Here is a 49153-nt window from a genome sequence, read left to right as displayed (position 1 = left end):
CAATATCGAAAGTATATCCAAATCCGGGAGAAAACATCTTGAACATAAGGACGGCATTGCCGGAAGGAAGGATAGAAGTGTATGACATTCTCGGGAAAGTGGTATATAAACAGGATATTACCGAAGAGGTCACAAAGATACCGACAGAAGGATGGGCGAAAGGGATGTATCTGTGGAGAGTTTATAGTGAAGGAAAAGAGGCAGAAAGCGGTAAATGGATAAAACAATAGTAATTCTAAAAATAGTAAAAAAGGAAACATTATATATTAACTATGAAAGAGACTGCCTGAACTTGTCAGGCAGTCTCTGTTTTTATGTTATAATCCCTACTTTAGAGACGTCATATCATGGCGTCTTACGTTAGTGTTTCAATGCAAGGGAGAAATTATATCAAAGAAAAAACATAAAGCCGAATAATTGGGTTATTGAATATATAGGGTGCAATTTTTAGAACAAGACTCTGAAATCTAAGGTTAAAACAGTCGTGAAATAACCCTATGAAACGTTGTCAGACATCAAAAAAGTCTGTACAAGAAATTTTGTATCTAATTTAATATCAGGGATATACATTTTTTTGTCCTTAAAAAAGTCTGTATATAGGCCGCAAGGTTGATATTTCTGAGTTTTTTTAATATATTTTTGAGACGTTAAACGATAAATTGAAAGTATATGAAAAAACATTTATTATCTATTATTTGTTCTTTATTAATAATAACAGGAACATACAGCGCCAAATCGGAAACTTCTTACAGACAAAATGAGTGTTTGTGCAGATTGGATTCCGAAACACTTGTTATAGAATTGGAAGGGAAATTAATTCATAAAAATTCAAGGGGGACATCCATAGAGGCGACACAAAACGGGAGTGTACTGCAGGTGACATTCAATGAGGATTTTGGGGAAGTGACAATAATCATTGAGAATATTTCCGGAGCTGAGGTTTACAACAATGCTATAGACAGCGGAGTAGAGAGAAATGTGTTTATACCTCTTGCAGGCTATTCTTCAGGAAATTATATGATAACGTTTATTACCATGGAGGGGACAGCCTCTGATAATTTTGTATATAATAAAAAGTAAGTTTAATTTAAAATTATTAATTATGAGAAGAATTAGAATCATCATTTTGGTAGGAGTAATTGTTGCAACTGCAATAACATTCAAATCATGCAAAAAGGAAATGTTGGAAACCAAAGCAATAACACCAGAAGAGAGTGTGTCAGGTGTGGAGACTAACGGAAAACTTCTGTATGAGAAGATAGAGAAGTTTTGTGAACTTAACAAAGCGTACAAGGCGGGAGTCAAAACGGAAAGTGTGATGACATTATCTGAAGCGAAAGAAATAATAGAACTGACCACGAATTACGAACACGGAGAACACATGACAGTATGTGAAGATGTGGTTTTGGATACGCTGTATATAGGGATGCCGGAAGTAGATGCCAATGGTAATGTAATGATGAGTGAGGTATTTGAGACTTATGCAGCATTGGAGAATAGTTTAGAGGCATATCAAACAGTCAACAATGGAGTGGTGTGTAGTTATTTTGAGATTAAGATGCCGGAGATTCAAAGCCAGAATGAGAATATTGAAGTTGTATTTAATATAGGAGAACCTTCGAATGATTCAATACAGGAGTATCCGGGTCCGTTTGTAGAAGGAGACGACTGGTTTTGGGGTGATACAGTAGGAAGATGTTATGATTCAATATTTTTTGTTGATTCCAATGCAGCAAAAGAGTTGAGTAAAAAGTTCAAGTACATCCCCAATCCACCTGGAAAGGATTATATCCTGATTTTGTGTAATGTGGAACATGTGTCTTATACACCATATCCGGATGGAATATATTTGAGTAAATATACATATTATGAAGACCCCAATATGGAATCCTGCAGTGAAACATGGCTGTGTTGTGTATATGGAGAATATTATCCTGAACCGTGTATAGGATATGAAGAGATGAATTGTTATTGGCGCAGTATCAGACGAAATATAACCTTGTCCAATGCACCGCTTCATTATTCTCCTGTTTATCATTCACCATATCATGAATGTAACATAAAAGACATACATTTATTTGATAATGAAAGAAGAAGTGTTCGTGTGCATACTGCAAATGTGACTTATTGTGAGACCAGCTGGTATAATCCTCATAGTGCGGAATGATATGTTTAAAGAGTCCATAATTTTTATGATACTGGTGTTGATATCAAGCATCAGGGCATATAGTCAGGAATGGGAATACCGATACGATTATGTGTATGAGGACGGTGAGTGTATAACATATCAGGATGTGAAGGAATTGAATTTGGGGGGATATATAATGAGTTCGTCATATTATTATAGGAATAACGGTGTAGGAGACTTTTATTCAGGACATCCTGCATTGGCAGTATTTTCAGAGGAAGGAGAAGTCATAGCCGAGAGGGTGTTTCTCAAATCCGGATATAGAGGAAAGTTTCCATATATACTGGAGACGGAAGATAACGAACTTATAGCGATAGGGGCGTATAATCCTGACAGAGACGACTCGTATTTCAACTACAATCCTGAAGTAAAGGATGCGATATTGTATTTTTACAGATTGGATTATGATTTGAACAAGTTGGATTCAGTGGAATATCATATAGCGATAGACACAGCGATAACCACACATTTCCCCATGGCGCCGAATGAGCATAACGGACAGATTATCTTATTTTCACTGATAGAAGATGAAGGAAGCATAGTGGGAGTGTATTCTAAAAGGATGTCTTGGGTAACTCCTGGAGGGAGCACAAGTAATGATACATTGTTTTTTTTCAGGATGAATTATGAAGGAGAGATAATACAAGAGAATCATGTGGAGATGGACGGTAATTATAGTCCGGGACCGTATAGTGCGTTTTCACATCAGCTTGTGCGAGCCGGTGATAATTACATATTGTATGTTTCGGGAAAACCGTTGGTTGAGCCTGATGAAGACTTGGTTGGAAAAAATTGCACCATGATGTATCTGGATAAGGATTTGAATCTGGTACATTTCAGATATATGGAGTATTCGTCTGAAACGACACTGAATGCCGTAACGGTTAAAAGGACAACGGACAACACTACGTTGATATCGGGTAGATGTGATCTGAATGACGGGAGTGATGTCAATGTTAGAATCTTGGAAGTGAACGATGACAGGAATGATTTTTATATTAAGAGGTATAAGGAAAGGGGGACCAAGAGTTATGATGATTTTCCGGCGATTGTAAGATGTTTGGATTTTAGGAATGAGGACGAGATATTTTGGTGTTATGGATTAGGATATGGATTTACGGTTAATCATGATTCATATTTGATGATAGAAAAGATGGACAGAGAGATGAGAACAATAAGTGAGGTGTATTATGACATAGATGATTATCCTACAGAGACATGGGGGAGATCGATATTGGCGACCAAAGACGGAGGAATTATATTGGTTGGAGATACAAAAAGCCTGTCATATCCAAGAACATTTGAATCTTTTGTAGTCAAGTATCCTGCGGAAGCATTTCTGACAATAGAAGGAGCACATGAAAACAATTTACGTACAGCGATAGTATATCCGAATCCGGGAAGAGGAGAGATGAACATCAGGACGGCATTGCCGGAAGGAAGGATAGAAGTGTATGACATAATGGGGAAAGTGATATATAAACAAGATATTACCGAAGAGGTCACGAAGATACCGACAGAAGGATGGGCGAAAGGGATGTATCTGTGGAGAGTGTACAGTGAAGGAAAGGAGGCAGAAAGCGGTAAATGGGTAAAGCAATAGTAGTTTCAAAAAAACAGTAAAAAAGGAAACATTATATATTAACTATGAAAGAGGCTGCCTGACCTTTCCATTGTCAGGCAGCCTCATCTTTGTAATTCAAAAAAGCATAGGATTATTTACCTTCTGCCAATTTCTTGTAACCATTATAACGCCATTCGGCATTCTTTTGTGTTTGTTCGAACAATACTGCTGCTTCTTCCGGGAAAGTCTTTACTAATGAATTGTAACGTACTTCTCCCATGATGAAGTCGCGGAATTTGCTCCAGTCTGGTTCTTTACTGTCGAGGTGGAATCCGTTTTGACCGGCCTCATCCTCTTCCGGATTGAAACGCCAAAGGTGCCAGTAACCGCATTCCACTGCGAGTTTCTCTTCGTTTTGTGTACGACCCATGCCGGCATTGATACCGTGGTTGATACATGGAGCGTAGCATATAATCAAAGAAGGACCATGATGTGCCTCAGCTTCTTTAATAGCTTTGAAATATTGAGCGTTATTGGCGCCCATTGCTACTTGTGCCACATATACATAACCGTATGACTTGGCTATCATGCCGAGGTCTTTCTTGCGTATTTTTTTGCCTGAAGCAGCAAATTTGGCTACGGCACCGGCAGGAGTAGCTTTTGAAGATTGTCCTCCCGTGTTGGAATACACCTCAGTATCGACAACGAGAACATTGACATCTTCGCCACTTGCAAGGACGTGATCCAAACCGCCGAAGCCTATGTCATAACCCCAGCCGTCACCACCGAATATCCATTGTGATTTCTTCACAATGAAATGTTTAAGTTCAAGAAGTTTCTTGCAATAGTCGCAGTTGCAGCTTTCCATCATTGGGATCATCTTGTCGGCGAGTTTCTTTGTCTCAAGAGTATTCTCACGGTTGTCAATCCATTGCCGGAACAGGTCTTTCAACTCCTGTGTGCAGCAGTTACAGCCTGCTATTGCTTCTTTCATTATCATTTCTATACGGTCGCGCATCTTGCGAGTTGCTGTTGCCATTCCAAGACCGAATTCGGCATTATCCTCAAACAGTGAGTTAGCCCATGCAGGACCATAGCCGTTGCGGTAACTTGGACAATATGGTGTAGCAGGTGCTGAGCCGCCATATATGGATGAACAGCCTGTTGCATTGGCTATCATCATCTGTTCGCCGAACAGTTGTGTGATGGTTTTGATGTAAGGGGTCTCACCGCAGCCTGCACATGCGCCGGAGAACTCGAACAACGGTTGTGCGAACTGGCTGTTCTTGACGCTGGCAAACTTATCGATGAGGTTGTCTTTATAAGTGACTTTCTTTTGTGAATAATTCCATTTTTCAACTTCGGCCATCTGTGTGTCAAGAGGTTTCATCACTAAAGCCTTGTTGCCTTTGGTGCCGGGACATATATCGGCACAGTTGCCGCAACCTGTACAGTCGAGTACTGATACCTGCATGCGGAATTTCATACCGGCGAGTTCTTTCGGCATCTTGATGTCTATGCTGTCCATCCCTTGAGGTGCAGCGGCTTTTTCAGCTTCTGTCATGACGACCGGACGTATTGCTGCATGAGGACATACCAAAGAACATTGGTTGCACTGGATACAATTTTGTGACAGCCATTCCGGAACATGTGTTGCCACGCCGCGTTTTTCATACTGTGTCGTTCCTGCAGGGAATGTACCGTCTTCCCATCCTGTGAAGGCGCTTACCGGGAGATCTCCTCCACACTGGCGTACCATAGGCTCCATTATGTTTTTGATGAAAGCAGGGATGTCACGTTTGTCTTCTTCTTTCTTGACAACAATGTTAGCCCATTCGGCAGGAATATCGACTTTCTGAATCTCACCGCCACGGTCAACGGCAGCATAATTCATATTGACGACTTTCTCACCTTTACGTCCGTATGACTTCACAATGAATTTCTTCATTTGTTCTACGGCGAGTTCGTAAGGAATCACTTCAGAGATCTTGAAAAATGCCGACTGCAGAATGGTGTTGGTACGGTTACCGAGACCTATTTCTTCAGCTATCTTGGTAGCATCTATGATGAACATGGTGATGTTGTTCTCGGCGAGATATTTCTTTACATCTTCAGGAAGATGTTTCTTCACTTCTTCTTTATCATAAGGAGTGTTGTAGAGGAATGTTCCGTTTTTCTTCAAGCCGCGTAGGCAGTCGTATTTGCTGAGATATGACGGGACATGGACGGCTACGAAGTCGGGGGTTCCTACGAGATAAGGAGCTAAGATAGGTTGATCTCCGAAACGTAGGTGTGAACATGTATAACCACCTGATTTCTTGCTGTCGTAGTCGAAGTAAGCCTGACTGTATTTGTCAGTGTTGTCACCTATAATCTTGATAGAGTTTTTGTTGGCTCCAACGGTGCCATCAGCGCCAAGTCCGTAGAAACGTGCTTCGAATGTGCCTTTGGGAAGGATGGAAAACTCAGGAATAACGGGTAATGACTTGAATGTCACGTCATCGACTATACCAACGGTAAATTGGTTCTTTGGATTCTCTGAAGCCAGGTTGTTATATATTGATACTACTCCGGCGGGTGTGACATCTTTTGATGAAAGACCGTAACGTCCGCCTATTATCAAAGGTCTGTTTGGACAGTCTTTGAAAGCTTCGACTATGTCGAGATATAAAGGATCACCATTGGCGCCGGGCTCTTTCGTTCTGTCAAGCACACAGATGCGTTTTACTGTGGAAGGAAGCACTTCTCTGAGGTATTTCACTGAGAAAGGACGATAGAGATGTACTGTTATCAAACCTACTTTCTGACCTTCAGCGATTAATTTGTCTATTACAGTTTTAATGGTATCGTTGACAGACCCCATTGCGACGATGATGTTTGTAGCATCCGGAGCGCCATAATAGCAGAAAGGAGCATATTTACGACCTGTAATCTTGCTCATTTCTTTCATGTATTCTGCCACTATGTCAGGAACTGCATCGTAGTATTTGTTTTGTATTTCTCTTGTCTGGAAATAAATATCGGCGTTTTGTGCTGTACCGCGTGTCACCGGGTGTTCCGGATTCAAAGCGTTGTCACGATAGGCTTTCAAGGCATTCCAATCTATAAGCTTTGCCATCTCGTTCTGGTCGGTAGCCTCTACTTTCTGGATTTCATGTGAGGTACGGAAGCCGTCGAAGAAATGCAAGAAAGGAACACGTGATTTTATAGCTGCAAGGTGGGCGACAGGAGCGAGGTCCATGATCTCTTGTACCGATGATGTACATAGCATGGCAAATCCGGTTTGACGTGTTGCCATTACATCGCTATGGTCACCGAAAATTGACAATGCTTGGGCTGCCAAAGCACGGGCTGAGACATGGAACACGCCGGGAAGCAACTCACCGGCAATTTTATACATATTCGGTATCATCAACAACAAACCTTGTGATGCTGTAAATGTCGATGTCAGGGCTCCAGCCTGTAATGAACCATGTACTGCACCGGCTGCACCGGCTTCCGACTGCATCTCAACGACTTTTACTGTGTCGCCGAAAATATTTTTCTGACCTTTTGCTGCCCATTCATCAATGAACTCTGCCATAGGTGATGACGGAGTGATAGGGTAGATAGCAGCAACTTCACTGAACATGTATGCAACATGAGCCGCAGCTTGGTTGCCATCGCATGTCATAAATTTCTTTTCTGCCATATTAATTATCTTTTTTAAGTTAACTTTTTTACATTGTAAACGCTCGCAAAATTAGTATTTTTTTTCTAAAAATAAAAGCATAATTTTTAAAATAAAACAGCCTCTTCGTCATTCAAAACACTATAACAACTGTTTTTGATTTACTATTGTCAAAGTCTATGATTGTTTGATGGTTACATAGGCTAATTTATTCTTCTTTTTATCGATGATGCTCAATATTCGATGATATGTATTATTGTGTGCAGTGAGGGTTTGTTTAGTAAAGTGAGAATTTAATGTCAAGGTGATTGAATAAGTTGGACAAAAAACTTATCAGACTGTAATTCGGTTTTGGACAAATATATATGTTTATATGAAAAATTAAGCTTTTTATGAAATTCAGAAAATAAGCCATTTTTGTTTAGCAATGATTTTTTTAACTTCATAAAAGAAATAGAATATTGATAATCAAGATATAAAATAACGAAACTGGTGATAAATTCCAATATTGTAAGATTTATCTTTTCCTTTTTGCCGAAAATTCACATTACGAATATGACTCAAAAGCAATACTGTCTTTTTGAGAATTGAATATTTGAATGAAATACTCGGAAATTTGAATAACGAAAGGGTGAGCCAACAATAGGACTCACCCTTGTAATTCTATAATGACAATATGTAAGTCACTCTTTTCATGATCATATTGTCATCATGAGTCATGACCCCTACAATATAAATGCCGGCAGGCAGTCCGTCGAAGTTAATGGTTGTTTCATCAGAATCGATAGTGGCTTTGCTGACAATCTGACCCGTGGTCGTCATGATAGTAACGCATTTCATGTCTTTACATTGTATTTTTACGTTGCCGGTAGTTGGATTAGGATATAGATTTACTTGTTGGTTAGCATTTTCGTCAATGCCCAACAGATTAACTTCCACAGTGACTTCAGCAATGTCAATACAATGGTCTCCATTTATTCCTATTACAGAATAGGTGGTTGTTTCTGTCGGTGACACTGTTATACTTGCTGTTGTCTCGCCGGTATCCCAAATATAATTTTCGGCACCGGAAGCTGTCAATGTTGTACTTTCTCCTTCTTCTATGCTGAGGTTTCCATCTATAGTTACCACCGGATTGTCTGAGACTGTAACTGTCCAACTTCCGATACTTTCTGTCCAGTCTGTATTGCTGTCCATGGCCTCACGAGTGAAGATGTAACTGCCGGCAGGCATTTGTTCAGGGGTATAGCTTGCCACATTGCTGTTTTGAAGCACAGTTCCATTGCATTTCCAGCGATATGTCAGATTACTGTTGGTTGTTGTGGCATCCATTGTTGAAGGAATTTGACCTGGTGCTTCATCGACACATAGGTTTTCTCCTGTAGAAGCTATGGATCCCGGATTCAATTCGCCTTCTTCGGTGATGATGAATGTTGCCGAATCAGTACATCCGTTGGCATCGGTTACGACGATGGTGTATGTTCCCGCACTTAAACCTGTAAAAGAAGTCGTTGGGACATCATTGAGCGTGTAAGTATATGGAGGCGTACCACCGTTTACATTTATTGTGATAGAACCATCATTTCCTCCGGGAGAAGATACATTGGTAACTGTACCTGTAATGGTAAGAATTTCCGGTGCATTTACTGTAAACGATTCTGAAGCTGTGCACCCATTAAAGTCAGTCACAGTTACAATATAGCTGCCGGCACTGAGATTATTGATATTGGCTGTTGTGGCACCATTGCTCCATGAATATGTGTATGGTGATGTCCCACCATTTACATTCAACGTAATATTTCCGTCGTTACTGTCATGACATGAAGCATCGGTTGTTGTTCCGGAGATGTTTATTGAAGAAGGTTCGTTGATGGTGATGGTTTCTGTGTCAGAACAATCGTTTGCATCCGTTACTGTTATAGTATAGTTGTCCGGACTAAGATTTTCAAATGTATAAGTATTGCTGTTATTTGTGATGTTTGTTATAGGAGTGATATAGATCCGTAAATTCCAGGTGAGGTCAAAGCCTAAGGCAGATACATCGTTCCATGTTATTCCATCAGTTGAAATCCATCTGCCATTAGGGTCTCCGGTATTATTTCCGCCTGATGCAACATAATGACCATCAAAATTATGCATTATTATCCATAAGTTTTGAGTAACATCTATTGTAACAGGTGTATTCAACGTAAATTCCACATACTCTTCCGAGCCTGTACAAGAGTATGATTGTGTATATATCAATGTACCCGGGGATGAATAACCGCCCTGGTATATTTTAATCTCACCTGTGTGTTCTGTATAGTCATACATGGAAACTTTGGTTAATAATGATTCCGGTAAATTGGAAAATGGGAACATAATGCCCCAGGAAAAAGAACCTCCATCAGTCAAACCGATAGCATCTGTATTGATACCATTGTCATAATGTTCCCAGGAACCATTATTTTGAGAATATAGGGTATATGTATAAGGAGTGTTGCCGTTGTCAACTTGAATTGTTATGCTTCCGTCATCGAAGCCGTGGCAACTCGGATCTTCAGCAAATACATCGGTGATGTTTACTCCTTCGGGACTGGAAAGAGTAACATTCTCGCTAACCGTCGTGTTGACGGCATCAGTAACTTGAACTGAATAATTCCCGGCGTCGAGGTCTTGAAATACCATACTGTTACTGCTCGGAGTGCCAACCACCTCACCATTAAGTCTGTAAGTATAAGGAGGAATGCCACCTGATGGTGTAGCGATAATATAACCGTCATCACCATTGCATGTAGGATTTTGTGATGTAATGGAAAGAGTCAGTTGTTCAGGTGTTCCGGAACCTGCTGTTACAGTAAGATGTTGTGTCCAGGCATTGGGACCTGTCACTATGAGGTCCATTACGCATGAAGAAGTAATAGGATCGAGATTCAATGTGGCAGCTCCGCTACTGTTAGTGACCCCGAATCCCAAAAGTTCTGTATCACGATAGAGGCTGCAACGGAAATTGCTGAGTGGCTGACCGTTTTTTGTGACAGTCACATTAAATTGAAAGTTAGTTCCTACCGGAATTTGTGACACATAATTGACATTGGGGGTGAAAGGTTCCTCAAGCCAAACGCTGGTAGCGACATCACCCATGATGTTTATGTCGTAAGTAGTCCATTTGTAATATGGAGAAGTGTTTGCGTATGGTGCATATTGAATTTTGCTTTCTTTAACAGCAAGACCTATATATGGGATACGTTCATGATAACTTGCGTCAGCATATTCTCTTTGAAAATGAGCACCCGGACCATCTCCCATGCTACTGTACCATCCATAACGTGAATTTCCAATGGTGGCGACGAATCCTGTAGATGTAGTCGTAAGTTTTGTCAAGATACAGTTGTTGTCCGGGAAATTGCCACATTCACATCCTTGTGTGTTGAAGAATGAATAATTGTGTTGAGTACCGTTAAGTGAGCCGAAGAAACTGTCATTAATCTGATATGTTTCCCATCCTGCAACATAACTGGTAGAGGCATGACCCATGTGATAGTTGTATGAGCCGCCTTCATTGATAAATTGTCTGTATGTATTGGCATTCCATGTTGTGGTGTTGCTTGCATAATAACGATTAATCGTATAATTGCTCGGGATACCATAAGTGGTATATCCATTAAAATTACAAGTGCCAATAAGATGATCCAAGTCAAAACCGGCATAAAATGGTGTTTCGTCCATTTGTTCACCTCCAAGATTCACGGTGGTAAATTCTCCGAGGACAGGATTGTTTTGGTATGTCAAGGTTTTGTTAAGCAGATTATTCAATTCTGTGCTGTTACTGAAGCACATTCGACCAATGCCGATTTCCGGAAGAAAATCTTCTTCACCATTTTCACCCCATAGGCTGTTTCCATTATTGTTCCAATTGCCATCCAAACCGGCATAATACATATCTGCGGGAATATTGTCATTATATTCATAATCAATATAACAGTAAAGTCCTCTGTACGGAACTAAAGCGACATCACCTCCAAGAAGTACCATCATGATACCGTTGTTCTGATATTGTTGTATTATGTAATTACGAATCTTCTCTTGATTGTCAGTGCCACTCATAGTGGAATAAATCGTTTCGACAGAGACTACCGTAGTACGTATTCCACGTGTATCGTAAAAGTTCTTGTAGTTATTGAACGAACTCACCCATTGTGATGGTGTGATGACCAAGAGGTCGTATCCCCCAATACTTCTTGCACGAGTCTTGTATCCTTCTATCTGTTCAGGATTTTGTGCCAGACGTTCCACACTTCTCTGTATCTCCGGTCTCAACCAAAGATTGGCGCTGTTGTCGGTGCGGCTTGCCGTTGTTTTAACTTTAACCTTTACAGTCTGTGCATAGCTTATTTTTCCGCTTGCAGGAACATAGCGTACAGGTGTGAATGACGAAAAGGCAAATGAACAACCATTCAGATATTGCGTATTCACTTCTCGTTCTGTTTCAGATGGATAAGTATCAGCCGACTGATAAATTCTTTCATTTCTTTCAAATGGATATTTCCTGTTGTCGCTAACAGGTCTTGGATTTTGATAAGGAAGAAGATTATACGTTCCTTCCAATTCAGTAAAGTCCGAAAATTCCACTATGATGTCACTTGCATCACTGTTCAATGGTAACAACAGACTAACATTCTGCCATGGTAAAGCAGGTTCACCGGCTTTACCCATAAGGATACATCCATCGAAATTTATTCTTTGATAAATTCCGTCATCTTCAATGGTCGGATTATTGAAATGATAAGTATGTTCGATACTTTGTGCCATTGTTGTCGAAGGAACTAAAGCATAAACAGAAATTATCATCAGAGCCTTTACAAGAAATATGTGTAATGACTTTTTCATATTTATTGTTTTTTAATTATTAAAAGGACTTCCATTTTTTATAATTTATAGCTTTGCAAGATTATATTGTATGAAGTCCATTACTACAACATAATTTTACGCTACAAATATAATGTTTTATTTTAATTTATCCATATTTTTATATATTTTAATTAAAAAATAAACTATTGTATATCAATAGTTTAAATATTTATTTAAAAAAATTGCACGCGTTAAGTCGGCAAATATGTTTATTATGAAACATATTGTATGTCGATTTGACGATAATATTATCCGTTTTCATATTTATTTACCCCAGTTTTCTCGGTCAAGACTTCTATATTGTATTGCTTCTGCCACATGTTCTCTTTTTATGTTATTGCTGCCGTCCAAGTCTGCTATGGTACGCGACACTTTCAGTATTCTGTCATATGCTCTGGCTGACAGGTTAAGTTGTTCCATGGCTTTTTTCAGTAAAGTATTGCTGACGTCATCCAAGATGCAATATTTCTGTATCATTTTTGTTGACATCTGAGCATTTCCGTGTACGTTAGGCATGTCAATGAAGCGTTGCGATTGAATTTCTCTTGCCGCCATGACACGTTTTCTGATTTCAATGCTTTTTTCTCCCGGTTGTTTGTTTGCAAGGTCTTCAAAAGGCACCGGCACCACTTCAATATGCAAATCAATACGGTCGAGAAGAGGACCTGATATTCTGTTCAGATATTTCTCTACCGCACCTGGCTGGCACACACATTCTTGTGTAGGATGATTATAATAGCCGCAAGGACAAGGGTTCATCGCTGCCACCAACATAAAATTTGCCGGAAATTCCACAGTTTGTTTTGCCCGAGCTATATTCACGACTCTGTCTTCCATAGGCTGCCGCAGTACCTCGAGCACATTACGTTTGAACTCCGGCAACTCATCGAGAAACAAGACTCCATTGTGGGCTAAAGATATCTCTCCCGGTTGTGGATAGGTGCCTCCACCGACAAGACCGACATAAGAAGTGGTATGATGAGGACTTCGGAATGGGCGTGTCCTTAACAATGACACTCCGTTACCGAGCAATCCTACTACTGAATGTATTTTTGTAGTCTCCAATGCTTCTTGCAGTGTCATGACAGGCAAGATGCTCGGCAGTCTTTTTGCGAGCATCGTTTTGCCGCTGCCGGGCGGACCTATCAGTATCACATTATGGCTGCCGGCAGCGGCAATCTCCAAGGCTCTTTTAATGTTCTCCTGACCTTTGACATCGGCAAAGTCAAAATCATACATATCATCGCTTTCAGGTGTGGAATCTTTCAGCGTCACCGGGTCGAGAGAGCCTCCGTTAAGGAAGTTTATTACATCATTGATAGTATCTACTCCATACACTTCTATACCTTCCACAACTGCGGCTTCCATGGCATTGGCTCGCGGTATTATCACTCCTTTGAAACCGTCTTGCAATGCCATGACAGCTATGGGTAAAGCACCTCTTATGGGATTGAGACTGCCATCCAACGACAATTCTCCCATAATGATATATCTATCAAGATTCTCCGTACTTACCTGTTCCGATGCTGCCAATATTGCTATCGCAATGGGTAAATCGTAAGATGACCCCTCCTTGCGTATGTCGGCAGGAGCCATATTAATGGTTATCTTACGTTTAGGATATTTCAACCCATTGTTTATTAAGGCTGATTCTATACGCTGTTGACTCTCTTTTACTGCACTGTCAGGCAATCCGACAAGAAAAAACTGTACTCCTCTGTCGATATTTACTTCTATGGTGACAACAATAGCCTTTATGCCACTGATGGCACTCCCATAAGTCTTTACTAACATGATATTTTGGTTTCATAAATTTCGGTCTTTTATCACTATAACTATATTTTATTTTTTCGGTTTATAATTGGAATCTTGAAAAATCTGTAACAGATCCTTGTTGTCCATCAATTCCTGTAATGTCACATCATTATTGTTCATGTAAGAACGTATTATCTGAAGTCCTATAAAATCTCCAAGCCGTGAAGGGGCATCATTGGAATATGCCTGTGTAAAAGGTCCGTCTCCAAAAAATTGTTGATATTCAGTCAATTTGTTGGCATATAATAAGTTATCGCCTACCAAAGACGCCCAAAGATTGCCTTCATTATTCTTTGCCCAATCCATCTGTTTCTCAGAATATCCCAAAAGTATCGAATCCGGCAAAGAAGGATTCATTGCCTCGACAAAATAATACATCTTGCCTTTTTCCACCATTTCTGTGATGATATTCTTGTAAATATGAGTGTCATAAATATAATGCATATATAGTAAGACAGCGAGGTCTTTTGTGATGTATTCCGGGCGACATCTCAAAGAACGAAAACGCGGCATGCCGATATAATCATAAATATTGTCTTCATTGCCAAGATAATAATCCAGACTTATAAGTATGGCATGTCCATTGTTTGTAACCGGTCCCATTTCATAGTCTATACCTGAGATATATGTAATGACTTCCGGTAAATCGTTACCTGGGAAATAATAGTTAAATCTTTGACATACAGTCTGTATGTCTTTGCTTATAGGTTCTATGTCAGAAAATTTTTCATCTACCATTTCATAAAGATGGCGACAAAATGTATCTGTAACAAAAGCCTTTACATAATTGGCCTGTATATCATTGATGGATGTCCCCAATACAGATGAATATTCAGGTATCAAAGATTCTAATCCTTTTTTGAAATCTGCGGTGTCGATGTCGAAAAGAACTTTTTGATATTCTTTTACAGTTAATATCTTAGGTTCCATATCCTGATAAGGTATATCGAATTTTGCCTTGTCGTTTTTTTTATCTCCGGAACATGCTGTCCAAAAAACGGACACTACTAATAATATCAATATGGTTTTCAATCTCATAATATTATTTCTTTCTTTCTTAAACATTGTCTTAACATTTCTAATGCCACTATGCAGGCTCTTTGGATATTGTTGTCACGTTCTTTACCAAAGTTATGGCGTTGTGATATTATTCCGTCGGGTGTGGCAACAGCTATCCACACTGTGCCGAGCGGTGTCGTCTCCGTGCCTCCATCGGGACCGGCTATTCCTGTCGTTGCCAGGGCATAGTCTGTATGCAACAGTTCTTTAACTCCTTTTGCCATTTGTTCCACTACTTCTTTACTTACTACGGAAAATTTCACAATATCTTGATGTTCAACACTAAGTACGCTCTCTTTCACATCTGTGGCGTATGATACTACCGAACCTCTGTACACTGCTGAGCATCCCGGTATGCCTGTTATCATTCTGGCGATAGCTCCTCCGGTGCAACTCTCTGCCGTTGATACGGTTTTATTCTCTTTCTTCAGCATTTCTATCACTACTTCAGCTATGGACATATCATCAAAACCGAAGATATTGTCCGGTATGATGGCGCACAGTTTTTCTATTTCTCTGTCCACAGTGCTATGCAACAACTCTTTGTCTTCGTGACGCCCCTCGAGACGCAGTCTAACCATTCCGTATTGAGGCAGATATGCCAACGACAAAAAATCCGGCAGTTTCTCTTCCCAGTCTTTAAGTCTGTCGGCAAGAAAAGATTCTCCTACACCTACTGTCATCACTACCTTACTTATATAAGGTGTCACTTTGAATCTTGACAACAGTCGGTGAAGTATTTCCGTTTCGAATACAGATTTCATCTCAAAGGGTACACCAGGCATGGAGACATACACTGTTGCATTTTTTTCAAACCACATGCAGGGAGCAGTACCGAAACGATTGGGTATATAGGTGCAAGATTTTGGTATAAAAGACTGTTGAACGTTACGTTCGCTCATTGGATAGCCTCGTAGTTTGAAAATCTCTCGCACATTGTTCAAAGCATCTTCATTCTGAATGAGTTCGGTGTTGAAAAATTTACATAATGTTGGCTTTGTGATATCATCTGCTGTTGGTCCCAACCCGCCTGTCATCAATACTATGTCAACATCTGAGTTGGATTCCAATGCTTTCATGATATCATCTTCTCCATCTCCTACAGCAATTATGGAAATTACTTCTATTCCATTGACAGTCAATATATGTCCGAGCCATGACGCATTGGTGTTGACAACTTGCCCTATCAATAGTTCATCTCCAATGGAAATAATCTTAGCCTTTACATATTTGTCTTGTTTCTTCATATCGTGTCTTTCGATGTACAAAATTAAGAATAAAAAATGTCTTTTTTAGTTTTTTTAGTTTTTTTATGATTATAACGCATTTTGAAATTTATTCGTGTCATAATACTTAATATTTTTTAACATTTTCAGTTGATTTTATGTTTTATTATCATCGTAAAGAGAAAAAACTGATGACAGATTCATGTTTAAATGCTGTTTTACTTTACCTTTGCACCAAAAATATAAAATGGATAATATATCAACCTCGAATGATGCCATCTTTGATTTTGCACCATATATTATAGTTTTATGTATTATTCTAACGGTTTTTATTGCTGTTTTTGACTTGTTGTGGAAGAAAAAGAAAGATAAACAGACTTCTGAGACTTCATGTCAAAATGACCATTATACTATTGATAATAAAGATATTCATTCGTATTTGAAAAAGGTGTGTCTTTTCCTTTCGCGATATGCTTCAAAACTGATACAGTACGGAGCAACTACCATAAGGATAGAAAAGAATATAGGGAGAATAGCGGAAAGATTCGATACCGTAGTAGAAATGGGCGTGTTGCCTCAGCATATAATGGTGACTTTGTGGGACAAGGAACATCTCCATTCATATTCTAACAATGAGATAATAAAAAGTCAAGGTGTAGATTTCGACAAGAACACTTTGTTGAGTAAGTTAAGTTGGGAGATACACGACAACAGGATGGAATTGGATGAAGCGATAAAAAGATTCGATGACATCACTGCACGTCCTCGACTCAATGACTGGACTGTGTTAATTCTCACAGGTTTAGCCAATGGTTCATTTTGCAGACTATTCGGTGGTGATTTTATCTCGATGGTAATAGTGTTTGTTGCTACAATTTGCGGTTTTTATCTTAAAAATTCGTTACATGGCAAACATGGTTGGGACATACGGCTTGTAACTATAATATCTGGCTGCATTGCCACCATAATAGCTTCTTCCTGTTATGTCTTCGGTTGGGGAAAGACTCCTGATATCGCACTCGGCACCGGTGTGCTTTATTTGGTACCCGGAGTGCTTTTCATCAACTCTATCAATGACTTGATAAATGGACACCATATCTGTTTTATCAGCAGGTTTATCAATGCCACTATAATAACAATTTGTTTGTCCTTAGGTTTGTGTTTAGGTCTTATAATATTGAATATTAAATTCTTATGATAATAATAGACTTGCTTGAAAACAGTTTGTTCGCCGGTATTGCTGCCATAGGTTTCGGCAGCATCAGCAACATACCTCTTAAGAGTTTTCCCGGCTGTGCTTTGTTGGCTGCCATAGCACATACTTCTCGCCTCATACTGATGCAGTTATGTGGTTGGAACATTATCATGGCTAGTTTCGTTGCTGCCATTTCCATAGGTCTTTTGTCAATACCATTGGCAAAATTCTGGCGTTGTCCGGCAGAAGCACTGTCATTTCCGGCGTTGCTGCCTATGATTCCGGGAATGTATGCCTACCGTGCAGTCCAATCTCTTTTAATATGTCTTCAGAATAAAGAGGAAATATCTTTTGAACACTATTTCAATTTATTTAATTATAATTGTATGATATGTTTTCTGACAATGTTGATGATGGCTGTAGGCGTTCTTCTTCCAATATTTATCTTTAGATCAAGTTCTTTCTCGGTAACACGATAATATTTTATTTTACATACTTAAATTATAAATATCAATACTGGAAATCAATTATATACCAACAGATTGCAGCCTCTTATCAAACTGTTGTCGAATCTTCCAAGCACTTCGAAGCTACCATCATCATGAAGACGCCCGAGGTCCTGTACTGCCACAAAAGAACAACTGTACAGATTGGCAAGGTCTATCACATTAATGCCTCCTGTTATGCCGCATTTTGCCAACGACAACGGGTCTTCTGTCTCACGTATCAGGATTTTCATCCATGGTACGGGGTTATAGATGCCTTTTCCTGAGGAATAGGCTTGTGAAAGCAACTCTGTCATGCCGTATTCTGAATGTATTGAAGGACAATGAAATGCATCTGTCAATATTTTGTGGACTTCTTCTCTTACCATCTCTTTGCGTTTCCCTTTCATACCTCCTGTTTCCATTATGATAAGGTCCGGAAAATCAATTGGATAATCAGCTGCAAGGTCTAAAAGGGCATACGTCACTCCAATAAGTATAGTCTTTGTTCCATTATCTTTCAGACTCTTCAATGTTTTGGCAAGTCTTTCATAATCATAAAGATAGAAGCCGCTTTCATGATGTCTTGACAATTTAATCAGTTTTTCAGCCATATATATCAGAGAAGAGCCTTCGCGTTCGAGATAGGAAGGTAACAAGGCAAGGATACAATAATCATCGACTTTGCCATAAAATTTCTCAAACCCTTTCAACAGACTTTCATCATAGATTGCAGGGTCTGGCACTTCATGATGACTTGTCGAGGACCCTGTTGTCCCGGAACTGCTGAAGACAAGCGACGCCGGTTCTTTTGTTATTGAGATACGGTGTGTCCTGAAAAAATCTACAGGCATAAATGGTATATCATATAACGTCTTGACAGTGTCAGGGGTACGATGTATCAAATTACAGTATTGTTTATAAACATCAACATTATTATATTGAATGTCAAATATCTCCAATGCCAAACTCTCAAAATCGGCTTCTTTCTCAACTTCAAAAACTTGCTTTTTTATTTTTTTGAACTTTTCAATCACTGTTATTAAAATATTTTATATTTTTACCCTCAAAATATTAAAACCTCAACCTACAAAATTACAGTAATATTTGAACATTATGAAGATTTTTTTATTTATTATAGCCACTTTGTTACTTTGCGTCAATGTACAAGGTAAGAACAATGTCGTAGGAGATAATATTGATGTTACTCATTATGAGATACATATAAACAATCTTGACTTCGATAACAAGGAAATGAATGCCACCACTCTTGTCAGTTTTCAAGCTATGGAGGACCTCTCTGTAATAAATTTCGAACTCAAAAATCTTGAAATAGAAGCGATAACGAGCGAGGACTTGAGCATAAGGAGTTATACTTATGAAAACGACTTGATAACCATTACATTAAATAATACCATGACAGTCGGCAGTAATGGCACTATTACTATAAATTATTCAGGAAAGCCATTTTATGAAAACTGGGGTGGAGTACATTGGAGTGGAACTTACGTCTTTAATCTTGGCGTGGGCTTTGACAGTCAACCTCACAATCTCGGTAAGACATGGTTTCCTTGTGTTGACAATTTCGTTGACAAAGCGACATACGACATTTTCGTCACTGCCGTTAACGGGAAAAAAGCCGTTTGCGGAGGCAACCTCATGTCAACAACCGATAATGGTGACGGCACTTCCACATGGCATTGGTCCGTTCCACAGGAAATACCGACATATCTCGCTTCTTTTGCCGTCGGTGAATATGAATTGTGGGAAGATACTTATCAAGGCATAGACAGAGATATTCCCATCACTATATATGTAAAGCCAAATCAAATAAATAAAGTTGAAGGCACTTTTGTACATCTTAAGGAGATTGCCCGCTTCCTTGAAGACAGCTTCGGACCTTATCCTTTTAATAGAATAGGCTATGTAAGTACTAATCTGGGCTGTATGGAACATGTTGACAATATTGCCTTTGCCAGTCAGTTGATAACAGGAAATACCTCTGATGAATCATTTATTGCTCATGAATTGTCCCACATGTGGTTCGGTAACAAGGCGACTTGCTCTACCGCCGGGGACATGTGGCTCAATGAAGGACTCGGCAACTTCTGTCAATATTATTATCTGAAAGATATTTATGGCGAAGAAGAATATCAAAAACAGATGACTGCCCTCATTGAGACAATATTACATACCTGTCATAACAGCGAGGGTTTTATTCCATTGAATAACATTCCGTTGGACCTTACTTATGGTACTACTGTTTATGACAAGGGCGCCATAGTTACTCATACTCTCATGAATTACCTTGGAAGAGAAAATTTCAACAATGCCATGAAATATTATCTCGAGAAATATTCATACAATGCTGCATCTTCAGAACAATTGCGCGATGCTTTGACTGAATATACAGGTATGGACATGACAGGCTTTTTCGATACATGGGTCTTTACTCCGGGCAGCCCTCATTACAACATAGATTCTTTTGCCGTAACTCCAAATGGCAATGTGTTTGACATACAAATTCATGTAAGTCAGAAACACAGATTTTCGGACCATATAGGCGACAACGTCATTTATGAGATAGCTTTTATGGATGAAGAATGGAACATACATCCTGCACGCATACAATGGAGTGGTAAATCTGCGACAATAACAGAACAAACCGAATTCTATCCAATAGCCGTTTTCGGCGATTATTACAACAAGACTGCCGATGCTCGAATTGAATCTAACAATATTATCAAAAACGACACTACTATAACATTGAGAAATTCCAATCTGAAAGTCTTTGCCGAGAATGTCACTGATTCTGTTTTCCTTCGTCTGGAACATCATTTGGTCTGTCCTGACACTTCCAATCACAATGTTTATGGGTTGAAGTTGTCGCCGGACCATTTTTGGACTGTATTCCGCGATGATAAGGGTTCAGCCGACATAAGAGCGGAATTCAATTATGTTCAAAATATTCTGTTCGACCAAAATCTAATACTTTCTGATAATGATTCCGTCGTGTTGTTGTATCGTTCCAATGCCTCGGAACAATGGCAATCTATTCCATACGAATGGGAAGGTACCTGGAAATTTGGAAGGATGACAGTAAATAACCTGCAATCAGGAGATTATATTTTGGGTGCATGGGATAAACTGCATTTCAGCCAAAATGAACTGCCAAAAACAGGCAAATTGTTGATATCACCTAATCCGGCAGACAACAATGTTTTTATGAAATGGGATGATAACATAAATGGAAATGTTGTCATTAATGATAATAATGGTAAGATTATTAAGTTGTTGAATATCAATAACACAAACAATGTCGGTATAGATTTGAACGGGATACCGGCCGGCTTGTACATCGTAAAGATTTGTGATGATAAAGGAAATCTTATGACTTCTGAGAAATTGATTGTCAGATAAGGAAGTATTTTAAATATATCTGATTATCAACAGAAAAGTTTTCCTATCTGCTTGAATGACGTATATTTTCTGCTTCAAGATGTCTTGTCATATTATATCTGAAAAATGTTTTATTATAGATATAAGAACAAGATGTTTTTATTCGTCATATAAGACAAATTAGAATCATTTTACATTGTAAATGAATGTTTTACAGTTGATGAGTTTTAGTAGAGAAATTGAATCGAAAGAGACAGTTGATTGTCAGTCTTTTTTTGATGGTTCCACATGCAGATAAATAAAGGATTTGTCACCGAAACGGCTTCTCAGCAGATTTTCAATATCTTTTGTATATTGATGTGATTTTTTCAATGTTAAATCGCCGTCCATCACTACGTGCATATCCATGGCTATTCCGTTACCTATCTTGCGAGTGCGCAGATTATGTACATTTTTCACGAACTCAAAAGACATTACTGTATTAATTATTTCATTTTCAATATCTTCGGATAAGGAATGTTCCATAAATTCAGATATGCATGATACCAAGAATTTAACAGCCATAATTAAGATGAAGATGCTTACCACGACAGCAGCCAAAGGGTCGAGGATACGCCATTTAGGACCGAGGAATATAGCACCTGCTATACCTGCTGCAGCACCAACCGACGACAAGGCATCACTGCGATGATGCCAGGCATTTGCTTCTACAGCCTTGGAATTGAGTCTCCTGCCGTTGATGATAGTATAACGTGCAATTGCCTCTTTGACTATGATGGAAACAATGGCAGCCCAGAATGCCAGCATGCCCGGCTGTTCGAGTTCTATACCTTTGATACTCATGAAAATCTTACTTGCTCCGGACCAAAATATCATGATGCCTACAGCAAGTAGTACCACACCTATGATGAACGTAGCCAAAGTCTCAAACTTGCCGTGACCATAATCATGATTTTTGTCTGCAGGTTTGTTGCTGATTTTGACAAATATCAATATTACAATGTCTGTAAGAAAGTCAGATAAAGAATGTACCGCATCGGCTATCATGGCGGAACTGTGGCCCAAAAATCCGGCAATAAATTTAAAAATCAATAAGATGGCATTTGCAACACCACCAATTATTGTCACTTTGTAAATCTTACGTTCCCGTTTAGTGTCGTTGACATTCATTTTTTCATGATTGATGCGGCAAAATTAACAAATATTATAACCTCTTGTTTCAAAATAAAAAAAAAGAATACAGTTGAGAAAAATCAAGATTTTTATAAAATAGAATCCTGATGTTTATTTAAGGATAAAAAAGGAAGTAAAAAATGTCTTTGCGAGGTCTGAAAGGGACATTAAAATAAAAGGGAAATTATTTTGATAATCTTATGTTTTTATTTACTATTTTTTTGTATTTTCGCACCATATTTTCAAACAACGTAACTTTATAATTATGAACCCTACTCATATTGAACACATTGGAATAGCCGTTAAAAGTTTAGACGAAGCCATTCCGTTTTTCGAAAAATTATTAGGAACCAAATGTTATGCCATAGAAGAAGTTGTCGATCAGAAAGTCAAGACTGCATTTTTGCGTATTGGGCAGACAAAAATAGAGTTGTTGGAGCCTACATCGCCTGAAAGTACTATTGCTGCTTTCATCGAAAAGAACAATGGCAAAGGTGGAATGCATCATATTGCATTTGCTGTTGAAGGTCTTGAAAATCAGCTTGAAGAAGCTAAAGAATATGGTATAAAACTCATCGACAACGAGCCAAGAGGCGGTGCTGAAGGTCTCAGTATAGCCTTTTTACATCCGAAATCGACTTTCGGAGTGTTAACGGAACTTTGTGAAGATAAGAAAAAATAAATTAGTATCATTTAATTCCATAAACCATGTTAATTGAACAAAAAATTCAGGAATTGTTAGACAAGCGCGCTTTGGCACGTTTAGGCGGCGGACAAAAGCGCATTGATTCACAACATGCCAAAGGGAAATATACTGCTCGTGAGCGTATCAACATGTTGCTCGACGAGGGTAGTTTCGAGGAATTTGACATGTTCGTCACCCACCGTACTACGGATTTCGGTCTTGACAAACAAGTATTTCTCGGTGATGGTGTTGTAACAGGTTACGGCACTATCGATGGCCGTGTAGTATATGTCTATGCTCAAGATTTTACAGTGCTTGGCGGTTCTTTGTCTGAAACAATGTCTAAGAAGATATGTAAGGTCATGGATCAAGCCATGAAAGTTGGAGCTCCGGTGATAGGCATCTGCGATTCCGGTGGAGCTCGTATCCAGGAAGGCTCAAGAAGTCTGGCGGGTTTCTCTGAGATATTCCAACGTAATATCAACGCTTCCGGTGTCATCCCTCAGATATCGGCAATTTTCGGCCCTTGCGCCGGCGGCGCCGTTTATTCTCCTGCTCTTACAGACTTCATTCTGATGACTGAACAAAACAGTTATATGTTTCTTACCGGTCCTAAAGTCGTGAAGACTGTTACTGGTGAAGACGTGAGTACTGAAGACCTCGGCGGCGCTTTGGTACATAATCAGAAATCCGGAGTAAGCCATTTCATGACTGAAACGGAAGAAGAAGGTTTACAGCTTATCAGAAATCTTATCTCATACATTCCTCAAAATAATCTTGAAGAACCTCCTATGGTGAATTGCACTGACCCTATAGACCGTAAAGAAGACTTCTTGAATCAGGTGATACCTGATAATCCCAACAAGCCTTACGACATGGAGCAGGTTATTCATGCCATAGTTGATAATGCGGAATTTTTGGAAGTACATAAAGATTTTGCAAAGAATATTATTGTAGGTTTTGCACGTTTCAATGGTTCTCCTGTGGGCATAGTAGCCAACAACCCTGCTTTCCTTGCCGGAGTACTCGATATTAATGCTTCACGTAAAGGTGCCCGTTTCGTGAGATTCTGCGACGCTTTCAATATTCCTATAGTATCACTCGTCGATGTCCCTGGCTTCTTGCCGGGTACCGTACAGGAATATGGTGGTGTCATAGCTCATGGTGCAAAACTGTTGTTCGCTTACGGCGAGGCTACAGTGCCTAAGGTGACTGTGACATTGCGTAAGTCTTACGGCGGTTCTCATATTGTAATGGGATGCAAACAACTGCGTGCTGATATCAACTATGCATGGCCTACTGCAGAAATAGCCGTCATGGGGCCTGCCGGTGCTATAGAAGTGTTGGAAGGAAGAGCTTTAAGCGAAATTACAGACCCGGATGAGCGTAATGAATTTATTGCGAAAAAAGAACAGGAGTACCGCGACAAGTTCGCTAACCCGTATGATGCAGCTAAATTCGGCTATATCGACGATATTATCGAACCACGTAACACCCGTTTCCGCGTCATAAGAGCTTTGCAATCCCTCGAAACAAAGAAGGATACTAATTATCCGAGAAAACACAATAACATACCGCTTTAATCCTAAATTTAATGATTATGAAGGCGTTATTGGTTTTAATCGCAGAAATAGGCAGCAAAGGATGGATCGTTACAATATCCGGCTTCCTTATTACTATCATAGCTTTGATCGTTTTGTTTCTTATATTTTCATTGGTGGCAAAGATTGTCAATGCTGATTATGGCAAATTTTTGAAGAAAAGAACAACAAATGATGACAGAAAACCTACGATAAAAGGCGTCGATACTGTCAACGACGATATTAAAGTTGTGATAGGTCTTGCTTTAGCATTATCATCAGAAGTTCATGATACTGAGGCTGATGAGATTACCATCACGAGGATAGAACGTCGCTATTCCCCGTGGAGTTCTAAGATATACGGATTAAATAATTTGAATAGATAAGAACGATATGAAAAAGTTCAAGTTTACATTAAACGGTAAAGAATATGCTGTCGAAGTAAAAAAATACGAAGGCGAGAATGCTGAAGTAGTAGTAGATGGCAATGAATATAAAGTAAAAGTACAGAGAGAAGAAGAGCCTGTCCAAACTTTCAAGGCAGCTCCGCGCCCTAAAGCAGGTACAGCTCCTAAGGTGGAAACCAAGGCCAAAGCCACTCCGAGTGAGACTACACCGGGAGGCTTTAGAGCTTGCGCTCCATTGCCGGGTACTATCATGCAGATATTCGTCAAAGAAGGTGATGTGGTTAAACGTGGTCAGAAACTTTTGATGTATGAAGCCATGAAGATGGAAAACAACTTCCTTGCCGAGGTTGACGGAACAATAAAAGAAATTAAAGTAAGAGTTGGTGACAACATTATACAAGGTGCCTTGTTATTTGTAATTGGTTGATTATGAAGAAAAATAATGCTAAAAGAAAAGCTCTCACCATCTTTGCCTTAGTGGCAATGTTGTTGGTTTTGCATGCTTTCGTCAGTTCTAACACTACGATGGCTGAGCACGTATTCGCCAACGGCAGTGACAATGTTGTGACAGAATTATCTCAGACGGAATCGTCGCACTCTATGGGTCAGGAATTGGTATCCGGAATAGAAAATTTCTTCGCTTTTACCGGATTCAGAAATGCCACCAGAGGTAATATTATCATGATATTTGTTGCTCTGTTCTTCATATTCTTGGCCATTAAATTTGAATATGAACCCATGTTGCTCATTCCTATAGGTACAGGTATTATAATAGGTAACATACCATTCCTGCAAACTTATACTTTCGGTCTTAATGAAGTACTTAATCACCTTACTGATTTATATCAGCAGAAAGCACTGAATTTCGACCTGCAACAGGCTCAGGCCCTTATGGTAAGTCTCTTTAATGGAGAAAATATTAATCTTGACCTTAACGCCGCTTTAGCACGCTTCAATGAGATGATAGCCAACAATAGCATCAGTCTGCCTCAAGGCGTTGACGAGGCTACGGGAACAGCTATTATCAAAGAAGCTTTCAGTCTTAATATTCAGACAGGTATTTATCAGAAGGGTTCCGTGTTGAATTATCTTTATTTTGGTGTTCGACAAGGTATTTATCCGCCTTTGATATTCCTTGGCATTGGAGCCATGACAGACTTCTCATCGCTTATCTCGCAGCCTCGCCTTATGATACTTGGTGCTGCTGCACAGTTAGGTGTGTTTGTCACTTTCCTCGGTGCTATTGCTCTTGGTTTCGACCTTAAAGAAGCAGGTGCCATAGGTATTATTGGTGGTGCTGACGGTCCTACCGCTATTTTCCTTTCATCAAAAATGGCTCCTCATCTTCTTGGTCCTATTGCTATTGCTGCATATTCGTATATGGCATTGGTACCTGTCATTCAACCGCCTGTCATGAGGCTCTTGATAACCAAGAAAGAACGCCTCATCCACATGAAACCGCCACGTACAGTGGGTAAAACTGAGAAAATATGTTTCCCAATAATAGGTCTGTTGCTTACTACTTTCATCAGCCCCTCAGCATTGCCGCTTCTCGGTATGCTGTTCTTTGGCAACTTGTTGAAAGAAAGCGGTGTGACGAAACGCCTTGCCAATACGGCAAGTAATGCCCTGATAGACATCGTTACTATTTTATTGGGTGTCACCGTCGGTGCTTCAACTCAAGCTGACGTGTTCCTCTCGGCTCAGTCACTGTTGATATTCTGTCTTGGTGCTTTCTCATTTGTCATAGCGACAATAGGCGGTATTCTCGGTGCCAAGTTTATGAATCTCTTCCTTAAAGAAGGCGATAAAATCAATCCTCTTATCGGTAATGCCGGTGTATCGGCAGTGCCGGACAGTGCTCGCGTTTCGGAAATGGAAGGTCAAAAATACGATCCATCGAACCATCTGTTGATGCATGCTATGGGTCCTAATGTGTCCGGCGTTATAGGCTCGGCAGTGGCAGCAGGTATTTTGATGAGTTACCTTATGTTATAAGAATAATTATTACTGAATGAAAAGATGTTATCAGGATAAATGACTCTTTTCATTCAGTTTTTTGATACCTTTGTGTATCTATATAGTGAAATTTAAGAGATGTTGAATCTCTCGTTTATCAAAAATAACCGTTATGTTGGTGATAGGTATTGCCGGCGGGTCCGGCTGTGGTAAAACAACTATTGTAAACAAAATCATCGAGGCATTGCCACAAAATACTGTGACAGTCATTCCTCAGGATTCCTACTATTGGGATAACGGGCATCTGTCCCCTCAAAAGAAAAAAGAAATCAACTTCGACCATCCCAATGCCATTGAATGGGAATTGATGATAAAACATCTCAATATGTTGAAAAGTGGCAAGTCTATACCTATGCCGATATATTCCTATGTGACATGTGCTCGTTCTGAATTCGTGACTACTATAGAACCACGTGATGTGGTGATAGTGGAAGGTATCCTTGTGTTTACTAATCCTGAACTCGTGAATCTTATGGATATCAAGATTTTCGTTGATACTGAAGGCGACGACCGCTTGATGCGTTGTATAAGAAGAGATACCAAAGAACGCGGTCGTACAGTCAATGAGGTGCTTCATCATTATGAAACATCCGTAAAACCTATGCATCATCAGTTTATAGAACCTACTAAGCGTATTGCCGACATCATCATTCCCAACGGATATAATCAGGTGGCTATAGATTTGATGGTTTCAAAAATAAAAATGCAGTTAAATCACCATCAGTAAGATAATGATACTTTTAAATTAACTTTTTATTGTTGTCCGTAAAAAAATCGTTATATGCAATTCTGTATATGCGATAATTATTTAATACATCGAATGTTAATTTATCATCATATTGGATTTCATAGACAATAGAAATAATCATAAACAGTTGATTATCAATATGAAATCATAAAACATTTTGCTTTGTTTACAGGCATATAAGTTTGATTTTCAAAATCATAATAAAGAAACCTATAAACATTGCAGACTATTTTTCATTGGGATTGATGTAGTGTCATTTCTTCATTATGTGAGCAGGCAAATAAAAAATGCGTCGAATGTTTCGATTCGGCGCATCATATAAAACGATTTATTTGATATCAACTCAGTTCAGCAATTCTCCAATTTATTGTCAGAACCGAGAACGTTTACTATCTTGTGAATATAAAGTTTTTTCATGCTGTCACGGGCGGGGCCGAGATACTTGCGCGGGTCAAATTCGCCGGGTTTTTCTGCCAAAGTCTTGCGTATGGCCGCTGTCATTGCCAAACGGCTGTCTGAATCTATATTGATTTTACATACTGCTGATTTTGCAGCCTTACGAAGTTGCTCTTCAGGAATACCGACTGCCGCAACCATCTTACCACCGTTGGCGTTAATGATATCGACTTCTTCCTGAGGTACCGATGACGAGCCGTGCAGTACTATAGGGAATCCAGGCAATTCTTTTTCTATTGCCTCAAGTACATCGAAGGCTAACGGAGGAGGCACCAATCTGCCTGTTTTTGGATCTACGGTACATTGTTCCGGAGTGAATTTGTATGCTCCGTGTGAAGTACCAATGGAGATTGCCAATGAATCGACGCCCGTCTTGGTAACAAAATCCACGACTTCTTCCGGTTTCGTATAATGGCTTTGTTCAGCGCTTACTTCATCTTCAACACCGGCAAGAACACCGAGTTCGCCTTCTACAGTGACATCATATTGATGAGCATAGTCAACAACTTTCTTTGTAAGTGCCACGTTTTCATCGTATGGCAAAGCTGACCCGTCTATCATCACCGATGAGAAACCCATGTCAATACATGATTTACACAATTCGAACGAGTCGCCATGGTCTAAATGAAGTACTATTTCCGGATGACGGCATCCCAATTCTTTTGCATATTCTACAGCACCTTCTGCCATATAACGCAGCAAGGTTTGATTGGCATAGTTACGTGCACCTTTTGAAACTTGAAGAATAACAGGAGACTTGGTCTCCACGGCAGCCATCACTATGGCTTGCAATTGTTCCATATTGTTGAAATTAAAAGCCGGAATGGCATATCCGCCTTTTATAGCCTTCTTGAACATCTCACGAGTGTTGACAAGACCTAAATCCTTATAACTAATCATGATTTTTATATTTTAGATTTAATTCTCTATTTTTTTAGCAAAAGTAAAACAAAAACATATATAATAGATAAAAAAAGAAAATATTTTATTCTAATGGATTGCCTCCATTCAACATAATAACCACATCAAAAGTTCGTCATAAGAATATAATGTCGATCAATAAAACAATATCATAAAAAATATTGTCCTTGTCATTCCTGTTTTTCTGAAATCAAGAGCAGCTTGTCTCCTTTTAAAAGATGCAGTTTCCCATTGGGTACTATATATTTATGATTACGTTTAACTATCATCACTAATGTTCCTTCCGGCAAAGGATAATTCATCAGAAGGGACTCTTCTTCAACTATTTGTTGTTCGAGGACGGTATTAAGTTCTTCAGGTATTTCCACGCCGAAATTTTCCGGTGCATTGTCGCTTTTTACTCCGAGTTTCAACCAATTTGCTACGGCAGGTATTGTGGTTCCTTGTATCAAAAGTGACAGTAAGGTGATGAAAAATACTATGTTGAAAATAAAAGAAGCCCCTTCTACATTAGCCACTACCGGATAAGTGGCGAAAATGATAGGTACGGCGCCTCTAAGACCGACCCAAGATACAAAAACTTTATCCTTAAATCCAATTTTCCTGAATGGTAAAAGACAAAGAAACACAGACAAAGGACGTCCTATCAAAATCATAAAGACACCTATAATAATGGCAGGAACAGCCACGTCTATCATCTCATGAGGATTAACCAATAAACCGAGCATCAGGAACATGATAATCTGAACTAACCATACAAGACCGTTAAGGAATGAATCTATGCTGCGTTTCTCAACAAGTTTATGATTGCCCACTATGATACCTGCGATATATACGGCAAGATATCCGTTACCTTTCAACAAATCGGTAAAAGAAAACACAAAGAATATGAAACTCACCATCATGATGGGATAAAGAGCCTTGTTCTGAAGTCCTACTTTGTTGATAATCCATACACATGCTTTGCCGAGCAGGAATCCCATCAACAAGCCGACAGAAAATTGTACGAAAAACATCAACAAAATGCTTCCGACACTTATGGAAGCATCTGCGCCGGATTGCATCACCTGTATCATCACTATGGTAAGCATGTAAGCCATAGGGTCGTTACTTCCACTTTCCAACTCAAGCATAGGCTGCAAATTGTTGCGTAATGACATCTTCTGAGATCTCAGAATGCTAAATACTGAAGCAGAGTCGGTTGACGACATTGTTGCTGCCAAGAGAAGGGCGAAACTTATGGAAACAGGTATGCTTTTAGTAAACATAAGAGATATGAAATAGATAAAACTGCCGGTAATAACCGTTGTCAACAGTACGCCTGCAGTGGATAACACTATTCCTGCACCCAATACAGGCTTTATTGACGCATATTTCGTATCCATACCTCCGGCAAAAAGAATGATACTCAAAGCTACCATACCAATGAATTGTGTAGCGGCATGATTGTCAAATTGAAATCCTACTCCATCTACACCGAAAAGCATGCCGACTAAAAGAAATATCAACAATGTAGGTATGCCATAACGAAATCCTGTCTTGCTAATCAATATGCTAACAAATAACAGGATGGCACCAACCAATAGAATGTTACCCGCCGTAAAAGTCATATATATTTTTATGATTGAGATTGATTTTGCAAATATACATAATAAAGTTAGATAAAGCAATTTAATTCAACAAAAAAAGCGGGACTGTCAAACAGCCCCGCCAAAATTTAAAAGTCTTACTGGTTGTATTATTTTATCTCAATGCATTTTGACATTTTTGCCTTCTCTTCGGGTTTGATTTTCGGCAAGACGACTTCCAACACGCCGTTTTCGACTTTTGCTGTGATACCTTCCAGGTTTACACTGTCAGGCAATGCCAAAATCTCTTTGAATTGTGAAGAAGTAAACTCGCGTCTCAAATAACGTTGATTCTTGTCTTTCTCTTCTACCTTGTTTTTCTTTATCATTTCAATGACGAGGTTTTTGTCTTCGTCGATATTGATTACAAGGTCTTCTTTTGCCAAACCCGGAACACTCAACTCCATTTTGAATTCATCGTCATTCTCAATGATGTTCATCTGAGGTGCATTTGCAATCTTTGTCGTCCCGTAATTCCAATCGAATAAATCATTGAACAGTGTCGGGAAAAAATCTTGTGTTCTTTTTGTTAGTAACATTTTTTTGGTCTCCTATTTTTGTTGTTTTTGTCGTTTTTTCTTTTTTTGTCCTTATTTGGCTTTTCAGCCGGACACTTATGTTTATTCAAATTCCATTCCATTTAATTTAAAATATTTGTATATTTTATGTATATTATTGATTATTAAATGATTATAATATTGTTATCTTTGTGTTTATTTTTATGTCACAATAATTTTTATGACATTTTGTCATGTTTTAACATATAATTTTGATAAATTTTTGTCATTTTTGTCATAAAAACTTATTAAGAAACACAAAAACAACATTTGAAACGAAATGTCGTTATTGTTAAAACGGTATTATGGCGGAAAAAGCTAATATAAAGGCAATGTTCGACGACATTGCTCCGACATACGACAAATTAAATCACATCTTGTCGTTAGGGATAGACAATGTGTGGAGACGCAAGGCAGCCAGGTATATTGAATCGACGCAACCCGGGATGACACTTGACATTTCCTGCGGTACTGCCGACTCTTCAATTGCGCTTGCAAAATGTGGAGTAAACAATATTGTTGGTATAGATATTTCCGAGGGTATGCTTGCCGTAGGCAGAAAAAAGGTTGATTCTCTCGGATTGTCTGATAAAATAACATTATGTCATGGAGATGGAGAGAATCTTGAGTTTGAAGATGGTAGTGCAGATGCCGTACTTGTGGCATTCGGGATACGTAATTTCGAAGACATAATATCAGGTTTGAAAGAGATATGGCGTGTTTTAAGTAAAGGTGGCGTTTTAATAGTTTTGGAGTTGTCGGTGCCGCACAACAGCATCATGCGTTTTTTATATAATCTGTATTTCAAGAACATAACGCCTTTCATTGGCAAAATCATATCAGGAAACAACTATGCGTATCACTATCTTCCAGATTCTGTCAATAACTTTTACGCTCCTAAAGAGTTTATGAACATCATGATACAATGCGGGTTTGAAGAGGTGAGACAAAAGGCATTGTCTTTAGGTTTATGTCGTATGTTCAGCGGACGAAAATCTTAACAATTCAGAACGATGAGTAAATTATTATGTTGGATAAAAGCCATAAGACCGCAGACGCTGTTCGTTTCCATTTCATCGGTGATGTTGGCAACTGCAGCAGCAATGCAGGTTACTGATATAGAGTGGCTGCCGGCATGCTTGTGCCTTGTATTTGCCATACTTGCCCAGATAACGTCAAATCTCGCCAACGATTATGCAGATTTCATTAATGGGAGCGACAAAAACCGTATTGGACCTCCTCGAATGACGTCATCGGGTCTTATTTCTCCCCGCGCCATATACTATGCAACCGTGTTATGTGCCATTCTTGCTTTTTTTACAGGACTTCCTCTTATATGGTGGGGTGGCTGGTGGTTGTTAATTCCAGGTATCATTATAATAATTTCTGCAATAGCGTATTCTTCAGGACCTTTCCCGTTTTCTTATCATTATCTCGGTGATATTGCTGTGATTGTGTTCTTCGGCATTATTCCCGTTTCTTTTACGTTTTATATATTGACAGAAACTTTTAATTATAGAATCTTGTTGGAAGGATTGCTATTAGGTCTTATAATTAATGAGTTGCTTATTGTAAACAATTATCGCGACATGGAACAGGACGCAATGAACAACAAAAAAACAACAGTGTTGCTGTTTGGCAGGAAACCTGCGAAATTTATTTTTGTCATGATTCCTTACATCGTGACATTATTGACATTTTGGCTATTGAGCGACAGAGTGGAAATAAAAAACAGTATTGTTGGGTTTATTCCTTTTGTTATATATGTTACCTTTGTGAATCTTAGATTCGTCAAAGCTGAAAAAGAGGAACTTAACAAATTGTTGGTTATGGCATCATTGGAATCGATAGTTTACACATTTAGTACAATATTGGCATTAACATTATAAACAAGTCATTTGTTTACTTCAGATTCATCTATCAAATTGTTTAACAAGGCATAAACGGTAAGACCTGAAACAGATTTTATTCCCGTTTTCTTGATAATGTTTTTACGATGAGTGATGACTGTATGTACAGAAATAAAAAGTTGTTCCGATATCTCTTTGTTTGTCAACCCTTTGGCAATAGCGACAAGTACATCCGTTTCACGATTCGACAATTCAATGTTTTCAGTTTGAGAGGCATTGCTGCCGGAGTCATTCAACGAAGCATATATCTTGGAAATGACTTTCTGTTTTCCGTCATTAAGTTCAATCACATCATTATATTGTTTCAATACATTCCTATCCACATAAGAACTTACGAGCGCCATGCAAATCATATTCGGGAAGTCATGAATTATCTGTCGTAAAGAGATAACATCAGAATACAAAAGTAATAATGGATTTATTATCAGTATGTCCGGATTGTTGATATATAGTTTCTCATGCAAACGCTCTACAGAGTCGAGTTGAACTGTGACAGTAAGATTTTGAGAGTCATCGAAACAATGAGCGAGACCGGATGAAAGGAGATATGAAGGCTCAACTATTATGATTTTGTTATCTGCTTTCATCGTTTTTAAGTTCTAAATGTTCAACAAAAGGAATCAAAATCCTGTCCTCTATCATGGCGTGACTGACAATATCGGCAGATAATTCAATGATATCCATTGATATTTCTATACGTTCCTTAGGAAAAATTTCGGCAGGCAGATATTTCACGAGTATATTGAGCAAGTCGTTGAGATTGTCTTCAATAATACTGCTGTGAGTACCTTTAAACTCTCCTATATTATAACCCAAAATGCCGGAAGTCTTGTCTTCCAATGCTTTAAGATAAGGGAAAACAACAGTCTCTTCATACTCGAAATGTGTGGCGACTTCATTTTTATACTCATCGAAAAAACGTTTTAATGGAATGGCATATTTGGAAGGACATGCTTCTATTATGCGGTTGAAATGTTCCTCGATGTGTGGAAGACGTTCATGTAAATAATAATTGTGAGATATATGCAAATATTTTATCATGGAGTCTATGTTGACACATTTCAGATCTTCATAATGAGGAGTAAAGTCTTCATCACAATAAACATTGCATATCAAAAGAAAGAATTGTTTGTCAACATTATACATATTACAAACTTCTCCGACACTACGATCTCCGAAACCGAGATTTATTTCAAAACGCGACAAAACAGATAACAACTTGCTGTTGTGGCATACCAAGTCAGCCATCTTCATATTTTCAGAAAAGACATTTTTCATATCAACATTTTTTGCAAAGATACTAAATTCAATCCATAGAAAACGTATGTATGGTTGGATGCCATAATAATTTTGTATCTTTGAAAAAAAATGAAAATAATGGAGATAGAACGTAAGTTTTTGATTAACAATTATAATTATAAGTCATTGGCTTATAAGTCATATCATATCTTACAGGCATATCCATCTATTGATGAGAACTGTACTGTAAGGATTCGTTTATGTGGCAATAAGGGGTTTATTACTATAAAAGGTAGATCCGATGAAAAAGGTCTTTGTCGTTACGAATGGAATAAGGAAATATCGGAAAGTGAGGCCAAAGAGTTAATCGGGTTGTGCAGCAAAGTAATAGATAAGACACGTTATCTTATTGAATACAAAGATGTTGTCATTGAAGTTGATGAGTTTCACGGTGACAATGACGGGCTTGTTATGGCAGAGGTTGAATTGCCGGCGTCTGACTATGTACTTGTCATTCCCCAATGGTTTGGAAAAGAAGTTACAGGCGATATCAAATATTATAATTCTCAACTGCTGCTCAATCCATATAAAAATTGGAGACTTGATAATGATTTATAATGGTTGTTGTCAATATTATATTGTAAAATCATGATATGAAAAAATTGAAACTTTGGAATGTGGCATGCAATAAACCAAATAATCTGCGTTATGTTTTTTGTTATTTTTGATTAATTAGACAATTTTATTTATTACTGTGAGGAATTGATGAAAGTCAAGATTATATATATTGTTTTTTTATTTATTACGTTTTTTGGGGTTGTATCATGCAACAATAAAGAAGAAAGCAAAACAGAATTAAAAAAATATGTCAAGATTCCTGATGTTAATATCGATGATATTGTCAAGGACGTAGATGAATATAAAATAAGAAAGAAATATAATGACATTGACAAAATATTCAAGAATCTTCAAAAACGTACCGGTTTCAATGGCACAGTGTTGTTTGCAGAAAAAGGAAGAGTCATCTATGAAAAAGCTTTTGGATTTCGAGATCTTCGCCTGCGTCGTGACAGTTTAAAGATCAATGATTCATTTCAACTGAGTTCATTATCCAAGATGTTTACTGCTGAAGCCATAATGATACTTAAACATCAGAAACTTATTGATTATGATATGGATTTGAGGACTTATATACCGGAGTTTCCGTATGAAGGCATCACTATACGAATGTTGTTGAATCACAGGTCCGGGTTGTCACGTTATGAATCGTTGGCTGATAAATATTGGCCTGATAGGAAAAAGCCTTTTTTTAATGAAGACATGATTGAATATTATGTCAAATACAAGCCAACACCATATTCCAAACCCGATAAGATGTTTCATTATTGTAATGTAAACTATGCACTTTTGGCATCTGTGGTTGAAAGAGTTACAGGCATGCCATTTGAAGATTACATGTTGAATAAAATATTTGTTCCGCTTGGTATGAAGGAGTCATACATCTATGCCATGCGTGAAGATACACTCGTCCCTACATATATTGAGAAGGGTGTTCAAGGATATTATATAGGAAGAGGAAGACCAAGACAGGCTCAGAATGAATATCTTAACGGTGTCAAAGGCGATAAGATCATGTTCTCGGATGCTGACGACATGTACCGTTTCTGGATAGCATCTCAATATGGCTTGCTTGTTCCGGATTCCATACAGGAAGAGGCATACATTCCTGGTAGTCCCAACTATTCAAAAAGAAAAGACAACTACGGTTTCGGCTGGCGTATATCTGCAAAATACAAGGGGTGTATCTATCATTACGGTTGGTGGAAAGGTTATCGTTCTTTCTTTTTGCGGGACAATATCCACGACCGGACTTTGATAGTTCTTACCAATACTGATAAAGGGGTATCATCAGACCAATTATGGAAGATACTTAAAGACAATAGCATGGAATTATCTCCTGCATCTGTCAATATCACTTATATAGAATGGTCTGAAGAATTGTCATTCCCTATGGCAGAATATAAAAAACGTCATTCTACAACTTTATTCTGACAATCTTTGACTATGAGTTTATAGCCTATGCCATGTATATTTTGCAACTCCACATTGGGGTCCTCACTTAATATCTTTCGTATCTTCCCAATGTAAACATCCATATTCCTTGCATTGAAATAATTATCTTGATTCCATATTCTTTTGAGAGCCACAGAACGTTCTACCACTCTGTTAATATGTTCACATAGTAGGAATAACAGTTCCAATTCACGAGAAGTAAGCTTGCGTTCAACGCCATTTCTTATCAAGACATGTCTTATACTGTCCAATGTAAACGAAGAGATTTTGATAATGTGATGTTTACAATTACAGTCCTTTGTTCTTCTGTTAATAGCTTCGATACGCAATATCAACTCATCCATATTGAAAGGTTTGATGATGTAATCGTCAGCACCCAAATCAAATCCTTTTTTTATATCAGATTGCAATGATTTGGCTGTCAGGAACACAATGGGAATTTCTGAATTGGTTTTTCTCACTTCTTTAACCAATGAAAAGCCATCCAATCCTGGAATCATGATATCAACAATCATAAAGTCATATCTCTCTTTGTTGAAATGTTCCAACGCTTCATTACCATTTAAACACAAGATGGTATGATAGCCTTTCGTTGTTAAAAAAGCCTTTAAAATAAGTGACAGATTTTTGTCGTCTTCCACTAACATGATTTTAATCGTACTTTTCATAATGGCTAAATTTTAGTTAAACAAATCGGCAGAGTTATCTTTAAAGTCGTACCCTTGCCAACACAACTATTAATCACAACAGAGCCACCTAATCGCCTTATGTTCTTATTTACGTAGTAAAGTCCAAGTCCTGTTCCATCGACATGTTTTTTGTCCGGTATTTTATAGTATTTATCAAAAACCTTATCATAATATTTCTCTTCTATTCCGATTCCATTATCCGAAAATAGCAATACGATATCATTGTTTTCATTATATGTGGTTATTGTAATTTCCGGAACGGTATTACAATAAATAATTGAATTTTGGATAATGTTACGAAAGGCAGAAATCAAAAGGTCGCCATTGCCTTTTACAATAAAATGTTCAGCCCTGTAATATTCTGTCAAAATACCTTTTTTACCTTTTAAAGTCGCTTTCATGGAATTGACAGCTACAGTCAAAACATCGTGTATATTAATGTTGTTATCGAATTGAATCTTAGGATCTTCTATTTTATTTAACATTATCAATCTGTCAAGTAGATTACTCATAGTCGAACATTCTTCATCAATGATATCGAAATAATTGATTTCTCCAATATCATCAAAATTATTTCTAAGAGTTTGTGATACAAGATATATCGTTGTAATGGGTGTTTTAAGTTCATGTATAATATTTACAATAATCTCATCTTTAGATATTTTATTTTCAGTATTCATAAACAATAATTTTTAACAAAAATAAGTATTGGAATTGTTATAACGCAAGTTTTATGATACTATGAATTATAATTTTTAAAAAAAATTAACTATTTTTTTAATTAAAAAAGTTTAAATCTAAATCTTTTTTAAGGTTGTTTGAGAAAAATTACTATATTTGCATTACCAATTAGCGTATGATGTTTACATCATAACGTTAGTGGTAAGGTTTCATAAATTTTGGTTTTGGGTTCTAGAGGCTGCCTGACAATTAAAAGTTAGGTAGCCTCTTTTCGTATATCTTATTTCTGGTCATACACAAAGATTGTTGAATTTAATTGACATAATGTGATTCAATTAACGTTTCAATAAGTCGAAAATGGATTTAATTCAAAGCGTTATTCTATGAAGAAAATTCTACTTTTATTATTATTTTTTAGATTAAAGGCATGAGGTTTTTGGTTCGAATTTTTCGATATCATCCGTTTTGAACATTGGAATCTTGAATGTTTTATGTTTTTTTATTTGTCTAAATATGCTTTATAAGTGGTTGTTTGGAAATACATTTTATATTAACTATTCTTATTGGTTGACAATAATTTCCTTATTGTGTTAAGTCTTGTGGATAATAATTTCGTGTAAGTATCAATATGATATGGTTAAGATTATTTTGAAACACATTATGCACACTTGTGTCGGATTAATATTTATTGTCATTTAGCAGTGGTAATATCTCGTTTTCGAATAAAGATTTTTTCATGATACGGTAATGTGGCTTGTATGCATTATTATATTCACGGCTGTGATGTATCACATACTTGCCTTCTTTCAAAATGGAGTCTATCAGTATTTTGTCGTTTTCGTAGTTATGTAAATCTAGAGACATCTCGTCAATTATTGTAATTATATGTTGCCATTCTGTTTTCCATTTCTTTATTGGAGTGGTTTCAATATCAGAGACGCTTTTTACAAAAGTATTGAAATACACTTCATAAGGTACTTTGCCTTCTTTAATAACCGAGAGGTTGACTCTGTAAAAGTTGCCTTCACAACCTGTAGGTTCGTAATCGGGAGTGAGGCTTTCGGTCATGGTTGATAATTCTTTTCTCAGATATAAGCCGGCAATAGTTGTATCGGAGATGAGATGTCCGGGTCCGAAACGGTCTTGAAAGAAACTTTTGTAAATGTCACACAAAGTCGATTTTGGGTACACGACAATCTGTTGGAGTATTGATGTTCTGATATTATTGTCTTTTTTGTTGTTACATGATGTCAATGATATGATTAAGGCAAGAAACAGCAGGGTAGGTCTTTTCATGATAATGAATATAATGGCAAATAACGTATAAAGTAAGGTTTTATTATATTTTTAAGTCAATAATTATTGTCATGTTATATTTTTATCATAAATATTGATTGTCAAATTTTTTCATTATGAGTAAGATTTGAATTGCATAAACATTTACATTGCTTCTAAATAAAATAGTTAGAAGGATTTATATATGAGATTAGTCACTTCAAAAGATATTGTAGAGACTTTATATTATGGCAATTCTATGTGTAGAGACATATTGGATTTCATAGGAATCCGAATAATTATTAAAAATGTTTCGCAAAGAGTAATTCAATGATGTAAAGCAATAAAAAAGCAGCCATTAATAGCTGCTTTTTCATGAAGTCATATTAAATTTTATTTCTTTTCACCTTTACGTACCGAGTAGTTGATACGGAAGGCGCCGCATTTACGAAGCTCTTGTTTTACGTCTGTTACGAGGCCCATTCTTACTTCTTCATGTATTTTGAGAGAAGTAGTAAGCAAAGGACGGTCTGCTTCGTTACGAGCCTGACGTTCTCTTTCGATGAAAGTTATAACATCTTCTACTCTTGCATATTGGTCGTCAAGTTGGAGACGTGCTTCAGTACCATAGAGTTTTGTATTGGTAGGAGGTCCGATATAAATAAAACTCACCAATGATTTTTTCTCTAATTTTTGTACTTCTGTTGCCTCCGGCAATCTCATTTTTACTTTCAATGTCACTTCACGCATAGAGGTTGTCACCATAAAGAAGAAAATAAGCATGAAGATGATATCGGGCATTGACCCTGTACTGATTGCAGGAACTTCTTTTTTATCATTAGATCTAAATCTTGCCATAATACACCTCCTATGTTATTTGATTTCTTCCGGTTCTGCCTCACTGATACGGACAGGAATAGCCTTATTGATAGCTTCAATCTTGTCTTTATCAGTCAAGTCGTTATAATGTTGTCCGAAATATTTCATAGACATTTCGTCTCTAAGCTCATTGAAAGCACGAGCGAGTTCATTTTGGACGCTGATATACATCTTATAAGAAGTTCCGCGGTCGTTTTTCAAAGAGACAAGGCCTTTGTTGGTCATGATAGTACCAAGGAGTTCTATTTCTTTCATTTCGATTTCCGGAGCCTTCTCATCGTTAGGATTAGGTGTGATGAATCTCTTGGTCTCATCTTTCAATGTAGCCAAATCACCTGGTTTATTGTTGACCATGAGTTTATCATACTTGTTAATCATAACGTTAAGGATGTTTCTTTCTTTAACTTTGATGTCCATCTCGTTTTCTATCGGTGGAGGAAGACGACGGGTAATACCGCTGTCGGTGTCCATCGTAGTGGTGACTAGGAAGAATATCAATAGCAAAAAAGATATATCGGCCATTGAACTAGCATTGATTTCCGGTACTTTCTTTTTACTTTTTGCCATATTGATAATCTCTTATTTTATAAGTTTCCACACTGAAGAAAATATAATTGAAGCTATTGTAGCGCCAACCAAGATATAAACGCACATTATAGCCCAATCGACAAAGCTTTCGATTTTTGGAGTGATATTCATGCCCTCGAGATATTCAGCAGGTAATGTAGAACCTCTTGAGAGAAGAAGAGCCAACAGAGCTACCACTACTGCCAAACCAATAGCTATTAAAACACCTTTAATGGACTTCGGGTTTATAATCATTCCATAGATTGGCGACAATATCATCGCCAATGCAGCTATGATGATAAATACATATGTGAACTTCATTTCCATATCGGTGCCGTCCTGTCCTTTGACAAGTGTCAAAATCATAAACAACACGATAAGACCCATGAGTCCCATCAATATGTATTTGCAAATGTCAAATAATTTATCTTTCATTGTTGTTCAGATTAGTGTTTTTTGCTGTAAGCATTCAAAATATCCATGTAAGTAATTGTGCTGTCTTCCATGTCATTTACTATACCTTCAATCTTATTAAGGATGAAGTTGTAGATGATTTGGAGAATCATAGCTACGATCAAACCGAGAACGGTTGTCAACAAAGCCACTTTCATACCTGATGCAACGATTGTAGGGCTGATGTCGCCTGCAGCAGCGATGTCGTCGAAAGCTTGTACCATACCGATAACAGTACCGAAGAATCCCAACATAGGTCCTAATGCAATGCCTAATGTAATCCAACTGGTTCCACTGTTGAGGTTACCTGTCATAACACCACCGTATGAAATGACTGACTTCTCAACTTCGTCGAGTCCGTCATTGTAACGCATAAGTCCTTGATAGAATATACTTGCTATAGGACCACGGGTATTACGCAACAAATCTTTTGCTTTTTCGATGCCACCTTTGTTCAAAGTTTCTTCAAATTGTGCAAGCAGTTTTTTCGTGTTGGTTGTACTTAATGTGAGGTAAATGATTCTTTCAATACATACTGCAAGACCAAATACCAAAACTACTAATATAATACTCATGAAACCCCAACCACCATCTATAAATTGTTTCTTCAATACTTCATGGAACGTAGTTGTTGTTTCTTCATCAACTGTTGTTACAGTTTCTTCAACTTGTACAGCAGTCTCATCTTGTTGTTCAATCTCGACGTTTGCGAGAGCCATGTTACCGGTTCCAAATGTCAATAATCCGGCAACGGTGAGTAAAGCAAATAATTTTTTCATAGTTGGAAATGTTGATTACTACTTTTTAATTTGTTCTCTTTTTTAATTAATTATTTATTCAATCTGTTAATATTCAATTCTATTGTTAATATCTGACTTTTTGCGGAGAGAGCGGGATTCGAACCCGCGATACCCTTTTGGAGTATACACACTTTCCAGGCGTGCTCCTTAAACCACTCGGACATCTCTCCCTCTCCGATTTTGCAGTTTAAAAAAATCGTGTCAAAATTACATAAATTTTCTTTAAAAACTGCAACATTTTTTCAACATTGTGATTTTTTTTGAAAATAATTGTCCCATATATACCTAAATACACATATATCAATAACATTGACACTGTTTCTTATATGTCTTTTTTGGTATATTTGTTGAAATAAACACTGTCTTTTTTTTGAACACATTGTCATCATGACCTTTTTCCCCTTTTCTTGCTTCTATCTTATTAAGATATATCGCAATTTTTTGATAATTATTGTATAGTCATTTCTCCGCGTATCGGTATTTGCAACAATTGTTTTATCTTGTCCGTTGGATAGTTTTCTCCAATGAGGTACATCATTTTCGCCAATGCCGACTCTGTGGTGATGTCATGTCCGCTTATAACTCCTATTCTGTTGAGATCCAAACTCGTCTCGTATCTACCCATCTCTACGGAACCGGATTTGCATTGTGTCACATTGAGAATCAACAATCCTTTGTCGATAGCATCTTTCAATTCTTCCAAGAACCATGGTGCTGTAGGTGCATTGCCTGAACCATAGGTCTCCAATATCAACCCTTTTAAATTTTTTATTTGCAAGGTTTGATGTACAACATTGCGATTTATACCCGGAAATAATTTCAATATGGCTACATTATTATCCAATTTCTTGTGAGTTTTGAGTTTTTTGAAGTTGGGTTTGTTGATGTATTCTTGATTATATTTGATACGTACCCCTACATCTGCCAACGGAGGATAATTGCCTGAAACAAAGGCATTGAAGTGTTCTGCGTTGTATTTTGTCGTTCTGTTGCCTCTGAGCAGTTGGTTTTCAAAGAAAACACATACTTCAGGAACTATGGGAGTGTTATCTGTTTTGGCTGCTGCTATCTCTATTGAGGCGATGAAGTTTTCTCTTCCGTCGCTGCGTATCATGCCCATAGGTAACTGTGACCCGGTGAAGACAACGGGTTTGTTGAGGTTTTCCAACATGAAACTCAATGCTGATGCACTGTAAGCCATGGTATCGGATCCGTGAAGTACTACGAACCCGTCGTAATTCTCATAATTTTCTTCTATCTTTTCTGTCAAGGAAATCCAAAACTCAGGCGTCATGTTGGAAGAGTCGATGAGATTATCGAAAGAGAAGAAATCTATCAGATAATCTAAATTGCGAAGTACAGGCAGATGTACATATACATTGCCGAAGTCGAAAGGGACGAGACTTCCTGTTTTGGGGTCAGCCATCATGCCGATGGTGCCTCCGGTATATAATATCAATATTGATGGTCTTTCTCCTATAGTCATGATTTATAATTTAAAAAGATTATTGGCATTTTTTGTCGTTATTTCTTCTATTTTCTTTATATCGATACCTTTAAACTCAGCGATTTTTTCAGCGACTTTTATCATGTAAGCTGGTTCATTGCGCTGTCCTCTGTATGGCACGGGCGGCAGATAGGGGTCGTCGGTCTCCAACAATATCCTGTCTGTCGGTATCTGTTCTATCACATCTCTCAATTTGCTGTTTTTATAAGTTACCACGCCTCCGAATCCGAGATACATGCCGAGTTTCATTGCGATGTATGCCTGTTCGATATTTCCGCTGAAACAGTGCATCACTCCTCTTAAATTTCCGTCTTGTTCATGTTCCAATACTTTTATCAAAGTGTCGAAAGATTCTCTGTTGTGTATGGATACCGGCAATCCGAGTTGTTTTGCCCAGCGCAACTGTTGAACAAAGGCATCGACCTGTTGTTTCTCGTATGTCCTGTCCCAATAGTAATCAAGACCTATTTCTCCTACTCCTGTCCAAATATCCTGTTCCAACTCTTTTTCTATTATTGAAAGACTTTTTTTATAGTCGTCTTTTATCTCTTCAGGGTGCAGTCCCATCATCACTTTGCAATAATCCTGATGTTTTTCATAAAATTCATGCAAAGGTTTGATGCTCCCAAGATCATTGTTGGGAACAATCAACATGGTAATGCCTGCATCGACAGCGCGTTGAAGAACGACCTCCCTGTCGTCGTCGAAAGCTTTGTCGTAAATATGTGAATGTGTGTTTATATACATGTCAGTACAGGAAATTGTCGTATGGGAATCGTATGGCGTGCATATCTTTTATCTCATTGTACAACAAGGTTCTGAACTCTTGATAGTTGTCTTTGTTGATAGCAGAGATGAAGATACACGGAGTATCTTTTGCCATCCATGTTTTTCTCCAGTCGTTGAGAGAATAATTGATTTTCCCTGTAGGTGAGAGGTCATCGGCATCTTTAGGCAGATAAGAATAGGCGTCTATTTTATTGAATACCATGATGACTTTTTTGTCGCCTGCACCTATCTCGGACAGTGTCTTGTTGACGGTCTCTATTTGTGATTCGAAGTCAGGGTGTGATATATCGACGACGTGTAACAATATGTCGGATTCTCTAACTTCGTCTAAAGTGGATTTAAACGACTCTACGAGTTGGGTAGGTAGTTTTCTGATAAATCCCACTGTGTCGGACAACAGGAATGGCAAGTTATCGACCACCACTTTTCGTACCGTGGTGTCGAGAGTGGCGAAAAGTTTGTTTTCTGCAAGGACGTCAGACTTGCTCAAGAGATTCATTATAGTAGATTTACCTACGTTGGTATAACCCACGAGGGCGACACGAACGAGTTGACCTCTGTTTTTACGCTGCACCGACTGTTGCATGTCAATATCTTTGAGTTTTTCTTTCAGTTTGGATATCTTGTCGCGTATTATACGGCGGTCAGTCTCTATTTCTGTTTCTCCCGGACCTCTTAATCCTATACCTCCGCGTTGGCGTTCCAAGTGAGTCCACATTCTTGTCAGACGCGGTAACATGTATTGATACTGAGCAAGTTCCACTTGTGTCTTTGCGAATGCCGTGCGTGCGTTTTTAGCGAAGATGTCTAAAATGAGATTGGTACGGTCCAGAATCTTGCATTCGAGTTCTTTCTCGATGTTACGTATCTGTGTAGCGCCGAGTTCGTCGTCGAATATAGCCATGTCGATATTTTCTGCCTTGACATAGTCCCGTATCTCTTCCAATTTACCGGCACCCACGTATGTCACGCTGTTAGGATGGTCGAGTTGCTGGATGAAGCGGGTGACGGGGATGCCTCCTGCTGTTTCGAGCAGAAATGCCAATTCGTCAAGGTATTCATCGGTACGTTCCTTGCTTTGTTCTCGTGTAGATACTGCCACCAACACGGCGCGTTCCGGCTGAGGCTCGTGATTTATATATTCTGGCATTGCGTATTCTGTTAGAAATGGCGGAATCCTATTATCTCGCGTACCTCTTTGATGGTTTTGCTTGCGCTCTCCCGTGCTTTTTCGGCACCCATGCGTGCCACCTTATTAATATAGGTATCGTCACTGTTCAATTCGTTGATACGTTCGCGTATTGGACGGGTGAAGTTTATTATGTCTTCTGCCAACTGTTTTTTCATGTCACCGTAACGTATGCTGCAGTTGTTATAGCATTCGTCGAAATACTGTACTGTCTCAGGTTTGGATACTATATTCATAAGTGTAAACAGATTTTGTATGGCTTCCGGTTTCTCCTGATTGGGCATGGTAGGACCGCTGTCGGTGACGGCACGCATCACTTTTTTGCGTATGGAACTCTCTTCTTCAGCAAGGAAGATGGCATTGCCCTCGCCTTCCGATTTACCCATTTTGCCGGTGCCGTTGAGTCCGGGCACTTTGACAAGTTCATTGCCGAAATTAAAAGCTTGAGGCAAAGGGAAATATTCTGTCTGATAAATAAAATTGAACCTGTTTGCAAAATCACGCGCTTTTTCCATGTTTTGTTCCTGATCTTTGCCTACAGGCACATAGTTAGACTTGTGTATCAATATGTCAGCTGCCATAAGGGTAGGATAGGTGAGTAGTCCTGCATTGACATTGTCGGGTTGTTTTCTTGCTTTTTCCTTAAATGTGGTGACACGCTCCAATTCTCCGAGATATGCGTTCATGTTCAGAAAGAGATAAAGCTCCAGCACTTCCGGTACATCGCTCTGTACGTATAATGTGGATTTTTCCGGGTCAAGACCGGCAGCAAGGTATTCGACCAAAATCTGTTTTACCTTGCCATGAAGGTCATCAGGATGAGGGTGTGTCGTAAGAGAATGATAATCGGCAATAAAAAAATAACAATTATATATGTCTTGCAATTTGATGAAGTTCTTCACCGCACCGAAATAATTGCCGAGATGCAATTGTCCTGTTGGTCTTATGCCACTTAAAACTATTTCTTTCATATTGAATTTTTTATCATGCAAAGTTACAATTTTTTTGATTGGAAATCACAACATCTGTCATTTTTTACATTAAGTCGAATGATGTATGTTGTCATGTTTGATAGAAAGGTTTTTGTTCCGGAAATGAGAAAAAATAAAAAAAGAAAAATTGATTTGATCAAAAACTGCATTTTTATATAAAATAAAGTTATACGGCAAAAATCATTTGGATTCGAGAAATGTCGAACCGTATGTGAATTAAATGTCGATGTAATTTATATTTTGCTCGATAGTTCCATGACTTTGCGCAGACAAACGATAAAAACTGTATATGCAATATCTGTTTTATTAGCTGAATAATTCGGTAAGAATTTAAACTGCCATGTGTTCAGTGTATTTGTGTTGTTGATTATTCCGATTTAAAAAACAAGTAAGAAGCTATTTAGATCCATATATGACAAATTTGGTGCTTGTTGCCGTTTTATCAGAAAGAACAGCTCTGACGATATAAATACCGTTTGTAAAACCGGACAAGTCGGCTTCAAAACTGTCGGAAGCCATGTTGACTTTTCTGTAAAGAGTCCTTCCCAAAACATCTATTACTTCAATGTTGTTGATTTCCATATCAGATTTTACTTTTAGTGTACCGGTGACATTGTTGTAAAAGGCATTTACTGAAGTAGATGGAGCATCAATTTCGTTTATGCCGATAAAACTATTTTGCCCGAACTTTAGCGGATAATTTGGAATTGTACAGAAAGCCATATCGTGTAATACAAGGTAATCTTCGTGTTTTTTGTTAATTCTTGTATATGAAATCCAGCCATAATAATATTCTTCATCGATCTCTTGACGAAATCCTATAAGGTGATTTGCAGCTGGTTCCACAGGAAAATCCCAAGTATCATCATAACTTATACGCCATGTTTCTTGAGAAGAGATATCTTGACCAATGGTATCCATTAATGTTAGCAGCATTTTTTTTGACATGGTACTTATTGAATGCAATATATCAGCCACTGCACTATGGAAAAACCATGAAAATTTAATTTCATATTGTCCGTCATTATTAATGTCAAAAAAAACATCATTTCCCATAGGAGTAAGATCAATTATTGAATCAGGTTCAAAATTAGTATAGATAATTTCTCCATTGTTTTGAGCAAAGATATTTGTCTGCAATAAAAGCAGGAACAAACTCATTAAAAGTAAAGTCTTGGTTTTCATAATTTATTTTTTAATTTGTTGAAGATTGAATGTTATTTTCTGAACAATTATGTATCATAATAGAAAAATTCGCTCTTGAATTTACATGAAAAGGACCTTCAATTAATACATATTCCGATGCCATTATACTTTTTTTATCTGAAGCATCTATTAAAAGAGGAATACTGTCATTATTTGATATTGTCACCGAACGTTTAATTCCATGTTCATAATTATCCAATTGGTATTGATTTTCAATAAATACACAGTTGTCGCAATCCCATATTGGTTCGTATGCCTTTATGTAATCGATATACATTATGTCATTGTAGATGTAAAATGTAGTATCATGATTTTCGTCTATTGTCATTATAAAATTATCAATTGCGTAATTTGCCATTAAGTACAAAGGATGATGAGGGATACTGTCGCGCACATAATATGAGTTAAACTCTTCTCCGTTAAGATACCATATTACTTTATCTGGCATCCACAAACATCCAAAAGTATTCCATTGATTCATACTTGGCTTGTTGTTGGAAACTCTGGTAAGAATTCTAGCTATACTACTATTATTATTATAACTTCCATTTGTATTATAATACATTCCAGCAGTTATGCAACGAGTATCACCTAATCCATGGCTATAATGATTATATCCTGGCTTCGTAATATTCCATGAATATTCAAAAATATCAATTTCTTCATAATGTGGATCTGTTGTGTTATTTCCTCCCCAAAGCCAAAATGCTGGGAATGCACCTCTGTGAACCGGAAGTTTGCATCGTATCTCAAAATATCCGTATAGAAAACTTTTTTGAATAGATTCTATTGCTCCGGAAAAATATCGGATACTGTAATTGTTAGAAATATTACAATAAATGCCTGTAGGGACTTCGACATCATCGCAACCCAGATCAGTGTCACTTACATAATCGGCTACTAATAACATCATATCATTTATTGTATCAAATACAGCATGTGATCTTTGGTAAACTTGATGTTCACTATTCCCGTGTGTTATGCCTGTAGCTGCAAAATATGCTTTCCAAATATATTCACTGTCTGAATAGCTGTTATCCCAGTACCTTGGACTTACGTCAAAGTTGTCATTAATAACAGCATCGAAATTAGGATCTTCAGTGTATTGTGCAATGCCTTTTATAGATAAAAACATCAAGCAACAGAGATAAAAAACTTTTTTCATGATGCAATTACTTATAAGGTTTTAATAATCCGTGTTCTTCAAGAGTTTTTCTTAGCAACTCTATTTCTTTTTGT

Annotated in this window: 42 protein-coding genes and 1 tRNA gene; 17 read left to right on the top strand and 26 right to left on the bottom strand. The window is 37.9% G+C overall.

Annotated features, from left to right (window positions below; translation table 11 throughout):
* The 4 genes from ACZOVS_RS09320 to ACZOVS_RS09305 form a co-directional block, all read left to right on the top strand.
* On the top strand, window positions 1-230 hold a 230-nt coding region (locus ACZOVS_RS09320; RefSeq protein WP_483996957.1), incomplete at its 5' end, for a T9SS type A sorting domain-containing protein.
* 439 nt (window positions 231-669) lie between these two features.
* Window positions 670-1080, top strand: coding sequence for a DUF3244 domain-containing protein (locus tag ACZOVS_RS09315; RefSeq protein WP_483996956.1), 411 nt, complete (start codon window positions 670-672; stop codon window positions 1078-1080).
* A gap of 22 nt (window positions 1081-1102) precedes the next feature.
* Window positions 1103-2167, top strand: a complete 1065-nt coding sequence (locus ACZOVS_RS09310; RefSeq protein ID WP_483996955.1) for a hypothetical protein — start codon at window positions 1103-1105, stop codon at window positions 2165-2167.
* Window positions 2130-3791, top strand: coding sequence for a T9SS type A sorting domain-containing protein (locus tag ACZOVS_RS09305; RefSeq protein ID WP_483996954.1), 1662 nt, complete (start codon window positions 2130-2132; stop codon window positions 3789-3791). Before ACZOVS_RS09310 ends, ACZOVS_RS09305 begins: the two co-directional genes overlap by 38 nt.
* A 112-nt stretch (window positions 3792-3903) precedes the next feature.
* On the opposite strand, the gene nifJ is transcribed toward ACZOVS_RS09305, so the two are convergent.
* The 5 genes from nifJ to ACZOVS_RS09280 all read right to left on the bottom strand — a co-directional run bounded on the left by nifJ (window position 3904) and on the right by ACZOVS_RS09280 (window position 16433).
* Window positions 3904-7443, bottom strand: a complete 3540-nt coding sequence (gene nifJ / locus ACZOVS_RS09300; RefSeq protein WP_483996953.1) for a pyruvate:ferredoxin (flavodoxin) oxidoreductase — start codon at window positions 7441-7443, stop codon at window positions 3904-3906.
* Between the two features lie 642 nt (window positions 7444-8085).
* Window positions 8086-12291: a C25 family cysteine peptidase gene (locus ACZOVS_RS09295; protein ID WP_483996952.1), complete on the bottom strand. Its 4206-nt coding sequence runs from the start codon at window positions 12289-12291 to the stop codon at window positions 8086-8088.
* 285 nt (window positions 12292-12576) lie between these two features.
* Entirely contained in the window at window positions 12577-14106 is a 1530-nt protein-coding gene (locus ACZOVS_RS09290; protein WP_483996951.1) for a YifB family Mg chelatase-like AAA ATPase, read from the bottom strand.
* Window positions 14107-14154: 48 nt separating this feature from the next.
* Complete coding sequence (gene gldB / locus ACZOVS_RS09285) at window positions 14155-15192, bottom strand: gliding motility lipoprotein GldB (RefSeq protein ID WP_483996950.1); 1038 nt, start codon at window positions 15190-15192, stop codon at window positions 14155-14157.
* Window positions 15162-16433, bottom strand: a complete 1272-nt coding sequence (locus ACZOVS_RS09280; protein WP_483996949.1) for a competence/damage-inducible protein A — start codon at window positions 16431-16433, stop codon at window positions 15162-15164. Before ACZOVS_RS09280 ends, gldB begins: the two co-directional genes overlap by 31 nt.
* 226 nt (window positions 16434-16659) lie before the next feature.
* Here ACZOVS_RS09280 and ACZOVS_RS09275 point away from each other — a divergent pair, with 226 nt between their 5' ends.
* Both ACZOVS_RS09275 and ACZOVS_RS09270 read left to right on the top strand, forming a co-directional pair.
* Window positions 16660-17610, top strand: coding sequence for a threonine/serine exporter family protein (locus ACZOVS_RS09275; RefSeq protein WP_483996948.1), 951 nt, complete (start codon window positions 16660-16662; stop codon window positions 17608-17610).
* Entirely contained in the window at window positions 17607-18086 is a 480-nt protein-coding gene (locus tag ACZOVS_RS09270) for a threonine/serine exporter family protein (RefSeq protein WP_483996947.1), read from the top strand. Before ACZOVS_RS09275 ends, ACZOVS_RS09270 begins: the two co-directional genes overlap by 4 nt.
* Window positions 18087-18130: 44 nt before the next feature.
* Here the strand turns inward: ACZOVS_RS09270 and ACZOVS_RS09265 are convergent, their stop codons facing one another.
* Window positions 18131-19129, bottom strand: coding sequence for a LuxE/PaaK family acyltransferase (locus tag ACZOVS_RS09265; RefSeq protein ID WP_483996946.1), 999 nt, complete (start codon window positions 19127-19129; stop codon window positions 18131-18133).
* A 79-nt stretch (window positions 19130-19208) separates the two neighbouring features.
* Here ACZOVS_RS09265 and ACZOVS_RS09260 point away from each other — a divergent pair, with 79 nt between their 5' ends.
* Window positions 19209-21512 carry a M1 family metallopeptidase gene (locus ACZOVS_RS09260; protein ID WP_483996945.1) on the top strand — a complete coding sequence of 768 codons (2304 nt, stop codon included), beginning with the start codon at window positions 19209-19211 and terminating at the stop codon, window positions 21510-21512.
* A gap of 243 nt (window positions 21513-21755) precedes the next feature.
* Here the strand turns inward: ACZOVS_RS09260 and ACZOVS_RS09255 are convergent, their stop codons facing one another.
* On the bottom strand, window positions 21756-22661 hold the full coding sequence (locus ACZOVS_RS09255; RefSeq protein WP_483996944.1) for a cation diffusion facilitator family transporter: 906 nt from the start codon (window positions 22659-22661) through the stop codon (window positions 21756-21758).
* A gap of 268 nt (window positions 22662-22929) precedes the next feature.
* Between ACZOVS_RS09255 and mce the strand changes: the two genes are divergently transcribed.
* The 6 genes from mce to udk all read left to right on the top strand — a co-directional run bounded on the left by mce (window position 22930) and on the right by udk (window position 28082).
* Entirely contained in the window at window positions 22930-23346 is a 417-nt protein-coding gene (gene mce / locus ACZOVS_RS09250; RefSeq protein WP_483996943.1) for a methylmalonyl-CoA epimerase, read from the top strand.
* 26 nt (window positions 23347-23372) lie between these two features.
* Window positions 23373-24932 (top strand): acyl-CoA carboxylase subunit beta, encoded by a 1560-nt coding sequence (locus tag ACZOVS_RS09245; RefSeq protein ID WP_483996942.1) that lies wholly within the window; start codon window positions 23373-23375, stop codon window positions 24930-24932.
* A gap of 17 nt (window positions 24933-24949) precedes the next feature.
* Window positions 24950-25315 (top strand): OadG family transporter subunit, encoded by a 366-nt coding sequence (locus ACZOVS_RS09240; protein ID WP_483996941.1) that lies wholly within the window; start codon window positions 24950-24952, stop codon window positions 25313-25315.
* 7 nt (window positions 25316-25322) lie between these two features.
* Complete coding sequence (locus tag ACZOVS_RS09235) at window positions 25323-25763, top strand: biotin/lipoyl-containing protein (protein WP_483996940.1); 441 nt, start codon at window positions 25323-25325, stop codon at window positions 25761-25763.
* Window positions 25764-25936: 173 nt separating this feature from the next.
* Window positions 25937-27334 (top strand): sodium ion-translocating decarboxylase subunit beta, encoded by a 1398-nt coding sequence (locus ACZOVS_RS09230; protein ID WP_483996958.1) that lies wholly within the window; start codon window positions 25937-25939, stop codon window positions 27332-27334.
* Window positions 27335-27467: 133 nt separating this feature from the next.
* Window positions 27468-28082 (top strand): uridine kinase, encoded by a 615-nt coding sequence (gene udk / locus ACZOVS_RS09225; protein WP_483996939.1) that lies wholly within the window; start codon window positions 27468-27470, stop codon window positions 28080-28082.
* Between the two features lie 369 nt (window positions 28083-28451).
* Here udk and ACZOVS_RS09220 read toward each other — a convergent pair whose 3' ends face one another.
* The 3 genes from ACZOVS_RS09220 to ACZOVS_RS09210 form a co-directional block, all read right to left on the bottom strand.
* A complete protein-coding gene (locus ACZOVS_RS09220) occupies window positions 28452-29459 on the bottom strand; it encodes a class II fructose-bisphosphate aldolase (protein ID WP_483996938.1) in 1008 nt (335 codons plus the stop codon).
* Window positions 29460-29650: 191 nt separating this feature from the next.
* Entirely contained in the window at window positions 29651-31090 is a 1440-nt protein-coding gene (locus ACZOVS_RS09215; protein WP_483996937.1) for a potassium/proton antiporter, read from the bottom strand.
* A gap of 128 nt (window positions 31091-31218) precedes the next feature.
* Complete coding sequence (locus tag ACZOVS_RS09210; protein ID WP_483996936.1) at window positions 31219-31647, bottom strand: Hsp20/alpha crystallin family protein; 429 nt, start codon at window positions 31645-31647, stop codon at window positions 31219-31221.
* A 323-nt stretch (window positions 31648-31970) separates the two neighbouring features.
* Here ACZOVS_RS09210 and ubiE point away from each other — a divergent pair, with 323 nt between their 5' ends.
* Entirely contained in the window at window positions 31971-32666 is a 696-nt protein-coding gene (gene ubiE, locus ACZOVS_RS09205) for a bifunctional demethylmenaquinone methyltransferase/2-methoxy-6-polyprenyl-1,4-benzoquinol methylase UbiE (RefSeq protein WP_483996935.1), read from the top strand.
* Window positions 32667-32678: 12 nt separating this feature from the next.
* Window positions 32679-33554 carry a 1,4-dihydroxy-2-naphthoate octaprenyltransferase gene (gene menA / locus ACZOVS_RS09200; RefSeq protein ID WP_483996934.1) on the top strand — a complete coding sequence of 292 codons (876 nt, stop codon included), beginning with the start codon at window positions 32679-32681 and terminating at the stop codon, window positions 33552-33554.
* Between the two features lie 5 nt (window positions 33555-33559).
* Here menA and ACZOVS_RS09195 read toward each other — a convergent pair whose 3' ends face one another.
* Together ACZOVS_RS09195 and ACZOVS_RS09190 are read right to left on the bottom strand one after the other, a co-directional pair.
* Window positions 33560-34162: a response regulator transcription factor gene (locus ACZOVS_RS09195; RefSeq protein WP_483996933.1), complete on the bottom strand. Its 603-nt coding sequence runs from the start codon at window positions 34160-34162 to the stop codon at window positions 33560-33562.
* Window positions 34149-34853 carry a hemerythrin domain-containing protein gene (locus ACZOVS_RS09190; RefSeq protein ID WP_483996932.1) on the bottom strand — a complete coding sequence of 235 codons (705 nt, stop codon included), beginning with the start codon at window positions 34851-34853 and terminating at the stop codon, window positions 34149-34151. Before ACZOVS_RS09190 ends, ACZOVS_RS09195 begins: the two co-directional genes overlap by 14 nt.
* Window positions 34854-34943: 90 nt before the next feature.
* On the opposite strand from ACZOVS_RS09190, the gene ACZOVS_RS09185 reads away from it, so the two are divergent.
* Together ACZOVS_RS09185 and ACZOVS_RS09180 are read left to right on the top strand one after the other, a co-directional pair.
* The gene (locus ACZOVS_RS09185; RefSeq protein ID WP_483996931.1) at window positions 34944-35432 is read left to right on the top strand and encodes a CYTH domain-containing protein; all 489 of its coding nucleotides are present in this window, start codon (window positions 34944-34946) and stop codon (window positions 35430-35432) included.
* Between the two features lie 147 nt (window positions 35433-35579).
* On the top strand, window positions 35580-36866 hold the full coding sequence (locus tag ACZOVS_RS09180) for a serine hydrolase domain-containing protein (protein WP_483996930.1): 1287 nt from the start codon (window positions 35580-35582) through the stop codon (window positions 36864-36866).
* Here the strand turns inward: ACZOVS_RS09180 and ACZOVS_RS09175 are convergent.
* The 14 genes from ACZOVS_RS09175 to ACZOVS_RS09110 all read right to left on the bottom strand — a co-directional run bounded on the left by ACZOVS_RS09175 (window position 36845) and on the right by ACZOVS_RS09110 (window position 49079).
* Entirely contained in the window at window positions 36845-37555 is a 711-nt protein-coding gene (locus ACZOVS_RS09175; RefSeq protein WP_483996929.1) for a response regulator transcription factor, read from the bottom strand. The two genes, ACZOVS_RS09180 and ACZOVS_RS09175, sit on opposite strands and share 22 nt — an antisense overlap.
* A 5-nt stretch (window positions 37556-37560) precedes the next feature.
* Window positions 37561-38256 (bottom strand): sensor histidine kinase, encoded by a 696-nt coding sequence (locus ACZOVS_RS09170; protein ID WP_483996928.1) that lies wholly within the window; start codon window positions 38254-38256, stop codon window positions 37561-37563.
* Between the two features lie 679 nt (window positions 38257-38935).
* A complete protein-coding gene (locus ACZOVS_RS09165; protein WP_483996927.1) occupies window positions 38936-39553 on the bottom strand; it encodes a hypothetical protein in 618 nt (205 codons plus the stop codon).
* A gap of 372 nt (window positions 39554-39925) precedes the next feature.
* Window positions 39926-40390, bottom strand: a complete 465-nt coding sequence (locus ACZOVS_RS09160; RefSeq protein ID WP_483996926.1) for an ExbD/TolR family protein — start codon at window positions 40388-40390, stop codon at window positions 39926-39928.
* A 15-nt stretch (window positions 40391-40405) separates the two neighbouring features.
* Window positions 40406-40978 (bottom strand): ExbD/TolR family protein, encoded by a 573-nt coding sequence (locus tag ACZOVS_RS09155; protein WP_483996925.1) that lies wholly within the window; start codon window positions 40976-40978, stop codon window positions 40406-40408.
* A 12-nt stretch (window positions 40979-40990) separates the two neighbouring features.
* Complete coding sequence (locus ACZOVS_RS09150) at window positions 40991-41413, bottom strand: hypothetical protein (RefSeq protein WP_483996924.1); 423 nt, start codon at window positions 41411-41413, stop codon at window positions 40991-40993.
* A gap of 11 nt (window positions 41414-41424) precedes the next feature.
* Window positions 41425-42210 carry a MotA/TolQ/ExbB proton channel family protein gene (locus tag ACZOVS_RS09145; protein WP_483996923.1) on the bottom strand — a complete coding sequence of 262 codons (786 nt, stop codon included), beginning with the start codon at window positions 42208-42210 and terminating at the stop codon, window positions 41425-41427.
* 103 nt (window positions 42211-42313) lie between these two features.
* A tRNA-Ser gene (locus ACZOVS_RS09140) sits at window positions 42314-42401 on the bottom strand.
* Window positions 42402-42679: 278 nt separating this feature from the next.
* A complete protein-coding gene (locus ACZOVS_RS09135; protein ID WP_483996922.1) occupies window positions 42680-43717 on the bottom strand; it encodes an asparaginase in 1038 nt (345 codons plus the stop codon).
* Between the two features lie 3 nt (window positions 43718-43720).
* A complete protein-coding gene (locus tag ACZOVS_RS09130; RefSeq protein WP_483996921.1) occupies window positions 43721-44485 on the bottom strand; it encodes a TatD family hydrolase in 765 nt (254 codons plus the stop codon).
* Window position 44486: 1 nt separating this feature from the next.
* On the bottom strand, window positions 44487-45677 hold the full coding sequence (hflX, locus tag ACZOVS_RS09125; RefSeq protein ID WP_483996920.1) for a GTPase HflX: 1191 nt from the start codon (window positions 45675-45677) through the stop codon (window positions 44487-44489).
* Window positions 45678-45688: 11 nt separating this feature from the next.
* Window positions 45689-46687: a tryptophan--tRNA ligase gene (gene trpS / locus ACZOVS_RS09120; protein WP_483996919.1), complete on the bottom strand. Its 999-nt coding sequence runs from the start codon at window positions 46685-46687 to the stop codon at window positions 45689-45691.
* 417 nt (window positions 46688-47104) lie between these two features.
* Window positions 47105-47893 carry a T9SS type A sorting domain-containing protein gene (locus ACZOVS_RS09115; protein WP_483996918.1) on the bottom strand — a complete coding sequence of 263 codons (789 nt, stop codon included), beginning with the start codon at window positions 47891-47893 and terminating at the stop codon, window positions 47105-47107.
* Window positions 47894-47903: 10 nt separating this feature from the next.
* Window positions 47904-49079 (bottom strand): glycoside hydrolase family 16 protein, encoded by a 1176-nt coding sequence (locus ACZOVS_RS09110; RefSeq protein ID WP_483996917.1) that lies wholly within the window; start codon window positions 49077-49079, stop codon window positions 47904-47906.
* Between the last annotated feature and the right edge of the window lie 74 nt (window positions 49080-49153).

This window comes from Candidatus Limimorpha avicola, from assembly GCF_056978975.1.
The sequence above is the reverse complement of the archived record's forward strand: the minus strand, read 5'-3'. Positions and strand labels throughout refer to the sequence as shown.

Coding starts and splice junctions, on each gene's coding strand:
- ACZOVS_RS09315 (WP_483996956.1), top strand. CDS start 670: ATGAAAAAACATTTATTATCTATTATTTGTTCTTTATTAATAATAACA.
- ACZOVS_RS09310 (WP_483996955.1), top strand. CDS start 1,103: ATGAGAAGAATTAGAATCATCATTTTGGTAGGAGTAATTGTTGCAACT.
- nifJ (WP_483996953.1), bottom strand. CDS start 7,443: ATGGCAGAAAAGAAATTTATGACATGCGATGGCAACCAAGCTGCGGCT.
- ACZOVS_RS09295 (WP_483996952.1), bottom strand. CDS start 12,291: ATGAAAAAGTCATTACACATATTTCTTGTAAAGGCTCTGATGATAATT.
- ACZOVS_RS09290 (WP_483996951.1), bottom strand. CDS start 14,106: ATGTTAGTAAAGACTTATGGGAGTGCCATCAGTGGCATAAAGGCTATT.
- gldB (WP_483996950.1), bottom strand. CDS start 15,192: ATGTTTAAGAAAGAAAGAAATAATATTATGAGATTGAAAACCATATTG.
- ACZOVS_RS09280 (WP_483996949.1), bottom strand. CDS start 16,433: ATGAAGAAACAAGACAAATATGTAAAGGCTAAGATTATTTCCATTGGA.
- ACZOVS_RS09275 (WP_483996948.1), top strand. CDS start 16,660: ATGGATAATATATCAACCTCGAATGATGCCATCTTTGATTTTGCACCA.
- ACZOVS_RS09270 (WP_483996947.1), top strand. CDS start 17,607: ATGATAATAATAGACTTGCTTGAAAACAGTTTGTTCGCCGGTATTGCT.
- ACZOVS_RS09260 (WP_483996945.1), top strand. CDS start 19,209: ATGAAGATTTTTTTATTTATTATAGCCACTTTGTTACTTTGCGTCAAT.
- ACZOVS_RS09255 (WP_483996944.1), bottom strand. CDS start 22,661: ATGAATGTCAACGACACTAAACGGGAACGTAAGATTTACAAAGTGACA.
- mce (WP_483996943.1), top strand. CDS start 22,930: ATGAACCCTACTCATATTGAACACATTGGAATAGCCGTTAAAAGTTTA.
- ACZOVS_RS09245 (WP_483996942.1), top strand. CDS start 23,373: ATGTTAATTGAACAAAAAATTCAGGAATTGTTAGACAAGCGCGCTTTG.
- ACZOVS_RS09240 (WP_483996941.1), top strand. CDS start 24,950: ATGAAGGCGTTATTGGTTTTAATCGCAGAAATAGGCAGCAAAGGATGG.
- ACZOVS_RS09235 (WP_483996940.1), top strand. CDS start 25,323: ATGAAAAAGTTCAAGTTTACATTAAACGGTAAAGAATATGCTGTCGAA.
- ACZOVS_RS09230 (WP_483996958.1), top strand. CDS start 25,937: ATGGGTCAGGAATTGGTATCCGGAATAGAAAATTTCTTCGCTTTTACC.
- udk (WP_483996939.1), top strand. CDS start 27,468: ATGTTGGTGATAGGTATTGCCGGCGGGTCCGGCTGTGGTAAAACAACT.
- ACZOVS_RS09220 (WP_483996938.1), bottom strand. CDS start 29,459: ATGATTAGTTATAAGGATTTAGGTCTTGTCAACACTCGTGAGATGTTC.
- ACZOVS_RS09215 (WP_483996937.1), bottom strand. CDS start 31,090: ATGACTTTTACGGCGGGTAACATTCTATTGGTTGGTGCCATCCTGTTA.
- ACZOVS_RS09210 (WP_483996936.1), bottom strand. CDS start 31,647: ATGTTACTAACAAAAAGAACACAAGATTTTTTCCCGACACTGTTCAAT.
- ubiE (WP_483996935.1), top strand. CDS start 31,971: ATGGCGGAAAAAGCTAATATAAAGGCAATGTTCGACGACATTGCTCCG.
- menA (WP_483996934.1), top strand. CDS start 32,679: ATGAGTAAATTATTATGTTGGATAAAAGCCATAAGACCGCAGACGCTG.
- ACZOVS_RS09195 (WP_483996933.1), bottom strand. CDS start 34,162: ATGAAAGCAGATAACAAAATCATAATAGTTGAGCCTTCATATCTCCTT.
- ACZOVS_RS09190 (WP_483996932.1), bottom strand. CDS start 34,853: ATGAAAAATGTCTTTTCTGAAAATATGAAGATGGCTGACTTGGTATGC.
- ACZOVS_RS09185 (WP_483996931.1), top strand. CDS start 34,944: ATGAAAATAATGGAGATAGAACGTAAGTTTTTGATTAACAATTATAAT.
- ACZOVS_RS09180 (WP_483996930.1), top strand. CDS start 35,580: ATGAAAGTCAAGATTATATATATTGTTTTTTTATTTATTACGTTTTTT.
- ACZOVS_RS09175 (WP_483996929.1), bottom strand. CDS start 37,555: ATGAAAAGTACGATTAAAATCATGTTAGTGGAAGACGACAAAAATCTG.
- ACZOVS_RS09170 (WP_483996928.1), bottom strand. CDS start 38,256: ATGAATACTGAAAATAAAATATCTAAAGATGAGATTATTGTAAATATT.
- ACZOVS_RS09165 (WP_483996927.1), bottom strand. CDS start 39,553: ATGAAAAGACCTACCCTGCTGTTTCTTGCCTTAATCATATCATTGACA.
- ACZOVS_RS09160 (WP_483996926.1), bottom strand. CDS start 40,390: ATGGCAAGATTTAGATCTAATGATAAAAAAGAAGTTCCTGCAATCAGT.
- ACZOVS_RS09155 (WP_483996925.1), bottom strand. CDS start 40,978: ATGGCAAAAAGTAAAAAGAAAGTACCGGAAATCAATGCTAGTTCAATG.
- ACZOVS_RS09150 (WP_483996924.1), bottom strand. CDS start 41,413: ATGAAAGATAAATTATTTGACATTTGCAAATACATATTGATGGGACTC.
- ACZOVS_RS09145 (WP_483996923.1), bottom strand. CDS start 42,210: ATGAAAAAATTATTTGCTTTACTCACCGTTGCCGGATTATTGACATTT.
- ACZOVS_RS09135 (WP_483996922.1), bottom strand. CDS start 43,717: ATGACTATAGGAGAAAGACCATCAATATTGATATTATATACCGGAGGC.
- ACZOVS_RS09130 (WP_483996921.1), bottom strand. CDS start 44,485: ATGTATATAAACACACATTCACATATTTACGACAAAGCTTTCGACGAC.
- hflX (WP_483996920.1), bottom strand. CDS start 45,677: ATGCCAGAATATATAAATCACGAGCCTCAGCCGGAACGCGCCGTGTTG.
- trpS (WP_483996919.1), bottom strand. CDS start 46,687: ATGAAAGAAATAGTTTTAAGTGGCATAAGACCAACAGGACAATTGCAT.
- ACZOVS_RS09115 (WP_483996918.1), bottom strand. CDS start 47,893: ATGAAAACCAAGACTTTACTTTTAATGAGTTTGTTCCTGCTTTTATTG.
- ACZOVS_RS09110 (WP_483996917.1), bottom strand. CDS start 49,079: ATGAAAAAAGTTTTTTATCTCTGTTGCTTGATGTTTTTATCTATAAAA.